A 45,254-nucleotide genomic window follows, 5' to 3' on the forward strand; every position below is an offset into this window, starting at 1 on the left:
GCTCCCAGACCTCCGTGGAGTGCGGGTTGGCGGAGAGGCTGAGGTCCCACTGGTCGGTGTGGTCGAGGACCTTCTGGAAGCTGATGCCGTGCGTGCCCGCCGGGTAGCGGCGCTGGTCGAGGCCCATCTTCTTGAGCGGGGTTCCGTGGTGGGTCTGGAGGTAGACCTGGCCGGGGCGTTTGGTGAAGCCGCCGGGGAAGCTGGAGTTGTTGATCAGGTAGGTGGCGCGGGCCATCGTCTGCCAGTAGCTCCGTGAGCCTTCGATGACGTACTCGACACCGGCGGGCACCCGGTGCTTGTTGCGGCTCGACACGACCCACACCCCCTTGATGTGCGGGGCGATTTCGCGGGCCTTGGCGTGGATGGCGGCCGGGTTGCAGGAGATGCCGCGGTTCCAGTACGCGCCGTACACCGCGAGCTGCGGGTCGAGGGCGCGGCGCAGGTCGGTGCGGTAGGTGACGCGCATGGCGCGGGCGCGGAGCTTCTTCTTCTGGCGCTTGAGCCTGCGGGCGACGCCCTCGCGCCGGGAGGCCCGCTTGCGCTGCTTCTCGTGGGCGGCGAACGAGGCGGCGGCCAGGGCCTCCTCGCCCGCGCCGGCGGGCGGCGCGGCCGCGTAGGTGCGGTACAGGCGGGACGCCGCGCGGAAGAAGTCGCGGCGGTCGCCCGGCGCGATGCGGCCCGGGTCGTCGAGCACGGCGAGCAGATGCGCGGCGGCGTGCGGCAGGAGCCGCTCGCGGCCTGCCGGGTCGGCGCCGGCGAGCAGCTCTTCGTAGCGCCCGACGACCGCGAAGTGCGCCCGCCCCGGGGACTTGGCGAAGCTGCCGCCGCGCCGCTCGCGCCAGCGCACACAGGGCTCGGCCAGTGCGTCGACACGGGCGCCCGGCGCGAGGATCGCACGATGTACGGGGATCACGTCCTCGTACGGCCCGTCGCTGAAGGTCAGGCGGTGGCGCTGCCAGAAGACGCGCCGGAAGACACGGTTCCAGGCGGCCACGGTGACGGCCAGGGGGTCGCCGGCCGGGTCGTCGCCGCCCGCGCGCACGTTCTCCCACCAGTCGACGCGGTCGTGTCCTGTGAGCAGCACGTCCGGGTCGCCGGCGCGGTCGAGGGCGGCCGCGATCGCCTCAAGGGCGCCCGGCAGCAGCAGATCGTCGCCGTCGAGGAAGAGGAGATAGTCCCCGGTGGCGCGGTCCGCGCCGATGTTGCGGGCCGGGCCGGGTCCGGCCTGCGCGGGGGCGCGGACGAGTTGCACGCGCGGGTCGCGCTCCGCACGCTGCGCGGCGATCGCGGCGGAGGCGTCGGGCGACGCGTCGTCCACGACGATCAGCTCCAGGTCACCGAAGCTCTGGTCAAGCACGGAGTCCAGGCATTCCCGCAGGTAGCCCTGGACGCGATGGGCGGGGACGACAACCGAGAAGCGCGACATGGGAACTGACGGTAGCCAGTCGGACACGGCCTGTCGAAGACCCCGTCTCACTCATTGGAGTGAAGGAAGGCAAAGGAATTGACCGGAGAGGGCAAAAGGCATGAATACGCCCGTACTCCCATGATTGCTCCCATGCTTACTCCCATCCCTGGGAGCGTACGAAAGGCCGGTCGCCGTGCAGCCCCGTCTCAGCGTGGTCGTGCCCATCTACAACGTCGAAGAGTTCCTGGAGGAGTGCCTGGAGTCGATCGCCGGGCAGACCATGGCCGACCTGGAGGCCGTGCTCGTCGACGACGGCTCGACGGACGGCAGCCCGCGCATCGCCCGCGAGTTCGCCGCGAAGGATCCGCGGTTCGTCTATGTGCGCCAGCCGAACGCGGGGCTCAGCGCGGCCCGCAACACCGGGGTGCGCCACGCGAACCCGGCCGCCGAGTACCTGGCGTTCGTCGACAGCGACGACATCGTGCCGCACGACGCGTACGCGCGGATGACCGCAAGCCTGGACTCCACCGGCTCCGACTTCGCGAGCGGCAACGTCTGGCGGCTCAACGAGCGCGGCCGGCAGCAGGCCTGGCAGTACAAATGGCTCACCGAGCCGCGCTCGCGCACCCATATCAGCCGTGATCTGGAGCTGCTCGCCGACCGCGTCGCCTGGAACAAGGTCTTCCGCCGCGCCTTCTGGGACCGGCACGGCTTCGCCTTCCCCGAGGGCAAGCTCTACGAGGACACCCCCGTCATGATCCCCGCGCACTTCCTCGCGGGCGCGGTCGACGTCCTGTCCGATCACGTCTACTACTGGCGGGTCCGCGAGGGTTCCATCACCCGGCGGCGCACCGACGTCAAGGGCGTCCGCGACCGCATCGCCGCCTGCGCGCACGTCAGCAGGTTCCTCGCCGAGCACGACCCCGAGATGCGCAGGACGTACGACGTGTCCTGCCTGCGCGACGACTTCGTGTACTTCCTGGAGGGTCTGCCGATGGGCGGCCCCGAGTACCGCGCCGCCTTCATGAAGGACGCCGCCGCGTTCGTGCGCCGCGCCGACCCGGGCGTCATCGCGGGGCTCCCGGTGGCCCTGCGCGTCAAATGGCATCTCGTACGCGAAGGACGCACCGATGACCTGATCGATCTGCTCACCTTCGAGCAGCACAACAGCAGCGCCTTCCAGGTCCGCGGCATGCTGCGGCGCAGCGCCGCGTACCCGAAGAGCTCGGGCGGTCATATCCGGGTGCCGCAGGAGCTGGCCCGGCTCGGGCGGCGGGAGCTGCCGGTCATCTCCCGGGTGAGTGAGGCGGGTTGGGGCGACGACGGCCTCCTGCGGATCAGCGGATACGCGTACGTGCGCAACCTGGAGGCGGCGCGCCCCGGTCACTCCGTGAAGGCCGCGATCCTCAAGTCGGCGCACAGCAAAGGGCAGTTCAGGAAGGTCGCCTGCCGCACGGTCGCCGCACCGCAGGCCACCGAGAACTCCCGGCAGCAGCTGCACTGCTACGACCGCTCCGGGTTCGAGCTGACCATCGACCCCGAGCAGCTGAAGACCGGCGGCAAGTGGATCCCGGGGAACTGGCTGCTCGGCGTGGTCGTCGCCGGCCACGGCTCGGTGCGGCGGGCGGCCGTGCGCCCGCTGGACGGCTCGTCCGCCCAGTCCGTCGTACGCGAACTGGGCGAAGGACTGCGCCTGGTCCTCGGCTTCAGCAAGGGCCGACTTGTCCTTCGCATCCAGGATTACGTGGCACGGGTCGACGCCCATCACCGGGACGGGGAGTCCGTGGTCCTCAGCGGCCATCTCCCCAGCCGGCTGCGCCCGACGGCCCTGCGCCTGACCCACAAGCACTCGGCGGCCGAGTTCGACTACCCCGTCACGCTGACGGACGACCGCTTCGACGTGCGCGTGCGCATCGCCGACCTGGAGGGCGTCGCGCCGACCCCGCACCTGGCCCCCAAAGGCGTCGAGCCGCCGCACGGCGACCGCTGGCAGGCCAACCTGGTCCTTCCGGACGGCAAGCTGAAGTCCCTGGCGGCGGCCCTCGCCCTGCCCCCGGGGCGGTACGCGTCGCGCGCGGGCCGCGATGTGTGCGCCTCCGCCAACGACCAGGGCCAGCTGGTCGTCGAGCTGACCCGGCAGCCGATCGCCGACCGGATCGCCTGGGCCGCGGACGGCACCCTGACGGTCGAGGGCACGGTGTCCGACACCGGCTGGGGCGAGGCCGACCTCGTCCTGCGGCACAGCGGCCGCGACGAGGAACTGACGATCCCGACGGAGCGCGACGCGGGACGCTTCCGGGCGGTCGTGGCGCCGGGGGGCGGGGTGCTGCGGGAGGGGCGGTGGTATGCGTTCCTGCGGGAGCGGGAGGCAGGTCGGGGCGGGGCGGGCGCCGAGGACGGGACGCGCGCCGAGGACGCAGCACTCGCCACGGACAGGCCCCGTGCCGAAGGCCGGACGCCTGGCGAGGGCGGGAGCCACGTCGAATGCGGCACCCACTCCGAGGACGGTGTGCCCGTGCGGCTGCTCGCCTCCGTTTCCGCGGGCTTTCCCCTCCACCGGACCGTCGGCGGGCGGGAGTTCACCGTCGACCGGCGGTTCGGCGACCGGCTGCTCGTCGAAGCGGGCTCGGTGCTCGCGGAGGCCGAGCGCGGCGCCTACCGGCAGCACCGACTGCGCACCGCGCACCATCCGCAGCAGCGCACCCGGCCGCTGCGGGACGCGGTGCTCTACTTCGACGGGGACTCGCCGCGCGCGGTCCACGAGGAGCTGGTACGGCGCGGCGCCGACGTGGAGCACCTGTGGGTCACCCACGACCAGCAGACCCGCGTACCCATCGGCGCGAAGGGCGTGGAGGAGTACAGCGCCGACTGGTACGAGGCGCTCGCCCGCTGCCGCCGCATCGTCACGGCGGGCCATCTGCCCGACTTCTTCGAGAGGCGAGAGGGCCAGACCGTCGTACAGACCTGGAACGGCGCGCCCCTCAAGCGCATCGGCACCGACCTCATCGACACCCTCTACGCCGATCACGGCCACCTCGACGCGCTGCCCAGGCTCTCCCGTCAGTGGGACGTGCTCGTCTCGCCGAATCGCTTCTCCACCCCGCACCTGGGACGCGCGCTCGCCTACGAGGGCGAGGTCCTGGAGGCCGGCTCACCGCGCAACGACCTGCTCTTCGCCGACGACCGCGACAAGACCGCCGAGCGCGTCCGCCGCGACCTCGGCGTCGCGCCCGACAAGCGGATCGTCCTGTACGCGCCGACCTACCGGGACCATCTCGCCTGCTCTCCCGGCCGGTTCCGCTACGAGCCCGCGCTCGACCTGCGCGCGGCGCGGGACGTGCTCGGCGACGACCACGTCCTGCTCGTGCGCAAGCACCCGCTGACGGCGGGCCGCCTGCCGGGAGCCGACGCGCCCTTCGTACGCGACGTCTCCTCGCACCCCCGGACCACCGAACTGCTGCTGATCGCCGACGTGTTGGTGACCGACTACTCCTCGCTGATGTTCGACTTCGCGCACACCGGCCGTCCGATGCTCTTCCACGCCTACGACCTGGAGCACTACCGCGACACGGTCCGCGGCTTCTACCTCGACTTCGAGACCCGCGCACCGGGCCCGCTGCTCGCCTCCACCGGCGAGGTCGTCGAGGCCCTGCGCGACCTGGACGGCATCACCGCACGGCACGCGGAGGCGTACGCGGCGTTCCGCGAGGCCTACTGCGACCTCGACGACGGGCGGGCCGCGGGCCGGGTCGCGGAGAGGCTGATGCGATGACGGCCACGACCACGACGGCCGGGGGCCGCACCCGCCGGCCGTTGCGGGGCGCGACCGCCCTGTACGGCGGCAGGCGGTGGCGGCCGACCCCCTATCTCGTCTTCGGCGGTCTCTTCTGGCTGGTGATGTCGCTCGCCTTCTGGCGGGTGCCGATGTGCTGCGACTTCGGGCAGCACGCGGCGGTCGTGGAGCGCCTCAAGGCCGACCTCCTGCACCCCCGCCATCCGATGGCGGACCTGCCGGGCGCGGGCAGCCCGTACTACTCGCCGTACGCGGTGGCGCAGGGCGTCTTCGCGCGGGTGACGGGGCTCGCGGGCTGGGAGGTCGTCAAGCTGGCGGGGCCGCTGAATCTGCTGGTGCTGATCACGGGCATCGGCCGGTTCGTGAAGGTCCTGACACCTCGTCAATGGGCGCCGGTGCTCGCCCTGTTCGCGATGGTGGTGCTGTGGGGCACGCGGATGGCATGGTGGAGCGGCTATCTGGGCCTGATGTCGATGACGGGCAACCTCGCCTATCCGTCGACGTTCGCGATCGGCCTGGCGTTCTGGGCGTGGGCCTGGGCGGGTTCGCTGACCGCGCGGCCTCGGGGGATCGCGTCCTACGCGGGGCTCGGGGCGCTGTGCGGGGCGATCCTGCTGGTGCACCCGATCTCTTCGGTGGCGGCGGTGATCGGGGTGGCGGCTTTCGCGGTGCCGGGCCTGCGCCGCGCACTGCCGCGCTGGGCGGCAACTGCCGTGACAGCGGCGGCAGTTGCCGCGGCCTGGCCCTACTTCTCCGTCTTCTCCCTCGTCGGAGACGAGTCCGTCGACTGGATCCACCGGCAGCTCTACACGGAGATGCCCCAGCGCTTCTGGCTTGCGCTCCTCGGCCTGCCCGCCCTGTACCTCCGCTGGCGCAGGGACCACAAGGACCCCCTGGTCCTGATGTTCGCCCTGGAGCTCGCGGTCGTCGCGTACGGCTGGCTCAGCGGCCACTACACCTACGGCCGCATTCTGGGCCTCACCCTCGTCCCCCTGCAGTTCGCCCTCGCCGTCGAACTGGCGGCCGCCCGGCCCTGGGGCACCCGACGCGCCGCCCTGGCGGGAGCCGCGACGCTCGGCGCCTGCGTCGGCTTCTTCCAGATCCAGGCGGGAGCCGTCGTCCCCCGCACCCTCGACCCCATCGGCTTCGACCAGCCCCCGCGCTGGCCGAGCTACGCCTGGGCGGCGAACCGGCTGCACAAGGGCGACGTCGTCCTCACCAACGGCTACGGCCCCACCCGCACGATCCCCGCGTTCGGCGCCAACCTCGTCGCCCCGGCCTGGCCGGACCCCGCGCTCGACGAGGCCGAACGCAACCACCGCCTCCAGGAAGTGCGCGACTACCTCGCCCCGGAGTCGACCCGCGCCGACCGCGAGGCGATCGCCCGCCGCTACCACGTGCGCTGGCTGCTGCTCTCGAAGGACCAGCGGGTGCCGTCCGAGGCGGTGGTGGTGGCGTGGGGGCCGCAGACCGGAGAGGTGCTTGCGCGGGTGTCCGGGTAAGGGCGATCCGGTCCGATCAGGGCCAATCCAATCCGGGCCGATCCACCCGCAAAGACCCCCTAATCGGATAATTACCCGAAACCTCTAAGATTTCCCCGTGGATCCTTCTCTGCCCCTTTCGCCGCCCCCGTCCCCGTCCCCGCAGGTCTGCGTAGTCGTGATCGGCTACAACGACGCGGCGCACCTCGCGGACGCGGTGCGCTCGGCGCTCGCCCAGGGCCCGGCCGTCCGCGAGGTGATCGCCGTCGACGACTGCTCGACGGACGGCAGCGGCGAACTGCTCACGGAGCTCGCCGCGCGGGAGCCACGCCTGAAGACCATCCGCCGGGCGGCCAACAGCGGCGGCTGCGGCACCCCCCGCAACGACGGGGTCGAGGCCACGACGTCCGCGTACGTGATGTTCCTCGACAGCGACGACGTGCTGCCGCCCGGCGCGGTCGACGCCCTCCTGACGGCGGCCGCCAGGCACGACGCCGAGGTGGCCACCGGCCTGTGCGTGCGCCGCGAGCTGCCGTCCGGCCGTGAGATCCCCTGGCAGCCCATGCTCTACAAGAAGGCGCAGCTCATCGCCCGCCCGGAGCTGCGCACCCGGCTCGTCCACGACACGCTCTGCGTCAACAAGCTCTACCGCACCGACTTCCTGCGGCGGCACGCCATCCGCTTCCCCGAGGGCCGTTTCACGTACGAGGACTTCGTCTTCACCGCCCGCGTCCTCGCGGCGGGCCCGCGCATCGCGCTGATCCCCGACCCCGTCTACGTATGGAACGTGCGCCGCTCGGCGGCCAAGCTGTCGATCTCCCTCGACCGCACGGGCATCGCCAACTGGCAGGCCCGCATGGAGTCCCACCGCCAGTCCGTCGAGATCCTCCGGGAGGCGCCGAGCGCGACGGGAACGGCGGGCAAGCGGCTCGCGCGGGCGGCCCGCGCGAAGTTCGTCGACCACGGCCTGCGGATGTACGCGCGCGAGCTGACCACGCGCAGCCCCGAGTACCGGCGGGAGTGGTGGACCGCCACGCGCGCGTACCTCGCCACGTTCGACACCGCCGACCTGGACGCGGCGCCCGCGCCGGGCCGGATCATCGCCCGGCTGATCCTGGCGTCCCCCGAGCCGCGCGACCTGCCCCGGCTGCAGGCGGTGGCGGCCCGCCCCGCGCGCCTCTCGCCCCCGTACGCGCAGGCGTCCGACGCCACGCCGATCTGGTCGGACGACCTCCCCCAGGTGACGCTGGAGCACCTCCTCGTACGCCCTATCCGGCTCCTCCCCCTCGCGGTGGACGCCGAGCTGCGGCCGCGCGCGGGCGGGAGCCGTCTCACCCTGCGGCTGCACGAGCTGTACGGCCGGGTCGCGGACGCGGGCCCAGCGACGGTCGACGTGGAGCTGACGGCCCGCGACGGCACGGGCCCCGGACTGCGCCGCACCGCCGCGTTCAGCCCCGCGGGGGACGGCACCTGGCTGACCGAGGTCGTCCTCGACCTCGGCTCGCTCCGCGGCGGCGTATGGGACCTGCGGCTTCGCCTGCTCTTCGGCGACGGGACGACGCGTGACACCACGGCGCGCGCGGTCGCGGGCCCCGGACTGCTGCGGCGCACGGTCCTGCCGGGGCGGCGCGGGATCCTGCTCGCCCAGCCGTACGCCACGCAGGCGGGGAACCTCGCGGTGCGGCTCGCGCCGGGGATACAGGGCGTCGCGGGGGTGGCGAAGCGGCGCCTGGCCCGCACCGTCCGCGACCTGGGCGGCGGGGACCAGAGCGCCGGAGCCCGTTGACGCGGCTCGTACGCCGCCTCTGCGAAACTGCACGTCCACGAGAAGCACTCCACTCGCGACAAGACGGGATACGTCATGACCTGGCTGATCACCGGCGGCGCCGGCTACATCGGGGCACACGTCGTCCGTGCCATGACGGACGCGGGCGAGCGGGCGGTGGTCTACGACGACCTGTCGTCGGGCATCGCCGAGCGCGTCCCCCAGGGTGTGCCGCTGGTGACCGGATCGACGCTGGACGCGGACCTCGTGGCCCGCACCCTCGCCGAGCACGAGGTCACCGGTGTCGTGCACCTGGCGGCGAAGAAGCAGGTCGGCGAGTCGGTGGAGCAGCCGCTGCGCTACTACCACGAGAACGTGGAGGGCCTGCGGGTCCTGCTCTCGGCGGTGACGGAGGCGGGAGTCCGGTCCTTCGTCTTCTCCTCATCGGCTGCCGTGTACGGCATGCCCGACGTGGACCTGGTGACGGAGGAGACCCCCTGTCTCCCGATGAGCCCGTACGGCGAGACGAAGCTGGCGGGCGAGTGGCTGGTCCGCGCGACGGGCCGGGCGCACGGCCTGTCGACGGCGTCGCTGCGCTACTTCAACGTGGCGGGCGCGGCCGCCCCCGAGCTGGCCGACACGGGCGTCTACAACCTGGTCCCGATGGTCTTCGAGAAGCTCACGGACGGCGCGGCCCCCCGCATCTTCGGCGCGGACTACGCCACCCCCGACGGCACCTGCGTACGCGACTACATCCACGTCGCCGACCTGGCCGAGGCCCATGTGGCGACGGCCCGCAAGCTGGCGGCGACGGCACCCGGCACGGACCTCACCCTCAACATCGGCCGGGGCGAGGGCGTTTCGGTCCGCGAGATGGCCGACCTCATCAACGACGTGACGGGGTACGACACGGCGGCCGAGGTCACGGCACGCCGCCCCGGCGACCCGGCCCGCGTGGTGGCGTCGGCGGACGGCGCCGCCAGGGAACTGGGCTGGTCGGCCAAGCGGGACGTCCGCGACATGGTGACGTCGGCGTGGGCCGGGTGGGTGCGGCTGCATCCTGAGGCGGCTCGCGACTGAACGTCCCGGGGGGGTGTAGCAGGCTCACCCTTGGGCCGGGAGCACGCTCTCTCGCCCCGCCGACCTGGCCTTTCCAGCGTTCTCAGTGGCAGCAGCGACCACTGAGAGGGCGTACGCATGTTCAGACGACGGGGTTCCGGTGCGGCGGCCGGGCAGCGGGTGGCCGCGCCCGACGCGCTCACGCTCGACGGGGTCAGCAGGTCCTGATCAGCGCGGGCACGGGTGTCGCCACGCTCGGCTCGGGCGTGGCCCTGTTCCTGATGCGGGAGAAGCACGCCTGGCCGAACCGGCCCGCTCACAACGCCTTGAGCCCCGCCGCCGTTGCCGCCGCGAGCCTGCCCAGGTATCCCTTGGGCAGCTCGGCCCGCACCACCACGGAGCGCCAGTAGAGCGGCCCGGACACCAGGTCGAGGGCAAGATCCTCGTCGGCGCCCTCGCGCATCTCGCCCCGCTCCACCGCGGCCCTGACGATGCCGCTCGCCACCCCGTACTGCCCCTCCCGCAGCGCCTTCTGCAGGGCATCGGCGATCTCCGGATTGCGGGCCGCCTCCGCCTGCAGATCCGGGATCACCTGGGAGGCCACGGGATGCCGCAGGGCACGTGACGTCACCTCGTACAGCAGACGCAGGTCGCCTTCGAGCGAGCCCGTGTCCGGCGCCGGGAGCCCCTGGACCGCTATGGCCGACACCAGGTCGAGCACGAGGTGCAGCTTGGAGCGCCAGCGCCGGTAGACGGCGGTCTTGCCGACGCCCGCGCGGCGCGCGATGCCCTCGATGGACATGCGCGCGTACCCGACCGCCGCGAGCTCCCCGAAGACGGCGGCCCTGATGGCCTCGGTCACATCCTCACGGAGCACCGCGGCGCCCGCGGGCGCCCTGCGGCGCGGCTGTTCATCTCCTGGCCTGCTCGTCGTCATGCGGACAGCATAGAGCGTGACGACGATACGGTTGCGTTCCGACGTAGCGACGGCCTACTCTCGACGTTGCGACGATACGGGTCCGTCCCGACGTAACGAGTAAGGAGCAGCGGCAGTGAGTCAGGTCCTCGACGCACCACCCCGCACGGCGGCCGCGGCCCCCGACCCGGCCGAGCTTGCCGCCCGGCACGGCCTGACCGTCAGCGGCGCCCGCCCCACGCTCCCGGCGTACGTCCGTCAGCTCTGGCAGCGGCGCCACTTCATCACCGCCTTCGCGACCGCCAAGCTGACCGCGCAGTACAGCCAGGCGAAGCTCGGCCAGGTCTGGCAGGTGATGACCCCGCTCCTGAACGCGGCGGTCTACTACTTCATCTTCGGCGTGCTGATGGACACCAAGCACGATGTCGACGACTACGTCCCGTTCCTGGTCACCGGCGTCTTCATCTTCACGTTCACGCAGAGCTCGGTGATGGCCGGCACCAAGGCCATCTCCGGCAGCATCGGCCTGGTGCGCGCCCTGCACTTCCCACGGGCCGCGCTGCCGATCTCGTACTGCCTGCAACAGCTCCAGCAGCTGCTCTTCTCCATGGCCGCCCTTGTGGTGATCCTGCTCTGCTTCGGCGTACCGCCCACCGCGTCCTGGCTCCTGGTGATCCCGGCCCTGATCCTGCAGTTCACCTTCAACACGGGCCTGGCCCTGGTGATGGCCCGCCTCGGCAGCAAGACGCCGGACATCGCCCAGCTGATGCCGTTCGTGCTGCGTACGTGGATGTACGCGTCCGGCGTGATGTGGAGCATCGACGCGGTCCTCAAGGGCAAGGACCTGCCGCACTTCGTGAAGGTCCTCCTGGAGTGCAACCCCGCCGCGGTCTACATCGACCTGATGCGCTTCGCGCTGATCGACACCTTCCAGCGCGAGCAGCTCCCGCAGCACGTCTGGGCCTGGGCCATCGGGTGGGCGCTGCTCGCCGGGGTGGGCGGTTTCATCTACTTCTGGAAGGCAGAGGAGACGTACGGCCGTGGCTGAGACGACGATTGCACCCCTCACTGAGACCGCACCCGCCCACACCCCCGCACCCACCGTCATCGCCGACCAGGTGGACATCGTCTACCGCGTCCACGGCGGCGCCACGACGGGCCGCGGCAGCGCGACCGCCGCGCTCGGCCGCATCCTGAAGCGGGGCGAGTCCCCCGGCGTCCGCAAGGTGCACGCCGTCAAGAAGGTCTCCTTCACCGCGTACAAGGGCGAGGCCATCGGCCTGATCGGCACGAACGGCTCGGGCAAGTCGACGCTCCTCAAAGCGGTCGCCGGGCTGCTCCCCGTCGAGAGCGGCCGCATCTTCACCGACGGCCAGCCCTCCCTGCTCGGCGTCAACGCGGCCCTGATGAACGACCTGACCGGCGAGCGCAACGTCATGCTCGGCGGCCTGGCGATGGGCATGTCCCGCGAGCAGATCCAGGAGCGCTACCAGGACATCGTCGACTTCTCCGGCATCAACGAGAAGGGCGACTTCATCACGCTGCCCATGCGGACGTACTCATCGGGCATGGCGGCCAGGCTCCGCTTCTCCATCGGCTCCGCCAAGGACCACGACGTACTCCTCATCGACGAGGCCCTGGCGACCGGCGACCGCTCCTTCCAGAAGCGCTCGGAGGCCCGCATCCGCGAGCTGCGGGGGCGCGCGGGCACGGTCTTCCTGGTCAGCCACAACAACAAGTCGATCCGCGACACCTGCGAGCGCGTGCTCTGGCTGGAGCACGGCGAGCTGCGGATGGACGGCCCGACGGAGGACGTCCTCAAGGAGTACGAGCGGTTCACCGGCGGCAAGAAGTAACTCGCCGCCCGAGGATCACCGTTCGAGGAACCGGAACAGCTCCTCCCAGCGGCGCACGATCTCGTCCGTCGTATAGCGCCGGATGTTCTCCCGCGCCAGATCGCCCATCCGGTCCCGCAGCTCCTTGTCGGACATCAACGTGTCCAGCCTGCGGGCCAGTTCGGCGGTGTTGCCGAGCCGGGCGAGCAGTCCGTCCACGCCGTCGTCGATGATCTCGTGCACGCCCGGCGCGCAGTCGAACGCGGCGCACGGCACCGCCGTGGCCATCGCCTCCATCAGCGCGAGCGGGAAGCCCTCGCCGCGCGACGACTGCACGAACACCGAGCCGCCGCGCAGCGCCCCCGGAACGTCGCTCGTGCGCCCCATCCACTCCACGGAGCCGTCGAGGCCGAGCGCCGTGCACTGCTTCTTGAGCATCTCCTCGTCCTCGCCGGAGCCGTAGATCCGCAGCGTCCAGTCCGGGTGCAGCGGCGCGACCTCCGCCCAGGTGTCGAGGAGCATGTCGATGCCCTTCTGGTCGTGCAGCCTGCCGATGCTGGTGACGACCTTCTCGGTGCGCTTGGACGGCACTTCGGGCATGAAGGGCAGCGGGTTCGGCATGAATGAGGCGTTGTCCAGGCCCTGCCTGATCCACAGATCGGCGTCCTCGCGGGTCAGCGCGAGCATCCGGTCGACGTCCTTGTAGTGCTTGCGCACCCGCCCGAAGCGCGAGCAAGCCCGCGAGTAGGCGAACGACTCGTGGCTCATGCCGATGACCAACAGGCCGGTGGTGTCGGCCAGTTCGACCCACTCCATCGCCCACACCTGCGTGACGATGACGACGGCGCCGGGCCCGGCCTGCGCGAACAGCGCGGTCAGCCTTGCGGCCTGCTCGTGCATGCCCTCCTGGCGCCGGGCCCGCAGCCGGTGCTCGGCGACGTTGAGCCGCCCCTTGATGCCGCGCGCAGGGCCGACGCGCGGCGGGTGCTCGTCGTACAGGGTCGTGGTCGGGTAGGGCAGATCCGTGCCGATGTCCTGCGGGACGCCCGGCTCGGTGATGCCGATGACGTGCACGCGATGGCCCTGCCCGGCGAAGAGCTTCGCCATCTGGTGCGACCAACTGGTGATCCCGCCCAGCTCGTTGACGCTGTTGGAGACGAAGAAGATGTCCCGCGTACGCTGCGCTGTCTGTATCACTTGCCGCTCCAGTGCGAGAAGAACTGCTCGACGACGCTCTTGGCCGCGTCGCCCTTGTCGTACTCACCGAACTCGGCGACGAACCGTGCCCGCGCCGCCGCGTGTTCCAGAGCCTGCTCGTCCAGCGCCTTCAGCGCCCCGAACAGCTCCTCCTCGGTGTCGACCACCGGGCCGGGAGCCCGTTCCCGCAGATCGAAGTACGTCCCTCGCCCTTCGTGCACGTACTCCTCGTAGTCGTACGTGAAGAAGAGCATCGGCCGGTCGAGGAGCGCGTAGTCGAACATCACGGATGAGTAGTCGGTGATCATCGCGTCGGCGAGCTCATAGAGCGGGGTGACGTCGTGATGCGCGGATACGTCGATGACGCGGCCCCGCACGGACGGCGGGAGCACGACGTGGTTGAGGTAGTGCGAGCGCACGAGCAGCACGTACCGGTCGCCGAACTCCTCCGCGAAACGCTCGACGTCGAAGGGCAGTTCAAAGCGTCCGTGGCGGCCGCCGTGCCGCCGGAAGGTCGGCGCGTACAGGAGCACCCGCTTGTCGTCGGGGATGCCCAACTCGCCGGCCAGTGGGCCGCGTTCGCGTACGCCCGTCGCGTCCTCGCGGCGCTTGGCGCGCACCAGCGCGTCGTTGCGCGGGTAACCCACCCGCAACAGCACCTTCTCCTTCAACCGCAAGGCCTTCGCCAGAGTCCGCACATCGTGCTCGGAGCGGACCAGGAAGCGGTCGAAGCGGTCGAGGACGCGCTGCTGCTCGTCCTGCCGGGGCTTGCTGCGCAGCTTCCAGGCGGGCTCGTCGAAGCCCATGCGCTTGAGCGCGGAGCCGTGCCAGGTCTGGATGTACGTCGTCTCGGGACGCTTGGTGAGCTTGAGCGGGTAGCTCTGGTTGTCGACCCAGAACTCGGCCTGCGCCAGGGCCCGCAGATACGGCAGCGACCAGCGCCGCACCAGCGTGGCGTCCTCGGGGAAGCCCTTGGGGCTGCCGGAGTAGGACCACACGGCATCGAAGTCGAGCCCTCGGCGCCGCATCTCCTCGTAGATGGCGCGGGGGCTGTCGCTGTACTGCTTGCCGAGGTGGCTCTCGAAGACGACCGTGCCCTTCTTGACCGGAAGGCGGCTGAACACCTCGTCGTAGACGCGCAGTTTGCTCTGCCCGGACGTGAGGTCCTTGCGCAGCTTCTTCGCCCTGCGGAAGCCGGACTTGGCGAGCCGCCCCGGCATCCCGTGGGTGCCGCGCGCCACCAGGTCCTGGATCCGGCCGCCGGCCGCGTCCCGCGTGACGAGCCGGAACGCGAGGTGCCCGCGCTGCGAGACCTCGGGCTCGATGTGATCGGCGACCAGGCGGGTCAGCCGCGGCCGCACCGGAAGCAGCCCCTCGGCGAGCCCCGGGGTGCTCGCGGTGAGCCGCGTCCTGGTGCGCACCCCGTCGGCGGTGAGGTGCAGGCGTACGTCCCACACCGCGTCGACGACGCCGAGCGGGCGAAGCCGCCGGGTCAGGTCGGCGCCGGCCTCCCAGGAGATCGCCTCGCCCTCGTGGCGCAGTTCGGAGACGGGGAAGCGGAAGGACTGCAGGCTGCGCCGCCGGGCGCTGAACTCCAGCTCGGCGGTGAGCACGGCGTCGGGGCCGATGATGCCGAGCGGGTTGGTGACACGGCCCGCCAACCGCACGGTCCCCGCCGACTGCCCGGCCCCTTCCGACTGCCCGGCCCCCGCCGACTCCTCGTAACGCGTCAGGACGTTGCGCAGGAACATCTGGTCGAGGCGCTTGCCGTGGTAGCCGAGCGCGGTCACGTCAAGGACCTGGCGGCCGAACGGGTCGTCGAGGTGCTCCGCGCACCAGTACACGCGCCCGTCCCGCTCGGCGAGCGGCGAGGAGATCTTGTCGCGGTTGGTGAGGGTGTCCACGGCGGGCAGCAGGTTGTCCCAGTCGCCCTGCTCCAGGAGGTAGGCGCAGATGGCCTGGGCGGGCTGCACCTCGGCGTACGCGGCGCGGTCGAGCCCGGCGAGGTAGTCACGGGCAAGGCCCGCGAACTCCTGCCGGTAGGAGGCGTCACGGAACGGCAGGTCGCGCAGGTGCAGCACCAGGTCGTGCTTGAGGAACTTGATGTCCTTGGCGAGCCGCAGCTCGTCCAGGCCGCGCTCGGCGAGCAGCGCGTCGATCCGGCGGTGGATCTCCATCCGGTGCCGGAAGTTGGTCATCTCGTGGCGCCGGTTGGTCACCGACTTCTCGGCGGCGCGCTCGTGGACGTGCCAGAAGTAGACCTGGTTCGGGATGAGCGTGATGCGGCCTGCCGCGAGATAGGCCTCGGCGATGAACATCAGGTCCTCGTAGAACATGCCCTTGGGGAAGCGCAGGGCGTTCTCGACGAGGAAGTCGCGGCGGTAGAGCTTGTTCGTGGAGAGCGTGTCCCAGACGAAGAGGTCGGGCAGCTCGGTGACGGACTCCAGGGTGCGGGTGGTGGCGTAGAGCCAGGGGTACCACTGGTCGCGCTTCTTGTTGCGGGTGTCCATGGAGAGGCGTACGCAGAGCCCGGAGACGATGTCGGAGCCGTCGCGCTCGGCGGCCTCCAGGAGGTTGCGGCAGGCGTTGCGCTCCAGGACGTCGTCGCTGTCGAGGAACATCACATGGCTGCCGACGGTGTGCCCGATGCCCACGTTGCGGGGCTCGCCGCCCGCGCCGCTGTTCTCCGGCAGCTGGTAGGCCCGCACCCGTTCGGGGTGCTCGGCCGCGAGGCGCTTGGCGGTCTCGTACGACGCGTCCGTGCTGCAGTCGTCGACGATGACGACCTCGACGGAGCGCAGCGTCTGGTCGAGCACCGAGGCGACGGCGGTCGGCAGCCGCTCGGCGTCGTTGTAGACGATCACCACTACGGACACATCGGGTCGCGCCTCCGGCGTCCCCCGCTCACCTATCGCTCCCATGCGCCCTCCACTCAGATGCCGACTCATCCTAATAATTATCGCTAATGCCCGATTGGCGCCCTTCAGGGGGGTGTGATTGGCGCAGTCCGGATACGCGAAAGGGGCGCCCCGGGCCTCTCGGCTCGGGGCGCCCCCTCGGCGTACGGCGTACTACGAGTGCGTACGCAGCAGCGTCCGCATCGTCCGCATCGCGACCGACAGGTTCGCCAGGTCGAACGCGTCCGAGCTCTGGATCTCGTCAAGCGTCGTCCGCGACCGGCTCAGGATCGCCGCGTTCTTCTCCTCCCAGGCCTTGAACCGCTGCTCGGGAGTGGACTCGCCGTTCCCTGCGGAGAGCACGTCCGCCGTGAGGGCGGCGTGCGCCGCGTACAGGTCCTCACGGATCGACGCGCGCGCCATCGACTGCCAGCGGTCGGCCCGCGGCAGCTCGATGATGCGGTCCATGAGCTGGGTGATCCGCAGCCGGTCGGCGAGGTCGTAGTAGACCTCGGCGACGGCCATCGGGTCCTTGCCCGTGCGGTCGGCGATCGCGACGATGTCGAGCGACGGGAAGGCCGAGGAGAACCCGGCGACCCGCTGGGCGAGTTCGTCGGGGACGCCCGCGCCCGCGAGCTCGTCGCGGATGCCCTCGTACCACTCCAGGTCGGAGCCGCGAAGCAGCTTCGGCAGCTCGGACCAGACCTCGGCGACGCCCTTGCTGAAGAACTCGATGGTCTCGGCGAGCTGCAGCGGCTGCGGCCGGTTGTTGAGCAGCCAGCGCGTGCCGCGCTCGACGAGCCGGCGCGAGTGCAGCCGGACCTGCGTCTGGACATCGGCCGCAACCACGTTGTCGAGCGCCTCGACGGCGTCCCAGACCTTGCTCAGACCGAAGATCTCACGGGCCGCGAGCTGCGCCCTGACGATCTCCTCCAGGGAGGCCCCGGTCTCCTCGCGCAGACGGTGCAGGAACGTCGAACCGCCCGTGTTCACCGTGTCGTTGACGAGCACCGTCGTGATGATCTCGCGACGCAGCGCGTGCCCGTCGACCTGCTCGGGGAACTTCTCGCGCAGCGCCTGCGGGAAGTACGCGTGCAGCAGCCGCTGCAGATACGCGTCGTCCGGCAGCGACGTCTGGATCAGCTCGTCGGCGGCCGTGATCTTCGTGTACGCGAGGAGCACGGCGAGCTCGGGCTGGCTGAGCCCGCGGCCGGAGTTGAGCAGCTCCCGGATCTGCCGGTCGGCCGGCAGGAACTCCAGGCTCCGGTCCAGATGCCCGTCGCGGCCCAGGCGCCGCATGAAGCGTTGGTGGGCGTGGAGCAGGGACGGCGACTGGAAGACCGCGTTCGACAGGGCGGTGTTCTGCGCGTAGTTGTTGCGCAGGACCAGCTCCCCGACCTCGTCGGTCATCGCGGCGAGGAACTTGTTGCGCTGCTTGACGGTCATGTCGCCGTTCGCGACGACCGCGTTCAGCAGGATCTTGATGTTCACCTCGTGGTCGGAGGTGTCCACGCCCGCGCTGTTGTCGATGGCGTCGGTGTTGATGTGCCCACCGGTGCGCGCGAATTCAATACGTCCCAGCTGGGTCAGACCGAGGTTGCCGCCCTCGCCGACGACCTTGACGCGCAGGTCGGCGCCGTCGACACGGATCGCGTCGTTCGCCTTGTCGCCGACGTCCGTGTTCGCCTCGGCCGACGACTTCACGTACGTACCGATGCCGCCGTTCCACAGCAGGTCGACCGGCGCCTGGAGGATCGTCCGCATCAGGTCGGCGGGGGTCATCTTGGCGACACCCGACTCGATGCCGAGCGCCTCGCGGATGTGCGCGTTGAGCTGGATCGCCTTGGCGCTGCGCGGGAAGATCCCGCCGCCCGCCGAGAGCAGCTCCTTGTTGTAGTCCGCCCAGGAGCTGCGCGGCAGCTCGAAGAGGCGGCGGCGCTCCGCGTACGACGTCGCGGCGTCGGGCCGCGGGTCGATGAAGATGTGCCGGTGGTCGAAGGCGGCCACCAGCCGGATGTGCTCACTGAGCAGCATGCCGTTGCCGAACACGTCACCGGACATGTCGCCGACGCCGACGACCGTGAACTCCTCGGTCTGGGTGTCGGTGCCCAGCTCCCGGAAGTGCCGCTTGACGGACTCCCAGGCGCCGCGGGCGGTGATGCCCATGCCCTTGTGGTCGTAGCCGGCCGAGCCGCCGGAGGCGAAGGCGTCACCGAGCCAGAAGTTGTACGACTCGGCGACCTCGTTGGCGATGTCCGAGAACGTCGCGGTGCCCTTGTCGGCGGCGACCACCAGGTACGTGTCGTCCTCGTCGTGCCGGACGACGTCCGCCGGGGGCACGACCTCGCCCGCGACCAGGTTGTCGGTGATGTCGAGCAGCGCCGAGATGAACGTCTTGTAGCAGGCCACGCCCTCGGCCAGCCACGCGTCGCGGTCCACGGCCGGGTCGGGCAGCTGCTTGGCGACGAAACCGCCCTTGGCGCCCACCGGCACGATGACGGTGTTCTTCACCATCTGCGCCTTGACCAGACCGAGGATCTCGGTACGGAAGTCCTCCTTGCGGTCGGACCAGCGCAGACCGCCGCGCGCGACCTTGCCGAAGCGCAGGTGCACGCCCTCGACACGGGGCGAGTACACCCAGATCTCGTACGCGGGACGGGGCGCGGGCAGGTCGGGGATGGCCTGCGGGTCGAACTTCATGGAGACGTAGTTGTGCGGCGTGCCGCCACCCGCCTCCTGGAAGAAGTTGGTCCGCAGGGTCGCCTTGATGACGGTGAGGAAGGACCGCAGGATCCGGTCCTCGTCCAGCGAGGCGACCTGGTCGAGAGCGGCGTCCAGCTCCTCGAGAAGGGCATCCGTCAGCTCGACACCGGCACCCTGGCGGTCCGGGGACATCCGCGCCTCGAAGAGCGAGACGAGCAGCCGGGTGGTGTGGACGTTGTTGCGGAGGGTGTCCTCCATGTAGTCCTGGCTGAACGTGGAGCCCGCCTGGCGCAGGTACTTGGCGTAGGCGCGGAGCACCATCGCCTGGCGCCAGTTGAGCCCGGCCCGCAGGACCAGCGAGTTGAAGCCGTCGACCTCGGCCTTGCCCGTCCAGGCGGCGGCGAAGGCCTCCTGGAAGCGCTCGCGGCCGTCGTCGCCCAAGTAGTCGCCGTTGCCGTTCTGGGACTTGGGCAGGCGCAGACCGAAGTCGTAGATCCACGCGTTCGTACGGTCCGTGCACCGCAGCTCGTAGGGCCGCTCGTCGGTGACCTCGACGCCGAGGCGCTGCAGCACCGGCAGCACGGCGGAGAGGGAGACCTGGGCGCCCGAGCGGTAGATCTTGAAGCGGCGCTCACCGGGGGCGGCGCCCACCGGCTCGTACAGGCTGAGCGCGAAGTCCTCGTGGCCGCTCTTCAGCCGCTCCAGGTGCACCAGGTCGGCGACGGCGGCGCGCGGCGTGTGGTCCGCCTTGTAGCCCTCGGGGAAGGCGCCCGAGTACTGGCGGAGCAGCTCGGCGGCGCGCTCCTCGCCGCACTCGGCGGTCAGCGCCTCGCCGAAGCCGTCGGCCCAGGAGCGGGCGGCCTCGACGAGCCGCGCCTCGATGCGGTCGGTGTCGGCGTCGGTGAGCTGCGGAAGGCCGCCGCCCGGCGCGACCCGGACCACGAAGTGCAGCCGGGAGAGGATCGACTCCGTGTTCCAGGCGGTGAAGTCGACGCTGGTGCCGCCGAGCTCCTCCTTGAGGATGTCGATGATCCGCAGCCGTACGCCCGTGGTGTAGCGGTCGCGGGGCAGGTAGACCAGGGCGGAGTAGTAGCGCCCGTACTCGTCCTTGCGCAGGTAGAGCCGCAGTCGGCGGCGCTCCTGGAGGTAGAGGACGCTGGTGACGATCGAGCGGAGCTCATCAGGCGGGGTCTGGAAGAGCTCGTCGCGCGGGTACGTCTCGAGGATCTGCAGCAGGTCGCGGCCGTCGTGGCTGTTGGGCGAGAAGCCCGCGCCCTTCAGCACCTCGTCGACCTTCTTACGGATGACGGGCACACGCCGCACGGACTCGGTGTAGGCGGCGGACGAGAAGAGCCCGAGGAACCGCCGCTCACCGATGACGTTGCCGTCGGCGTCGAACTTCTTCACGCCGACGTAGTCGAGGTAGCTGGGCCGGTGCACGGTGGCACGGCTGTTGGCCTTGGTCAGCACCAGAAGCTTGTGCTCGCGGGCCTTCGCGCGCGCGTCCGCGGGCAGCCGGCTGAAGGACGGGCTCACCGGGTGGTCGTCCGCGCCCGCGTGCTGCGGGTCGGCGCGCAGGATGCCGAGGCCGGTGCCGGGCACCGCGGCGAGCGCGTCGCCGTTCATGAGGTCGTACTCGCGGTAGCCGAGGAACGTGAAGTGGTTGTCGGCGAGCCAGCGAAGCAGCTCGCGGGCCTCGTCGACCTCCTGGTCGCGCAGGTCATCGGCGGTCGGCTCGGTGGGGAGCTCATCGGCGATGCGCAGCGCGGCGTCGCGCATCTTCTCCCAGTCCTCGACGGTCTCGCGTACGTCGGACAGGATCCGGAGCAGATCGGCGCTGATCTGCTTCAGGTCCGCGCGGTCGGTCTCGCGGTCCATCTCGACGTGGATCCAGGACTCGGTGACGGCATCGTGCGGACGCTCGGTACCGGGATCCGTCGTCAGGACCTCGAGCAGCTTGCCGGTCAGATCCCGTCGCACCACGACCTGGGGGTGGATCACGACATGGATGCCGCGCCCCTGGCGGGAGAGCTCATTGGTGACCGAGTCGACGAGGAAGGGCATGTCGTCCGTGACCACCTCGACGACGGAGTGGCTGCACTGCCAGCCGTTCTCCTCGACGGTCGGGGTGTGCACCCGGACACTGGCCGTGCCCTGCGGGCGGTTCTCGGCCAGCCGGTAATGGGAGAAGGCGGCTCCGAAGACGTCGACCGGGTCACGGTCGGCCAGGTCCTCCGGGGCGGTGTGCAGGTAGTAGCGCTGGAGGAACGCGAGGACCGTGTCCTGGTCGGGTGTGGCCTCGTCGCCCTTCGGCCCGGTGGGTGCCCCGTTCGGTAGGCGCCCTCCAACCGGGCTGTTCTCAGCTACGCGGGCTGCCCGGGTGAGCAGCTCGGCCTTGGCTTCGTCCAGCTTGGTCTGCATTGTCCTCTGACTCCTGTCGCGCGCCGTTGCGTGACGTAGAAGGAAGTGATTCGACGTAACGCCACGACGCGGGGTCTCCGGTCGAAGTCGACGTTATGCCGCGGTGAGAGATGAGCGGGCGGTTATGCGCCATTGTCGGCACGGCCGGCGGGTTCGCCGGCCGGTGGCCGAGGTGATCTGGCTGGCCGCACCGCGAAGAAGCGTCAGCGACGGCCCGGGCACGGATGTCATCCGTGTTTCCCGGGCGCAGGACGGGGGCGCTCGCGCCCCCGCGGGATATCGCGCTGATCACGGGTCAAGGCTATCGCCCCGCCCCCGGGACTCGTCATGAGCCGTATGTGTACAAAAGAGGGGGTGCAACTTTGACAGTCTGCACAGAGACTTCCCGCCATCCGTCGGCTGCCGGCCCTCTTGGCAAACCGGACGGGCGGATGCACGTTGAGCGGGACGGACGGACAGTTGAAGCAGACCCGACGGGCAGACCTCACCTGGGGAGCGAGCACCGATGACGGCCAAGATCCTGATAGTGACCGGTGACGCGGCGGAGTCACTGGAGGTCCTCTACCCCTACCAGCGGCTGCGCGAGGAGGGGTACGACGTGCACATCGCCGCCCCCGCCCGCAAGAAGCTGCAGTTCGTGGTGCACGACTTCGAGCCCGGTTTCGACACGTACACGGAGAAGCCCGGCTACACCTGGCCCGCGGACCTCGCCTTCTCCGAAGTGGATCCCGGTCAGTACGCCGCCCTGGTGATCCCGGGCGGCCGGGCCCCGGAGTATCTGCGCAACGACCCCGAGCTCCGCAAGATCCTCAAGTCCTTCTTCGACGCCGACAAGCCGGTCGCCCAGATCTGCCACGGCCCGCTCCTGACGGCGGCGATCGGCGGCCTGACCGGCCGCAGGGTCACGGCGTATCCGGCCCTGGAGATGGACATGCAGGCGGCGGGCGCGACCTTCCAGGACGCGGAGGCGGTGGTCGACGGCACACTGGTCTCGGCCCGCGCGTGGCCCGATCACTCCCGGTGGATGAGGGAGTTCCTCACGGTACTGAGGGCGAAGGCACCGGTGACGTAGCGGGGCCACGCCAACCGCAGGTTCAGCCGCTCCGGATCCCGCAGCGAGGCGCCCTACGCGGCCAGCTGCTCCGCGACCTCCACCGCCTCGGCCAGGCTGTCGACCACCGGCACCCCGGCCTCCGCCAGACTGCCCCTGCTGTGCGAACCCCCGGTGTAGAGCACGGCCCGCGCTCCCACATGCGCCGCGGCCAGCGCGTCATCGACGGCGTCACCGATCACCACGGTCCGCTCGACGGCAGCCACTGCCCCCAGAGCATCAAGATGCCGCACCATCCGCTCGGCCTTACCGGCGTGCGAGGCGTCCATCCGCCCGTCGATCCGCACGAAGTGCTCCTCGATGCCATGCCGCCGCACGATCGGCACCAGGTGCTCGTGCGGCGCGAGCGACAGCAACGACTGCGTACGTCCCGCGGCCCGCCGCCCCGCGAGCAGCTCGGCGGCCCCGTCCGCGAGCCCGCACCCCTCGGCCCGCGCCCAGTAGTGCTTGTGGAAGACGGCGTCCATCACCTGCCACTCGGCGTCCGTGGGCAGCCGCCCCATCAGCCGCTCGTAGAACTTGGGCACGGGCACGCAGTACAGCTCGCGATACCGCTCGAGCGTGATCGACTCCAGCCCGATCTCCGCGAAGGAGGCGTTCGTCGCCTCGATCACGGCATGAATGTCATGCAGGAGCGTCCCGTTCCAGTCCCACACGATGTGCGCCCCGCGCTGCAGCTTCCCCATACAGAAACGGTACCCATGCCCTCCCACCGGGAGACACCCCCACCGCCGACAGCACCTGCGCACAGGAACCCCCACCCACCCGAACCCGGCAACGGACGCGAGGGGCCGTGCCGGTATGTCCGCACGGAGCACGGCGCCCACGTCTCGCGAGCCGAAGCAGCAAAACGCCCAGACCGAGATGGCGAGTACGGACATACCGGCGCGGCCCCGCCCCAAGACGAACCGCACCGCAGACGGCAACGAAACCGCAGGCCCACCCCAAGCCGCCCAAGCCCCGCGGGGCAAGGCAGGGCTAGATCAGCCCAGGAATCTCCTGCGTCGCGAACCACAGCAGCTCATGATCCTCGACCCCGTCCACCACGAACCGCGCATCGTCGTCCCCCTGATCCGCAGCCCCCAGCACCCCCACAGCCGCGGCCACATCCCCCTCGGCGTCCCCCGCATCGACATGCACGGCGGCCACCTTCCCCAGCCGCAGGCCCCCCTCGACCCGCACCTCGCCGAGCGCCCGCTGATCGAGCCCCCGGTCGGGGTCCATGACGGCCGCCCCGTCCGGCACGTCCGCCGCCAGCACGACCCGCCGCCGCGCCGCCCCCGGATCCCCCGCGACCAGCCGCAGCGAAGCCAGCGCGGCCCGGTTCAGGGCGGCGTACTCCAGCTCCTCGATGTCGTCCGAGACGTACCACTCACGCAGCGCCGGCGTCACGGCGTACGCGGTCAGCGGCCCGGGCCCCAGCTCGCCCGCCTTGTACGCCTCTGCGAGACGGGGCAGGGTCAGGGGAACGTAGACGCGCATGACGATCCGCTTTCGTAGTCGGAAGGACTCCCGCCGGAAGCCGCCCGGAGGACCCTCCAGAAGCTGCCAGGAGGGCCTACAGAATACGTCCGGGAGTCCCCCTTCGGAGTGCGCCCCACACCCTCCCCCCGCGTCACCCGAAGCGCCCGCGGGTCACCCGGCCCCACCCGGCAACCACAGGGCACCCCGCACCCCCGGCCACCCTGATAGGGGATATTCCCCCGGCCCCGCACCCGGCGGCCACGCCCCTTGCGACGGCACCCCACGCCCCCGTACAAGATCTCCGACACAAGTTACCCCCCGGTATCAGAACCGGGACGGCAGCGACGGAGGCGACGCGGCATGCACAAGGTGATGACCAGGCCCCGCTCACGACCGGCGGTCACCCGCCCGCCGGGCCGCAAGGACCCACGCCGCCCCACCGCACAGACCCGCCCGCCCAGGACGGCCCCGCAGCCCCCACCGCACCCCACCGAGCTCTTCACCGAACGCCTGCTCCTGGTGCTCAGCGGCCAGAAGCCGGTGCACTGGGCGGCCCGCCACATCGCGAACACGGCCTTCGACGACCTGGCCAGGCTGGCCGAGCACACGCCCCTGAACGTGGACGGCCGCCGCCCCACCATCCACCGGATCGGCCATTACGAGCCCTGCCCCGGCGTGTACGAGGTCTTCGCCCGCATCGGCGCGGGCCCCGCGCTCCGGGCCCTGGCGTTCCGCCTTCACCTGGGCGCGGACCAGCGGTGGCGCTGCACGGCGGTGGAAGTGGGCGCCCCCAAGGGCCGTACCGCCAGGTGAGGCACCGGCAGAAACACCGGCAAACACAGAGGGACCGGGCACCCTACGGCACCCGGCCCCTCACACCACGGCTACAGCCGGCGCAGCGCCACGCGCTACTTCTTGCGGCGCCGCCCGCCCTTCTGAGCCTTGCGCCGCTCGGCCCGCGTCATGCCGTCCGACTCCGACCGCACGCCCGCGTCCTCGGTCTCGAAGTCACCCTCGTCGACCCCGCCCTCGGCGTTCGGCGCCTGGAAGTGCAGACGGTCGGGCCGCTGCGGGGCGTCGAGCCCCTTGGCGCGGATCTCGGGACGGCCGCCGCCCGCGGGAACGGCGTCCTTCTTGTCCAGCGAGGGCTGCGCCGCGTCCGAGACCGGGACCTCCTCGACCTGCTGCTCGACCTGGACCTCCAGGTTGAACAGATAGCCGACGGACTCCTCCTTGATGCCGTCCATCATGGCGTTGAACATGTCGAAGCCCTCGCGCTGGTACTCGACCAGCGGGTCCTTCTGCGCCATGGCACGCAGGCCGATGCCCTCCTGGAGATAGTCCATCTCGTAGAGGTGTTCACGCCACTTGCGGTCGAGCACCGAAAGGACGACACGCCGCTCGAGCTCACGCATGATCTCGGAGCCGAGCTGCGCCTCACGCGCCTCGTACTGCTGGGTGATGTCTTCCTTGATGGACTCGGAGATGAACTCGGCGGTCAGACCCGCGCGGTCACCCGCGTCCTCCTCAAGCTCCTCGACGGTGACCTTCACCGGGTAGAGCTGCTTGAAGGCGCCCCACAGCCGGTCCAGGTCCCACTCCTCGGCGAAGCCCTCGGCGGTCTCGGCCGCGATGTAGGCGTCGATCGTGTCGTCCATGAAGTGCGTGACCTGCTCCTGCAGGTCCTCGCCCTCCAGGACGCGACGGCGCTCGCCGTAGATGACCTCGCGCTGCCGGTTGAGGACCTCGTCGTACTTCAGGACGTTCTTACGCGTCTCGAAGTTCTGCTGCTCGACCTGCGACTGCGCCGACGCGATGGCCCGCGTGACCATCTTGTTCTCGATCGGAACGTCATCGGGAACGTTCGCCATGGCCATCACGCGCTCGACCATCTGCGCCTTGAACAGCCGCATCAGGTCGTCACCGAGCGACAGGTAGAACCGCGACTCACCCGGGTCGCCCTGACGTCCGGAACGACCGCGCAGCTGATTGTCGATGCGCCGGGACTCGTGCCGTTCCGTACCCAGCACATAGAGCCCACCGAGGTCCTTGACCTCTTCGAACTCCGCCTTCACGGAACGCTCGGCCTTCTCCAGGGCGGCGGGCAGCGCCGCGGCCCACTCCTCGACGTGCTCGACGGGGTCGAGGCCGCGCTGGCGCAGCTCCGCCTCGGCGAGGTCGTCGGGGTTGCCGCCGAGCTTGATGTCGGTGCCTCGTCCGGCCATGTTCGTGGCGACGGTGACGGCGCCCTTGCGGCCGGCCTGGGCGACGATCGTCGCCTCACGGTCGTGCTGCTTGGCGTTAAGCACTTCGTGCTGGACGCCCCGCTTGGACAACTGCTGCGAGAGGTACTCCGACTTCTCCACGGAAGTGGTGCCGACCAGGATCGGCTGCCCCTTCTCGTGCTTCTCCGCGATGTCGTCGACGACGGCGGCGAACTTGGCGACCTCGGTGCGGTAGATCAGGTCCGACTGGTCGGCGCGGACCATGGGCCGGTTCGTCGGGATCGGCACGACGCCCAGCTTGTAGATCTGGTGGAACTCGGCGGCCTCGGTCATGGCCGTACCGGTCATGCCGCAGAGGCCGGGGGTTTCCTTGCCGTCGTGGTCATGGCGCTTGTAGAGCCGGAAGAAGTTCTGAAGGGTGATCGTGGCCAAGGTCTGGTTCTCGTCCTTGATGTCCACCCCTTCCTTCGCCTCGATCGCCTGGTGCATGCCTTCGTTGTAACGGCGGCCGGCGAGGATACGGCCGGTGTGCTCGTCGACGATCATGACTTCGCCGTCGATGACGACGTAGTCCTTGTCCTTCTTGAAGAGTTCCTTGGCCTTGATGGCGTTGTTCAGGTAACCCACGAGCGGCGTGTTGACCGACTCGTAGAGGTTGTCGATGCCCAGCCAGTCCTCGACCTTGGAGACGCCGGACTCGTGGATGGCGACGGTGCGCTTCTTCTCGTCGACCTCGTAGTCGCCGGTCTCCTCGATGCCCTTGAGGGTGTTGCCGGCCTCGCCCTTGGTGAGGCGGGTGACCAACTTGGCGAAGTCGCCGTACCACTTGGTGGCCTGGTCGGCGGGGCCGGAGATGATCAGCGGCGTACGGGCCTCGTCCACGAGGATCGAGTCGACCTCGTCGACGATCGCGAAGTTGTGGCCGCGCTGCACCAGTTCGTCCTTCGACCACGCCATGTTGTCGCGCAGGTAGTCGAATCCGAACTCGTTGTTCGTGCCGTACGTGATGTCGCTGGCGTACTGCTCGCGGCGCTGGGCCGGCGTCATGTTGGCGATGATGCAGCCGACGGTCAGGCCCAGGAACTTGTGGACGCGGCCCATCATCTCGGAGTCGCGCTCGGCCAGGTAGTCGTTGACCGTGATCAGGTGCACGCCCTTGCCCGAAAGGGCGTTGAGGTACGCGGGAAGCGTGCCGACGAGCGTCTTGCCCTCACCGGTCTTCATCTCGGCCACATAGCCGAGGTGCAGCGCGGCGCCGCCCATCATCTGCACGTCGTAGTGCCGCTGGCCGAGGACGCGCTTGGCGGCCTCGCGCACCGTGGCGAAGGCCTCGGGGAGCAGGTCGTCGAGGGTCTCGCCTTCGGCGTACCGCTCCTTGTACTCATCGGTCAGCGCGCGCAGCTCGGCGTCGGAGAGGCTGACAAAGTCCTCTTCGATGGAGTTGACCTGGTCCGCGATGCGGTGCAGCTTGCGCAGGATCTTGCCTTCGCCTGCACGCATGATCTTCGAGAGGACGGACACGAGGGTTGGTCTCCTTGCCGGTCGGGCCTGGCATGGTCGGTTTACTCATGGGGCAACGGCCATCGTAAGCGAGGAGCGGGCCGCGCCGGGAGGTCTGCCAGTACGTCAACGGACGTGGGGCCTGGAAGGTGCCGGTTTCCGACGATGACCGCCGGTGAAAAGCACTGGCCCGAAGTCACGGACGCCAGCAGAATCGCCGGATGGAGCCCGTCACACTCAGCACCGAGCGCCTGAGCCTGCGCATGTTCACGCCGGACGACACCGACGAGACGTATGAGGCCTGCCAGGACCCCGACATCCAGCGCTGGACCACGATTCCCTCGCCGTACGCGCGCGTGGACGCCGAGGGCTTCATCGGAGGCATGGTCCCGGACGGCTGGCGTCACGACACGGAGTACACCTTCGCCGTACGTCGCCGGGAAGGCGGCCCGCTGCTCGCCGCGGCCAGCCTGCACCACCCGCGCTCGGGCGCCTGGGAGGTCGGCTTCTGGACGGCGAAGGAGCACCGGGGCCACGGTTATATGACGGAGACGGTCCGCGCCCTGGCCAGGTGGGCCTTCACCGACCTGGGCTGCACCCGCCTGGAGTGGCGCGCCGAGGTCGGCAACACGGGCTCCCGCACGGTCGCGGAGAAGGCGGGCTTCATCGTGGAGGGCACCCTGCGGGCCGGCCTCCTGAACAAGGGCACGCTCCGCGACTGCTGGGTGGGCGCCCTGCTCCCGGCAGACGTGTCCCTGCCGTCGGCCCATCCCTACCTGCCCGCCCCGACGGAACGGCAGGCTCCGGTCCGCTAGGCCCGCCGCGTTGTCAGTGCCGCCCCCTATCGTTTTGGAGCATGACGAGCCTGCCGCGCCCCGCCACCGATCTCTCCGCCGATGAGGCCCGCCGCATCGTGCTCCGCGCCCAGGGGTTTCTGGGCGCCCCGGACCGCAGGTCCGGCGTGCGGGGCGTGCTGCGGCACCTCGGCGCGGTCCAGCTCGACACGATCTCGGTGCTCGCCCGCTCCCACGAGCTCATTCCGTACGCGCGGCTCGGCGCCGTAGGCCGCGACAGGGTCGAGGCGGCGTACTGGGACGGCGCGTCCGGCACAGGCCCGGCCCGGCCGCACGCGTTCGAGTACTGGTCGCACGCCGCGTGCATCCTGCCCATCGAGGAGTGGCCGCACTTCGCCTTCCGCCGCCGCGCCTACCGCAACCGGCCGCACTGGCACCACGACCTGCCGGACGGCGCGTACGACACGGTCATCAAGCAGCTCACCGCCGAAGGCCCCCTCACGGCCACCGAGTTGGGCGGCGCGAAGAACAAGGGCGAGTGGTGGGACTGGTCGGACGCGAAGGTCGCCGTCGAGCGCGCGCTGATGTACGGCGAGGTGGTCTGCACCGAGCGGCGCAGCTGGAAGCGGGTGTACGACCTCGCGGAGCGCGCGATCCCGGACCCGCTGCTCCATGACGACCTGGACGACACGGAGTGCCTGCGCCGCCTGGTCCGCCTGGCGGGACAGGCGCTGGGCGTCGGCACCCGCGCGGACATCGCGGACTACCACCGCCTCAAGGGCGAGCAGTTCGACGCGGTGGTCGCGGACTCGGGCCTGGTCCCGGTGACGGTGCAGGGCTGGGACAAGCCCGCCTGGGCCGATCCGGCGGCCCTGGAGACCACGCCGCGCGGCCGCCACCGCACGACGCTCCTGTCCCCCTTCGACTCCCTGATCTGGGAGCGGGCGCGCACGGAACGGATCTTCGGCTTCACCCACCGGCTCGAGGCGTACGTCCCCAAGCCGAAGCGCATCCACGGCTACTTCGCGATGCCGGTCCTGGCCGGGGGACAGCTGGTCGGCCGCGTGGACCCGGCCCGCGAGGGCAGCACACTGGTCGCCAAGCAGATCTCGCTCGACAGCCCCAAGGCCGTGCCCGCGGTGGCGCAGGCGCTCCGTGAGGCGGCGTCCTGGGTCAACTGCGACTCCGTACGCGTGGAGCGCGTGAACAGACCGGAGCTGACCGCGGAACTGGTCCGCGCCCTCACCTGATCCCGCGCCCGGCCTCACCTGATCTCGAGAATCTTCTCCCGCATCGCGTAGACGACGGCCTCCATCCTGGAGTGCAGCTGCAGCTTCTCCAGGATGTTGCGCACATGGTTCTTCACGGTGTTCTCGGAGATGAACAACTCCTTCGCGATATCGCGGTTGTTCATCCCCGTGGCCACCAGCTTCAGCACTTCCAGTTCGCGGTCGGTCAGCCGCGGCGCGGGCACCAGCCTGCGCTCATCGGTGCGCTGGATCATCGATTTGAACTCGGTGAGCAGCTTGGAGGCCATGGACGGGCTGATCTGCGACTGCCCGTCGGCCACCGCGCGAATCGCCGTGGCCACCTCGTCGGTGGAAATCTCCTTGAGGAGATAACCGGTCGCCCCCGCCTTGATCGCGTCGTAGAGATCGGCCTCTTCATCACTGATGGTCAGCATGATGATCTTGGCGCTTGGCGCCACCTCCTTGATGGAGGTGCACGCCTCGATGCCCCCGCGCTTGGGCATCCGTACGTCCATGAGCACGATGTCCGGCAGCAGGTCAGCGGCCTTGTCCACCGCCTCGGCGCCGTCCCCCGCCTCCCCGACCACCTGGATGTCCTCCTCGGCGGCGAGGACGATCTCCAGGCCCCGGCGGAAGAGCGCGTGGTCGTCCACCACAAGGACCCTGATGGGCTCCTTGCGCGGTGCGCCCGCGTCCGTGCCGATGCCGATGCCGTCGTCGGCATCCTCATCCCGCATCGGTCCGAAGCTGTCCGCCATCGTTCCTCCCCCTGAAGGCCATGGCCCGTTGTGCGTTGGCTGCGCCAACCCGCGGCAACAGCCTGCCGGTTGGCCGGCTCGCCCATGATTTCATGCCCGGGCCGCAGTGCGGTGCGCGCAGGGGTCGCATGATGGTGCCCCTGGGGGCGCACGCGCGCTCCAGGGGCACCTGCTCAGCTCTCGGCCGGCTGAGGTCAGCCGCCGAGCGCACCGCCCCCGCCGGCCGACTGGGCCTGCGCGACCATCGGATCGGTGTTGAGGCGGATGACGCCGTAGTCGTAGGCGTGCCGCCGGTAGACGACACTCGGTTCCTTCGTCTCCGAGTCGACGAACAAGTAGAAGTCGTGCCCGACCAGCTCCATCTCGTAGAGCGCCTGGTCGAGCGACATGGGGGCCGCGACGTGGGTCTTCTCGCGGACCACGAGGGGGCCTTCGCCCTGGATCTCCAGTGAGCCGATCCTCTTGACCGGCACGCCGTCGGGCTCTTCCTCACGTGCGACGGTGCCGTCTCCGTTGAGGTACGCCGCGTCCGGGACCCGCTCGGCGACTTCGGCGGCGGAGAGCCTGCCGGTGCCTCGCCGGTTGTGGCGCTTCTCGTGCTGCTTGCGCAGCCGGGCGTCCAGCTTGGCCGTGGCCAGGTCGAGCGCCGCGTACGGGTCAGTCGCCGAGGCTTCCGCGCGGATCACAGGTCCGCGCCCGCGGAGAGTGATCTCCACCCGGTCGGAACGGTCGGCCTGACGCGGGTTGGTTTCCTTGGACACCTCGACGTCGAGGCTGATCACCTTGCCGTCGAGCTTCTGGATCTTCTCCAGCTTCAGCTTCTCGGCCACGTGCTTGCGGAACCGCTCGGGCACCTCGGTCTTGCGGCCCTTGACGACGATGTCCACGCAGAACTCCGTTCCCGGATCGCTCCGCTTCAGCGGCGGAGCATCTCCCTTTTGCACCAGGCCCCGGTGACTCCCGGAGCCTCGGACTCGGTGACTTCCACCTCCTCCTCCCCCGCGAACAAGATCTCCACCCCGGCCGGTCCGGGTGATTGCGAAAAACCCGGCGACCGGCATTCCGATATGCGAGGGACGGCGTCCGCCATTCCTCACAACCGAACATATCTCGCCCGGACGGATGTCGTCACCCTCTACTGACGCGTACCTCCATTCAGGGGTATTGGCCCTCTCACTACCTGCAACGATGCAAGTTCTCAGTCAGTTCCGGTTTATTCCGAAGGAATCCGGTGAAGCGGCGACAACGGCCGCGCTGATCGCGTTCTCGCCCGTGATTTCACGGGCTGTTACCGGCACCGCCCGCCCTATCGAATCCGTGTGTACGTCACTCATTGCGCGGGCGGCCTCGGCCAGGGACGCACCCGTGGTCATCAGGTCGTCCACGATCACCACCCGGCCACCCTCGGCGAGCAGCCGGCGACCACCCGCGGTCACCTCCAAGGCTCCCGCCAAATTGGCCTGCCGCTGCCGGGAGTTGAGCCCCGACTGGTCGGCCACGGCACGCCGCTGGCGCAGCACGCAGAGCACCCGGGCCCGCGTGCCCGCCCCGCGCAGCTCGCCCGCGGCGGCCAGCGCGATCCGCCGCACCGGGTCGTGCCCCCGCGCCCGCACGGCTCCCCGCGCCGACGGCACGGGCACCAGCAGTACCTCCCCGTCACCCTCCGCAGCGCCCTGCGTCCCGCCCCGCGTCCCCGCCCGCAGTCCGGCCCGCACCGCCCCCGCGAGACTCGCGCCGAGCGGCCCCGCAAGCGCCAGAGCGCCCCGTTCCTTGTGCGCGAGCAGCACGGCCCGCACCGCGTCCTCGTACGGAGCCGCGGCGTGCACCACCGGCAGCCCCTCCGGCCGAGGATCCGGCCGCACCCGGCACGGCACGACCCCGCACAGGGCCTCGCGGCACCCCGCACACAGCGCCGCACGAGGCCTCCCGCAGCCTCCGCACTCGGCCGGCAGCACCAGATCGGTGAGGTCCTGCCACCACCCCCGCATGTCCTCCACTGTGCCAAGGCGCGAACAGCCCTGCCACCCCTGTGGAAAACCGCCTGTGGACAACTCCACGGCACGGCAGAGGCGTTACCCCCGATCGGGGGACTGGTCGGCCCGGATGGACCGGAGGCCAGCCCGGATGGACGGGGGACTGACCGGCCCGGACAGACCGGAGGCCAGCCCGGACAGACCGGAGCGTCAGCCCGGATAGACCGGAGCCGTGCCTTCCTTGACCACCGTCTGCCACTGCGCGCCCGTCGGCAGCCGCACGATCCCGTCGTCCGAGTGCGCCACCAGCGGCTGCCGCTCGTCCTCCGACGCCGCGATCTCCTTCACGCCGGTAAGGCCGGGCAGCGTCGCGCCCGGCAGCGCCGAGCCGTCGGACTGGACGTACCGGATCTGCTGCACACCACCGGACTCGCGCCCGACCACCACGAGGCGGCTGCCGCCCGCCCAGGACATGGCGGTGACCTCCTCCATCTGCGGTGCCGCCCGGCGCAGTTCGACCACCGAGATGTCCGGCTGCTCGCCCTTGGCGCCGGTCCGCTCGACGCGGCCGATCCGCAGGGACGTCTTGCCGTCCTTCTTCACCAGGAGCGCGATGCGCACGCCGTCCGCCGACACCCGCACCGCCTCGATCCGTCCGTCGAGGCCCGCGATCTTCACCTGCATCGGCTCGCCCGCGCCCTGGTCGAGCCAGAGCAGCCGCGACCCCTTGCCGTCACGGTCGGCCACCCAGAGGTCGCCCCTGCCGTCCCAACTGGGCGTGGAGAAACCGTCCTCCTCCGACTTCGCCTTGCTGCGCGCCTCCGGCTTGCCCAGCGGACTGCCCGGCGTCAGCGACCCCATGTAGAGCGAGCGCCCGTCGAGCGACACCCCGGCCGCGCGCTCCTCGTCGCGCGACACGGCGGCCGTACGCAGCGACTTCGCGCCATCGCCCAACGGCCCTGGCACCTGCACCGGTTCGGCCTTGCTGCCGGCGACGCCCGCGGTCATCCGCACCAGGCGCTTCTTGTCGTCGACGAGGTACTGGTAATCGGGGTGGTCGGCGGTGCGGTGCGGCGCCACGGTCTCGGCCCGGTCCTCGCTCAGGACACACAGCTGCGACCCGTTGGAGCGCTGCAGCTCCACCTCCTTGACGCTCGACGACTTCAAGTCCTGGAGCGTGAAGAGCAGTTGCGCCGCCATCTTGGTGCACAACCCCTGGTCGTAGTTGTCGGCCTCCTTGTTCAGCGGCACCGTCAACTTGTTCTGGTCGTCGGGCGCCAGCGTCTTGGTGCCCTCCTTGAGCCGCGTACCGCCCGGGAAGATCGTGGTGACCACCGGCTTGAGCCAGTTCGTCGGCCCTTCGAGCAGGGCCTTGACGGTCTCCGTCAACGGGTCTATTCGCTGCCGTATGTAGACGGGGTCGGCGACGAGCGCCTCCTGGCCGCCGCCCGCACCGGTCTTGGACGAATTCGACGCGTAGTAGTACTTGTTGACGGACCAGTAGATGCGCTGGAAGTCGGACTGCCCGAGCACGACCCCCTGCGGCACCCGGTCGATCCGCCACTCCTTGCCGTTGGGCCCGTCCTGCCGCGTGAGATGGACCGTCTCGCTGTACGCGTCATTGTTGAGCTGGTACGCGTGCTGCTTGTCCACCGTGGCGACCTTGCGCCCGGTCAGCGGGAACGAACGGCCGTTCTGGTCGCGGTCGCCGGGGTTCCCCGAGCCGGTGCTCGGACCGTCCGCGAGCACCGTGGTCCGCAGATCCGGCTGCCAGCTCCTGGACGCTTCCTTGGTCAGATACTTGCGGGCCATGTCGAACTGAGGATCATCGCTGGTGAGCGCCTCGAGGAAGCCCGAGACGATCTCCAGAGGGCCCGCGTTCTCGCCCGGCGGCATCGCGTAGACGCGGACCTGCGACTGCGAGTCGGGCCGCTGGGACGCGTCGACCGCCTTCAGGTTCCCGCTGTCGGGCATCGACGCACAGCCCGCGAGCAGCGCCCCGCAGCACCCGAACAGCACACCTGCCCCCAGCGGACGCCGGTGACCGCGTCGATCGTGGTCAGCGCCCACGAGAGGCCTCCCCTTCCCTGACAGGATCCACTTCCGCGGCCGCCGCTTCCCTCGCCTCGCCCTTCGGCAGACGCGGCTCTCCGGAGCCCTCGTCCGCCCCGGAGGCACCGCCCGGCGTCGCCTCGTCGTCCAAGGGCCTCCGCGGCACCACCCTCGCACCGCTGCCGGGCAGCGCCGCCGGATCCACCGACATGGCCGCCTGCGCGAGCCTCGGCGCGATCGGCGCCCGCGCCGGGACGGGCGGCGCCACCCGCTCCGCCGCCGACGGCTGGGCCGGCACCGTGGCCAGCTTGTTCAGACCGCCGAGCGGAAGCCCGGCATCGTTCAGGCCGCGGTGGCGGCGCGAATCCTCCGGCTCCAGGGGTATCGGCGATCCCCGGAGGGCCTCGTCGGCCGTACGCGGCAGGGTGAGCCGGAACTGCGAACCACCACCGGGCTCACCCCACGCCTGCAGCCAGCCGCCGTGCAGCCGGGCGTCCTCCAGGGCGATGGAGAGCCCGAGTCCCGTACCACCGGTGGTACGCGCGCGTGCCGGGTCGGCCCGCCAGAAGCGGCTGAAGACCCGGGTCGCCTCGCCGGGCTTGAGCCCCACTCCGTAGTCCCGCACGGCGACGGCGACCGCGCCGCCCGCCGCCGCGAGCCGCACCACGACGTCCTGGCCCTCACCGTGCTCCACGGCGTTGACGACGAGATTCCGCAGCACCCGCTCGACCCGCCGGGCGTCGGCCTCGGCGATCACCGGCTGGTGGTCCCCGACGATCCGTACGTGCGTGCCCTTGCGCTCGGCCAGTGGCTCCGCGCCGCCCACGACCCTGCGGACGACCTCCCGCAGATCTATCGGCTCGGCCTCGAGCGCCGCGGCGCCGGCGTCGAACCGGCTGATCTCGAGCAGATCCGCGAGCAGCGTCTCGAACCGGTCCAGCTGATCGGCGAGCAGCTCGGCCGACCGCGCCGTGACCGGATCGAAGTCCACGCGCGCGTCGTGGATGACATCGGCCGCCATCCGTACGGTCGTCAACGGCGTACGCAGCTCGTGCGAGACATCGGAAACGAACCGCCGCTGCATCCGCGACAGCTCCTCCAGCTGCTGGATCTTCAGCTGCAGGTTCTGCGCCATCTTGTTGAAGGCCTCACCGAGCCGGGCGATGTCGTCCTCTCCGGTGACCTTCATACGTTCCTGAAGGCGCCCGGCGGACAGCCGCTCGGCGACGCCGGCCGCCATCCGTACCGGCGTGACGACCTGGCGCACCACAAGCCAGGCGATGGCACCGAGAAGCACCACCACAAACAGTCCTGCCGTGGCGAGCGTCGTCCGCACCACACCGAGCGACTCCTCCTCCTGCGTCAGCGGGAAGAGGTAGTACAGCTGGTAGGCATCGCCGTTGAGGTCATTGAGCTGCTTGCCGATCACCAGACCCGGCTGGGCTTCACGACCGTCGTTGAAGACGATCCGCGTATTCGCCTGATAGGCCCTGGTGCCCTCGTCGACGCTCTCGCGCAGCTCCTCGGGCACGCTCTGGATCGGATCCACGCCCCCGGAAGCACGCGGTCCGCGCACACTGCCGCCGTCGCCCGTGGACGTAGGGCTCAGCGTCACCACGTTGAAGGCGCTCTGACCGCCGCTGGAGAGCTGCTCCACCAGGTCGGACATCCACACGGCCGTGGGCTGTGTGGATGTCCCGTCCGGCGTGCCGCTGTCCTGCCCGGCACTCGGCCTGGCGGAGTTCGCCTGCTCCTGAGCGGCCCGGAAGCCGCCGTCGGCCTGGCTCTGCGAGGCCTTCTCCTTGGCCTTGAGCAGACCGTTGTTCACGGAGCTCATGACGGCGAAGCCGAGCATCAGTACGACACCGAGCGACATGAGCAGCGTCGTGACGACGACCTTCAGCTGGATGTTGCGCCGCCACAGCCGCAGCGCGGGCAGCAGCGGACGCCGCACCCAGCGCGAGAAGAGCCTCAGGACGGGGCTGCCCTGCACCCCGCCCTGCAACAGCAGACCGCCGTCGAGAAGCCGCCCGAACGTGGAGCCGCGCCGCGCCGGTCCTCCAGTCCGCCCCGAGCGGCCACCCGGAGCCCCGGGCGGTACGGGGGAACTGTCCCGGGTCATGTCAGCTCGGTCCGGCCTTGTAACCGACACCACGGACGGTCACCACGATCTCCGGCCGCTCCGGGTCCCGCTCGACCTTCGAGCGCAGCCGCTGCACGTGCACGTTCACCAGACGGGTGTCCGCCGCGTGCCGATAGCCCCAGACCTGCTCGAGCAGCACCTCACGCGTGAACACCTGCCACGGCTTGCGCGCCAGCGCGACCAGCAGGTCGAACTCGAGCGGCGTCAGCGCGATCGACTGCCCGTCCCGCTTCACGGAGTGCCCCGCCACGTCGATGACCAGGTCACCGATGGCCAGCTGCTCCGGCGCGGGCTCCTCCGACCTCCGCAGCCGCGCCCTGATCCGGGCCACGAGCTCCTTCGGCTTGAAGGGCTTCACGATGTAGTCATCGGCGCCGGACTCAAGCCCGACCACGACGTCCACGGTGTCGCTCTTGGCCGTGAGCATGACGATCGGCACCCCGGACTCCGCCCTGATCAGGCGGCACACCTCGATGCCATCACGGCCCGGCAACATCAAATCCAGCAGTACAAGATCCGGCTTTGCCTCCCTGAAAGCGGCCAGCGCCTTGTCGCCATCAGCTACGAACGACGGCTCAAAACCTTCACCACGCAGCACAATCCCGAGCATCTCGGCCAGTGCGGTGTCGTCGTCGACGACAAGGACTCGTCCCTTCATGCCTGACATCATCCCATTCTCGTAACGGTGACCGGGGCGCTGGTGAGGCAGGTCACTGACCTGTGACGATAGTCGTATATGGCCACTACTGTCTGCGGTCGTCCACGGCTGTGGATATCAGCCACTGAAATCGCCCACAGATGTCAGCGGGATCCGGCGCACAGCTCGGCAAGGCCAACTGCTGTCACGGGCGACACGACGCCCTCTTCGGTGACGATCGCCGTCACCAATTCCGGCGGCGTCACATCGAAGGCGGGGTTGTACGCCTGGGTCCCCAGAGGTGCCACCGCGATCCCGCCTCCCGCTTCCGTGCCGGCCACCGGCACATAGGGTGCCGTGACCTCCGTCACTTCATGACCCGCCCGCTGCTCGACCTCGATGGATGCTCCGTCCGGGGTGTCCGGGTCCACGGTCGTGACCGGTGCCACCACGATGAACGGAACGTGGTGGTAGCGGGCCAGCACAGCGAGCGGATAGCTCCCCACCTTGTTGGCCACCGAACCGTCGGCGGCAATGCGGTCGGCGCCGATCAGCACGGCGTCCACCTCTCCTGCCGCGAACAGCGACCCCGCCGCGTTGTCCGTGAGCAAGGTGTACGCCATTCCGCTGCGTGCCGCCTCATATGCCGTGAGCCTCGAACCCTGCAGCAACGGACGCGTCTCGTCCACCCACAGCCTGCGCAGCCGCCCTTTGCGGTGCGCCGCGAGCGCCACAGCGAACGCCGTGCCCTCACCTCCGGAGACCAGCGCCCCGGTGTTGCAGTGGGTCAGGATCCGATGCTGGCCGCCCGGCAGCAGCTCGTCGAGCAGCGCCAGACCGTGCACCGCCATCCGCGCGCTGGCCTCGGCGTCCTCCCGGTGCAGTGCCTTCGCCTCCGCGAGCGCCGCCGCGGCCGCCCCCTCCTGGCCGGCCCCGCCCGACAGCGCCGAGCGATACGCCGCGTGAGCCCTGCGCACGCCGTACCCGAGGTTGACCGCGGTGGGCCTGGCCCCCGCCAGCGCGTCCGCCGCCTCGTCCACGTCGAAGCCGCGTACGGCGGCGAGCGCGACGCCGTACGCCCCGGCGATCCCGAGCAGCGGCGCCCCGCGCACGGCGAGCGTGCGGATCGCCTGCACCAGTGCGGGCGCGTCGGTGCACACCAGCTCCGTCTCCTCGCCCGGCAGCCTGGTCTGGTCGAGGAGGACCAGTACGGGGCCTTCCGGTGGCTCGTCCCAGCGGATCGCGGGAGACGCGGGCGCCACAGGGGTCGCGGACGTCGCTGGGGTCGCTGGGGTCGCTGGGGTCGCTGGGGTCGCGGGGGTCTGAGTCGGCCGTATGTCCTCGCCGGATTGCGCGTACTGATCAGCCATCCGCCCAGTCTGCCCCGTACCGGACGGACAATTGAAGGTGTGCAGCCCCTACGGCACCCGGTCACCACCGGGGCACGCCGTGGCACGATGGCTGGCAACCTGCCGCCGCGACCGCGGACGGGCACCGTGAAGGAGCGACGATGAACGACACTCCGGGCTGGGCTTCGCCCGGATCTGCCCCCTCCGACGACGGACAGGACTCCGGCAAGGAACCCACCGAGCCCGCGGACCAGCCGGACGGTCCGGGTTCCAAGTGGTCCAAGGAGCAGCCGCCACCCGCCCAGTGGTCCGCACCGAGCCCTCCGCCCGCCGGCCAGACCCCGCCACCGCCACCACCGCCGCCCGGCGGAGGCTGGGGCGGCGGACGCCCCGGCGGCCCGGGTTCCGGCGGCCCCGGCGGCTACCCCGGCTGGGGCGCATGGCAGGGCCCGCCGCCCGCCGCCAAGCCCGGTGTCATCCCGCTGCGGCCGCTCGGCGTCGGCGAGATCCTGGACGGCGCGGTCTCCACGATGCGCACGCACTGGCGCACGGTCCTCGGCATCTCCCTCGCCGTGGCCGTGTTCACGGAAGTCCTCGTCATCCTGCTGCAGGGGCTCGTCCTCAACGACACCGCCGACACGGACGCCCTCAACGACCCGAGCGCGACGGTCGGCGAACTGACCCGAGCCCTCGGCGACACCCTGCTCAGCTCCGGCGTGGTCCTGCTGATCACCCTGCTCGGCACGATCGTCGCCACGGCTCTGCTCACGATGGTCACCAGCCGCGCGGTGCTCGGCAAGTCGGTGACCACGGCGGAGGCCTGGCGGGACGCCAAGCCGCAGCTGCCGAGGCTGATCGGCCTGACGCTGTTGCTTCCGCTCATCGGCGGCGCCGTAGTCGCCATCGGCATCATGCCGGGCGTATTGATCGCGCTGGCCGGCGGATCCGACGCGGGTGTCAGCCTCGCCGTCCTCGGCGGATTCGGCGCTTTGATCGTCGCCATCTGGCTGCTGATCCGCTTCTCGCTCGCCTCGCCCGCCCTGATGCTCGAGAAGCAGGGCGTGAAGAAGTCGATGACCCGCTCCGTGAAGCTGGTCCGCGGCTCCTGGTGGCGGGTCTTCGGCATCCAGCTGCTCGCCGCGATCATCGCCAACGTCGTCGCGTCGATCATCGTGATCCCGTTCACCCTCATCGCGGGCGCGGTGAGCGGCGACGGCGTCACCGGCTTCCTCGACAGCGGCACGGGCGAGCTCGGCTGGACCTTCCTGATCGTCAGCGGCATCGGCTCGGTGATCGGCTCCATGCTCACCTTCCCGATCACCGCAGGCGTGACGGTGCTGCTCTACATCGACCAGCGGATCCGCCGCGAAGCCCTCGACCTGGAACTCGCCCGCGCCGCGGGCCTCCAGGGCGGATCCGACGCCCCCGGCACACCCGGGAGCTGATGCGGTGACGGGGGACGTACTGCGGGGACTCGGGGCGGGGGCAGCACTCCTGCCCCGCACCGGCGAGGACCCACCGGTGACAATTCCGCGCGGGCCCGCACGGGAGGCGGCCGAGCGCGAACTGTCCAAGCCGATGTACCACGAGAACGACCCCAGCCTCCTGCAGCGGGCCCTGAACCGCTTCTGGGAGTGGGTCGACGACCTGTTCACCGCCGCCTCGGGCGCGACCCCGGGCGGCGGCTTCGGCCTCCTGGTCATCGTCATCGCCGTGCTCGCCGTCGCCGCGGCCCTCTGGTGGCGCCTCGGCACCCCCCGCCGAGCCCCCGCCTCCTCCCCCGCCCTCTTCGACGACCGCCCCCGCAGCGCTGCGGAACACCGCGCCGCCGCCGAGGCACACGCCGCCCAGGGCCACTGGAACCAGGCCGTCCAGGAGCGCATGCGGGCCATCGTCCGCTCCCTGGAGGAACGCGCCCTCCTGGACCCCCGCCCCGGCCGCACCGCCGACGAGGCGGCAGCCGAGGCCTCCCTCACCCTCCCCGCGCACACGGCCCGACTGCGCACCGCCGCCCAGGAGTTCGACGACGTGACATACGGCGGCCGCACCGCCACCGAAGCCGCGTACGCCCTCATGTCCGACCTGGACGAAACCCTGACCCACACCAAGCCGACCCTCACCCACAGCCCCCTCCCCCAGGGAGCCCCCAAGTGACCGGCCCCCCACACCCTCCCGAGCCGAACACCCCTAACAACCACCCCGGCTCCGACGCACCTCCCGGTACCCCCGAAGCGCCCGCTCCAGGCGCCTCGAACCCGGACGAGACACCCCCGCCGCCCGACCCCGCGCACCCCTCCGAGCCGAACACCCCCACCAACCACCCCGCCTCCGACGCGCCTCCCCGCAACCCCGAAGCGCCCGCCCCGGTTACCTCGAACCCGGACGAGACACCCCCGCCGCCCGACCCTCCGCACCCCTCCGAGCCGAACATCCCCGCCAACCACTCCGGCTCCGACGCGCCTCCCCGTACCCCCGAAGCGCCCGCCCCAGGCACCTCGAACTCGAGCACCCCCACGAACCACCCCGCCTCCGACACACCTCCCCGCATCCCCGAAGCGCCCGCCCCGAGCCCCTCGCACCCGGGCGCCCCGAACCCCGCCGAGGCACCCTCGCCAAGCGGCTCCCCCATGGCCACCGCGCCCCCGGACCCCCTTCAGCAGTCCACCCCCGCAGCCACCTCCACGCCCCCGGCGCCTGCCTCCACCTCCATCTCGGCCACCCCCCGCCGGATCTGGACCCGAACCCGCGGCATCCTGCTCGCCCTGGTCGTCCTCCTGGCTGCCGCCATCGCGATCGCCGCGGTCCGCTCCGGAACCCAGCACGGCCGGCTCGACCCACGTTCCGCCGACCCCTACGGCAGCCGTGCCGTCGGCGAACTCCTCGCCGACCGGGGCGTGTCCACCCGTGTCGTCACCACCTCCGAAGAGGCCCGGTCCGCGGCTGGCCCGGACACCACGCTCCTGGTGACCTCCCCCGACCTGCTCGCCGACCGCCAGCAGTCGCGCCTCCACGCGGCCACCAAGGACTCCGGAGGCCGCACCGTCCTCCTCACCCCCGGAACCCCGTCGATCGACACCCTCGCCCCCGGGGTCACCGCCGACCCCGCCCCCAGCCTCGACTCGACGCTCTCCCCCCGCTGCTCCCTGCCCGCCGCGCAGCGCGCCGGCTCCGCGGACATGGGCGGCCTCCGCTACGACACCCTCGCCCCCGACGCCGAGTCCTGCTACCTCAGCGACGGCCTGCCCAGCCTCCTCCAGCTCCCGGCCGCCGACGGAGAGGGCGACACCGTCGTACTCGGCGCCCCCGATATCCTCTACAACGACCGCCTCGACGAGCACGGCAACGCCTCGCTCGCCCTGCAACTCCTCGGTTCCCGCCCCCACTTGGTCTGGTACCTCCCCTCGCTCTCCGACGACGCCGCGACCGACACCGAAGACCGCGAATTCTTCGACCTGATCCCCTCCGGCTGGCTCTGGGGCACCCTGCAACTCACCATCGCCGCCGCACTCGCCGCCCTCTGGCGCGCCCGCCGCCTCGGCCCACTGGTCCCCGAACGCCTCCCCGTCGCCATCCGCGCCTCCGAAACCGTCGAAGGCCGCGCCCGCCTCTACCGCAAGGCGAACGCCCGCGACCGCGCGGCAGCAGCACTCCGCTCGGCGACCCGCACCCGCCTCGCCCCCCTCGTCGGCGTATCCCCCGTCCAGGCGCACGCGCCCGAGACCCTGCTCCCCGCCCTGACCGCCCGGCTCCACACCCCCGGCCACGACCTGCTCCCCCTCCTCTTCGGCCAACCCCCTGCCAACGACGCCGCCCTGATCGCCCTCGCCGACCAACTCGACGCCCTCGAAAGAGAGGTACGTTCTTCATGATGGACCCGACCACTGACAACGCCGGGAGCTCCGGCAGCGCCCGCTCCTCCCTGGAGTCCCTGCGCACCGAGATCTCCAAGGCCGTGGTCGGCCAGGACCCCGCGGTGACGGGCCTCGTAGTGGCCCTCCTCTGCCGCGGCCACGTCCTACTAGAAGGAGTCCCTGGAGTAGCCAAAACGTTGCTCGTCCGCGCCCTCGCCGCATCCCTCGAACTCGACACCAAACGCGTCCAGTTCACCCCCGACCTGATGCCAAGCGACATCACGGGCTCCCTCATCTACGACGCCCGCACCACCGAGTTCTCGTTCCAGCCGGGCCCGGTCTTCACCAACCTCCTGCTCGCCGACGAGATCAACCGCACCCCGCCCAAGACCCAGTCCTCCCTCCTCGAAGCGATGGAGGAACGCCAGGTCACGGTCGACGGCACACCCCGCCCCCTCCCCGAGCCCTTCCTCGTGGCGGCCACCCAGAACCCGGTCGAGTACGAAGGCACGTACCCGCTCCCCGAAGCCCAGTTGGACCGCTTCCTCCTCAAGCTCACGGTCCCGCTCCCCTCCCGCCAGGACGAGATCAACGTCCTCACGCGCCACGCCGAGGGCTTCAACCCCCGCGACCTGCGCGCTGCCGGCGTACGCCCCGTCGCCGGCCCCGCGGACCTGGAAGCCGCCCGCACAGCGGTCGCCAAGACCAGCGTCTCCCCCGAGATCACCGCCTACGTGGTGGACATCTGCCGCGCCACCCGCGAGTCCCCGTCCCTCACGCTCGGCGTCTCCCCCCGCGGCGCGACGGCGCTCCTCTCCACTGCCCGCGCCTGGGCCTGGCTGACCAGCCGCGACTACGTCATCCCCGACGACGTGAAGGCCCTCGCCCTCCCCACCCTCCGCCACCGCGTCCAACTCCGCCCCGAGGCCGAGATGGAGGGCGTGACGGCGGACTCCGTCATCAACGCGATCCTCGCCCACGTCCCGGTCCCCCGCTGATGGCCCTCACCGGCCGCACCGCCCTCCTGGCGGCCATCGGCAGCCTCCCCGTGGGCCTCTGGGACCCGAGCTGGACCGGCATCCTCGCCGTCAACACCCCCCTGGCCCTGGCCTGCGCCTGCGACTTCGCCCTGGCCGCCCCCGTACGCCGCCTCGGCCTGACCCGCTCGGGCGACACTTCCGTACGTCTCGGCGAGACCGCCGACATCGGCCTGACCATCACCAACCCTTCCGGCCGCCCCCTGCGCGCCGAGCTCCGCGACGCCTGGCCGCCCAGCAGCTGGCAGCCCGGCACCGAGGTCGAGGCGTCCCGCCACCGGCTGACGATCCCTCCGGGCGAGCGCCGCCGCCTCACCACACGCCTGCGCCCCACCCGCCGAGGCGACCACCAGTCCGACCGCGTCACCATCCGCTCGTACGGCCCCCTGGGCCTCCTCACCCGCCAGGGCAGCCACAAAGTCCCCTGGACGCTCCGGGTCCTGCCCCCTTTCACCAGCCGGAAGCACCTCCCCTCCAAGCTGGCCCGCCTCCGCGAACTCGACGGCCGCACCAGCATGCTGACCCGCGGTCAGGGCACCGAGTTCGACAGCCTTCGCGATTACGTCCCCGGTGACGACACCCGCTCCATCGACTGGCGCGCCACCGCCCGCCAGTCCACCGTCGCCATCCGCACCTGGCGCCCGGAACGGGACCGCCACATCCTGCTGGTCCTCGACACCGGCCGCACGTCAGCGGGCCGAGTCGGCGACGCCCCTCGCCTGGACGCCTCCATGGACGCCGCGCTGCTCCTCGCCGCCCTGGCCTCCCGAGCCGGCGACCGTGTGGACCTCCTCGCATACGACCGCCGGGTACGCACCCTGGTCCAGGGCAAGGCCGCGGGCGAAGTCCTCCCCTCGGTCGTCAACGCCCTGGCCACACTGGAACCGGAACTCGTCGAAACAGACGCCCGTGGCCTGACCTCAACGGCCCTCCGCACCGCCAACCGCGGCTCCTTGATCGTGCTGCTGACCAGCCTCGACGCGGCCCCCATCGAAGAGGGCCTGCTCCCGGTGCTCTCCCGCCTCACCCAGCGCCACAAGGTCCTACTGGCATCGGTCGCCGACCCGCACATCGAGCAGATGGCCAAGGCTCGGGGAACAACCGAAGCCGTCTACGACGCCGCAGCAGCCGCCCAGGCCAACGCGGAACGCCACCGCACAGCAGAACAACTCATCCGGCACGGCGTCACAGTCGTAGACGCAACGCCCACAGAGCTGCCCCCCGCTCTGGCGGACGCATACCTGTCCCTGAAAGCGGCCGGCCGCCTCTGACGAAAATGGAAACCCCTGAAATGAAAAGGGGAAGCACCCCTTAAACGCAGAAAACCCCCGCACCGTATCCCGGTGCGGGGGTCTCCCATTCAAAAATAGTTCGGCGGCGTCCTACTCTCCCACAGGGTCCCCCCTGCAGTACCATCGGCGCTGTGAGGCTTAGCTTCCGGGTTCGGAATGTAACCGGGCGTTTCCCTCACGCTATGACCACCGAAACACTATGAAACTGTCAACCGCACCGTACGTGACCTTGTACGGGGTTGTTCGTGGTTTCAGAACCAACACAGTGGACGCGAGCAACTGAGGACAAGCCCTCGGCCTATTAGTACCAGTCACCTCCACCCGTTACCGGGCTTCCAGATCT

General features: G+C 70.7%; 30 protein-coding genes and 1 rRNA gene (1 of these 31 cut by a window edge). 15 read left to right on the top strand and 16 right to left on the bottom strand.

Annotation, left to right across the window (positions count from 1 at the left end; all coding sequences use genetic code 11):
• Nucleotides 1-1,426 carry the 5' portion of a CDP-glycerol:glycerophosphate glycerophosphotransferase gene (locus AB0G47_RS10280; RefSeq protein WP_360766428.1) on the bottom strand. The gene continues 671 nt to the left of window position 1, outside the view, so the window shows 1,426 of its 2,097 coding nt (coding positions 1-1,426); the start codon lies at nucleotides 1,424-1,426; its stop codon lies off the left edge, out of view.
• 175 nt (nucleotides 1,427-1,601) lie between these two features.
• On the opposite strand from AB0G47_RS10280, the gene AB0G47_RS10285 reads away from it, so the two are divergent.
• The 4 genes from AB0G47_RS10285 (at nucleotide 1,602) to galE (ending at nucleotide 9,527) form a co-directional block, all read left to right on the top strand.
• Nucleotides 1,602-5,180 carry a CDP-glycerol glycerophosphotransferase family protein gene (locus tag AB0G47_RS10285; RefSeq protein ID WP_360766430.1) on the top strand — a complete coding sequence of 1,193 codons (3,579 nt, stop codon included), beginning with the start codon at nucleotides 1,602-1,604 and terminating at the stop codon, nucleotides 5,178-5,180.
• Nucleotides 5,177-6,703: a hypothetical protein gene (locus AB0G47_RS10290; RefSeq protein ID WP_360766433.1), complete on the top strand. Its 1,527-nt coding sequence runs from the start codon at nucleotides 5,177-5,179 to the stop codon at nucleotides 6,701-6,703. Before AB0G47_RS10285 ends, AB0G47_RS10290 begins: the two co-directional genes overlap by 4 nt.
• Before the next feature lie 97 nt (nucleotides 6,704-6,800).
• Entirely contained in the window at nucleotides 6,801-8,468 is a 1,668-nt protein-coding gene (locus tag AB0G47_RS10295) for a glycosyltransferase family 2 protein (RefSeq protein WP_360766436.1), read from the top strand.
• A gap of 75 nt (nucleotides 8,469-8,543) precedes the next feature.
• A complete protein-coding gene (galE, locus tag AB0G47_RS10300) occupies nucleotides 8,544-9,527 on the top strand; it encodes a UDP-glucose 4-epimerase GalE (RefSeq protein ID WP_360766439.1) in 984 nt (327 codons plus the stop codon).
• 295 nt (nucleotides 9,528-9,822) lie between these two features.
• Here the strand turns inward: galE and AB0G47_RS10305 are convergent, their stop codons facing one another.
• Nucleotides 9,823-10,443, bottom strand: a complete 621-nt coding sequence (locus AB0G47_RS10305) for a TetR/AcrR family transcriptional regulator (protein WP_360766442.1) — start codon at nucleotides 10,441-10,443, stop codon at nucleotides 9,823-9,825.
• 115 nt (nucleotides 10,444-10,558) lie between these two features.
• Here AB0G47_RS10305 and AB0G47_RS10310 point away from each other — a divergent pair, with 115 nt between their 5' ends.
• Nucleotides 10,559-11,470: an ABC transporter permease gene (locus AB0G47_RS10310; RefSeq protein ID WP_360766445.1), complete on the top strand. Its 912-nt coding sequence runs from the start codon at nucleotides 10,559-10,561 to the stop codon at nucleotides 11,468-11,470.
• Nucleotides 11,463-12,278 (top strand): ABC transporter ATP-binding protein, encoded by an 816-nt coding sequence (locus AB0G47_RS10315; protein WP_360766448.1) that lies wholly within the window; start codon nucleotides 11,463-11,465, stop codon nucleotides 12,276-12,278. The genes AB0G47_RS10310 and AB0G47_RS10315 overlap by 8 nt, the downstream gene beginning before the upstream one ends.
• Nucleotides 12,279-12,293: 15 nt before the next feature.
• Here the strand turns inward: AB0G47_RS10315 and AB0G47_RS10320 are convergent, their stop codons facing one another.
• The 3 genes from AB0G47_RS10320 to AB0G47_RS10330 all read right to left on the bottom strand — a co-directional run bounded on the left by AB0G47_RS10320 (nucleotide 12,294) and on the right by AB0G47_RS10330 (nucleotide 21,475).
• Complete coding sequence (locus AB0G47_RS10320; protein ID WP_360766450.1) at nucleotides 12,294-13,454, bottom strand: glycosyltransferase; 1,161 nt, start codon at nucleotides 13,452-13,454, stop codon at nucleotides 12,294-12,296.
• Nucleotides 13,451-16,375, bottom strand: coding sequence for a bifunctional glycosyltransferase family 2 protein/CDP-glycerol:glycerophosphate glycerophosphotransferase (locus AB0G47_RS10325; protein ID WP_360766453.1), 2,925 nt, complete (start codon nucleotides 16,373-16,375; stop codon nucleotides 13,451-13,453). The genes AB0G47_RS10320 and AB0G47_RS10325 overlap by 4 nt, the downstream gene beginning before the upstream one ends.
• A gap of 150 nt (nucleotides 16,376-16,525) precedes the next feature.
• Complete coding sequence (locus tag AB0G47_RS10330) at nucleotides 16,526-21,475, bottom strand: NAD-glutamate dehydrogenase (RefSeq protein WP_360766455.1); 4,950 nt, start codon at nucleotides 21,473-21,475, stop codon at nucleotides 16,526-16,528.
• A 505-nt stretch (nucleotides 21,476-21,980) separates the two neighbouring features.
• Between AB0G47_RS10330 and AB0G47_RS10335 the strand changes: the two genes are divergently transcribed.
• Nucleotides 21,981-22,547, top strand: a complete 567-nt coding sequence (locus tag AB0G47_RS10335; protein ID WP_360766458.1) for a DJ-1/PfpI family protein — start codon at nucleotides 21,981-21,983, stop codon at nucleotides 22,545-22,547.
• Nucleotides 22,548-22,600: 53 nt separating this feature from the next.
• On the opposite strand, the gene AB0G47_RS10340 is transcribed toward AB0G47_RS10335, so the two are convergent.
• A complete protein-coding gene (locus tag AB0G47_RS10340) occupies nucleotides 22,601-23,272 on the bottom strand; it encodes an HAD family hydrolase (protein ID WP_360766461.1) in 672 nt (223 codons plus the stop codon).
• 292 nt (nucleotides 23,273-23,564) lie between these two features.
• Nucleotides 23,565-24,068 carry a hypothetical protein gene (locus AB0G47_RS10345; RefSeq protein WP_266866316.1) on the bottom strand — a complete coding sequence of 168 codons (504 nt, stop codon included), beginning with the start codon at nucleotides 24,066-24,068 and terminating at the stop codon, nucleotides 23,565-23,567.
• Nucleotides 24,069-24,410: 342 nt separating this feature from the next.
• Between AB0G47_RS10345 and AB0G47_RS10350 the strand changes: the two genes are divergently transcribed.
• Nucleotides 24,411-24,863 carry an Rv3235 family protein gene (locus AB0G47_RS10350; protein WP_360766464.1) on the top strand — a complete coding sequence of 151 codons (453 nt, stop codon included), beginning with the start codon at nucleotides 24,411-24,413 and terminating at the stop codon, nucleotides 24,861-24,863.
• Between the two features lie 95 nt (nucleotides 24,864-24,958).
• On the opposite strand, the gene secA is transcribed toward AB0G47_RS10350, so the two are convergent.
• The gene (gene secA, locus AB0G47_RS10355; RefSeq protein WP_360766467.1) at nucleotides 24,959-27,796 is read right to left on the bottom strand and encodes a preprotein translocase subunit SecA; all 2,838 of its coding nucleotides are present in this window, start codon (nucleotides 27,794-27,796) and stop codon (nucleotides 24,959-24,961) included.
• Nucleotides 27,797-27,996: 200 nt separating this feature from the next.
• On the opposite strand from secA, the gene AB0G47_RS10360 reads away from it, so the two are divergent.
• A complete protein-coding gene (locus tag AB0G47_RS10360; RefSeq protein WP_360766470.1) occupies nucleotides 27,997-28,590 on the top strand; it encodes a GNAT family N-acetyltransferase in 594 nt (197 codons plus the stop codon).
• A 41-nt stretch (nucleotides 28,591-28,631) separates the two neighbouring features.
• Complete coding sequence (locus AB0G47_RS10365) at nucleotides 28,632-29,819, top strand: crosslink repair DNA glycosylase YcaQ family protein (RefSeq protein ID WP_360766475.1); 1,188 nt, start codon at nucleotides 28,632-28,634, stop codon at nucleotides 29,817-29,819.
• Between the two features lie 14 nt (nucleotides 29,820-29,833).
• Here the strand turns inward: AB0G47_RS10365 and AB0G47_RS10370 are convergent, their stop codons facing one another.
• The 7 genes from AB0G47_RS10370 to mtnA form a co-directional block, all read right to left on the bottom strand.
• Entirely contained in the window at nucleotides 29,834-30,577 is a 744-nt protein-coding gene (locus AB0G47_RS10370; RefSeq protein ID WP_360766478.1) for a response regulator transcription factor, read from the bottom strand.
• Between the two features lie 194 nt (nucleotides 30,578-30,771).
• On the bottom strand, nucleotides 30,772-31,497 hold the full coding sequence (gene raiA / locus AB0G47_RS10375) for a ribosome-associated translation inhibitor RaiA (protein ID WP_360766610.1): 726 nt from the start codon (nucleotides 31,495-31,497) through the stop codon (nucleotides 30,772-30,774).
• Nucleotides 31,498-31,779: 282 nt separating this feature from the next.
• Nucleotides 31,780-32,565: a phosphoribosyltransferase family protein gene (locus AB0G47_RS10380; RefSeq protein WP_360766481.1), complete on the bottom strand. Its 786-nt coding sequence runs from the start codon at nucleotides 32,563-32,565 to the stop codon at nucleotides 31,780-31,782.
• A gap of 195 nt (nucleotides 32,566-32,760) precedes the next feature.
• Nucleotides 32,761-34,524, bottom strand: coding sequence for an LpqB family beta-propeller domain-containing protein (locus AB0G47_RS10385; protein ID WP_360766613.1), 1,764 nt, complete (start codon nucleotides 34,522-34,524; stop codon nucleotides 32,761-32,763).
• A gap of 85 nt (nucleotides 34,525-34,609) precedes the next feature.
• Entirely contained in the window at nucleotides 34,610-36,724 is a 2,115-nt protein-coding gene (gene mtrB / locus AB0G47_RS10390) for an MtrAB system histidine kinase MtrB (RefSeq protein ID WP_360766483.1), read from the bottom strand.
• A 1-nt stretch (nucleotide 36,725) separates the two neighbouring features.
• Nucleotides 36,726-37,415 carry a two-component system response regulator MtrA gene (gene mtrA / locus AB0G47_RS10395; protein WP_189176211.1) on the bottom strand — a complete coding sequence of 230 codons (690 nt, stop codon included), beginning with the start codon at nucleotides 37,413-37,415 and terminating at the stop codon, nucleotides 36,726-36,728.
• A gap of 131 nt (nucleotides 37,416-37,546) precedes the next feature.
• The gene (gene mtnA, locus AB0G47_RS10400) at nucleotides 37,547-38,752 is read right to left on the bottom strand and encodes an S-methyl-5-thioribose-1-phosphate isomerase (protein ID WP_360766486.1); all 1,206 of its coding nucleotides are present in this window, start codon (nucleotides 38,750-38,752) and stop codon (nucleotides 37,547-37,549) included.
• Between the two features lie 140 nt (nucleotides 38,753-38,892).
• On the opposite strand from mtnA, the gene AB0G47_RS10405 reads away from it, so the two are divergent.
• The 5 genes from AB0G47_RS10405 to AB0G47_RS10425 all read left to right on the top strand — a co-directional run bounded on the left by AB0G47_RS10405 (nucleotide 38,893) and on the right by AB0G47_RS10425 (nucleotide 44,890).
• Complete coding sequence (locus AB0G47_RS10405) at nucleotides 38,893-40,176, top strand: glycerophosphoryl diester phosphodiesterase membrane domain-containing protein (RefSeq protein WP_360766489.1); 1,284 nt, start codon at nucleotides 38,893-38,895, stop codon at nucleotides 40,174-40,176.
• Between the two features lie 19 nt (nucleotides 40,177-40,195).
• Nucleotides 40,196-40,885: a DUF4129 domain-containing protein gene (locus tag AB0G47_RS10410; protein ID WP_360766616.1), complete on the top strand. Its 690-nt coding sequence runs from the start codon at nucleotides 40,196-40,198 to the stop codon at nucleotides 40,883-40,885.
• 473 nt (nucleotides 40,886-41,358) lie between these two features.
• Nucleotides 41,359-42,600 carry a DUF4350 domain-containing protein gene (locus AB0G47_RS10415; RefSeq protein WP_360766619.1) on the top strand — a complete coding sequence of 414 codons (1,242 nt, stop codon included), beginning with the start codon at nucleotides 41,359-41,361 and terminating at the stop codon, nucleotides 42,598-42,600.
• Nucleotides 42,600-43,580, top strand: a complete 981-nt coding sequence (locus AB0G47_RS10420; protein WP_360766492.1) for a MoxR family ATPase — start codon at nucleotides 42,600-42,602, stop codon at nucleotides 43,578-43,580. The genes AB0G47_RS10415 and AB0G47_RS10420 overlap by 1 nt, the downstream gene beginning before the upstream one ends.
• Complete coding sequence (locus tag AB0G47_RS10425; RefSeq protein WP_360766495.1) at nucleotides 43,580-44,890, top strand: DUF58 domain-containing protein; 1,311 nt, start codon at nucleotides 43,580-43,582, stop codon at nucleotides 44,888-44,890. The genes AB0G47_RS10420 and AB0G47_RS10425 overlap by 1 nt, the downstream gene beginning before the upstream one ends.
• Nucleotides 44,891-44,988: 98 nt before the next feature.
• On the opposite strand, the gene rrf is transcribed toward AB0G47_RS10425, so the two are convergent.
• Nucleotides 44,989-45,105: ribosomal RNA gene (gene rrf, locus AB0G47_RS10430) — 5S ribosomal RNA — on the bottom strand.
• Nucleotides 45,106-45,254: the final 149 nt, after the last annotated feature.

Source organism: Streptomyces sp. NPDC021622, from assembly GCF_040640795.1.
Taxonomy (GTDB): Bacteria; Actinomycetota; Actinomycetes; order Streptomycetales; family Streptomycetaceae; genus Streptomyces.

What these genes read in the sequence shown, in the direction of transcription:
- AB0G47_RS10290 (WP_360766433.1), top strand. Translation starts at nt 5,177, where the DNA reads ATGACGGCCACGACCACGACGGCCGGGGGCCGCACCCGCCGGCCGTTG.
- galE (WP_360766439.1), top strand. Translation starts at nt 8,544, where the DNA reads ATGACCTGGCTGATCACCGGCGGCGCCGGCTACATCGGGGCACACGTC.
- AB0G47_RS10305 (WP_360766442.1), bottom strand. Translation starts at nt 10,443, where the DNA reads ATGACGACGAGCAGGCCAGGAGATGAACAGCCGCGCCGCAGGGCGCCC.
- AB0G47_RS10325 (WP_360766453.1), bottom strand. Translation starts at nt 16,375, where the DNA reads ATGGGAGCGATAGGTGAGCGGGGGACGCCGGAGGCGCGACCCGATGTG.
- AB0G47_RS10330 (WP_360766455.1), bottom strand. Translation starts at nt 21,475, where the DNA reads ATGCAGACCAAGCTGGACGAAGCCAAGGCCGAGCTGCTCACCCGGGCA.
- AB0G47_RS10335 (WP_360766458.1), top strand. Translation starts at nt 21,981, where the DNA reads ATGACGGCCAAGATCCTGATAGTGACCGGTGACGCGGCGGAGTCACTG.
- AB0G47_RS10340 (WP_360766461.1), bottom strand. Translation starts at nt 23,272, where the DNA reads ATGGGGAAGCTGCAGCGCGGGGCGCACATCGTGTGGGACTGGAACGGG.
- AB0G47_RS10345 (WP_266866316.1), bottom strand. Translation starts at nt 24,068, where the DNA reads ATGCGCGTCTACGTTCCCCTGACCCTGCCCCGTCTCGCAGAGGCGTAC.
- AB0G47_RS10350 (WP_360766464.1), top strand. Translation starts at nt 24,411, where the DNA reads ATGCACAAGGTGATGACCAGGCCCCGCTCACGACCGGCGGTCACCCGC.
- AB0G47_RS10360 (WP_360766470.1), top strand. Translation starts at nt 27,997, where the DNA reads ATGGAGCCCGTCACACTCAGCACCGAGCGCCTGAGCCTGCGCATGTTC.
- AB0G47_RS10365 (WP_360766475.1), top strand. Translation starts at nt 28,632, where the DNA reads ATGACGAGCCTGCCGCGCCCCGCCACCGATCTCTCCGCCGATGAGGCC.
- AB0G47_RS10370 (WP_360766478.1), bottom strand. Translation starts at nt 30,577, where the DNA reads ATGGCGGACAGCTTCGGACCGATGCGGGATGAGGATGCCGACGACGGC.
- AB0G47_RS10380 (WP_360766481.1), bottom strand. Translation starts at nt 32,565, where the DNA reads ATGCGGGGGTGGTGGCAGGACCTCACCGATCTGGTGCTGCCGGCCGAG.
- AB0G47_RS10385 (WP_360766613.1), bottom strand. Translation starts at nt 34,524, where the DNA reads ATGCCCGACAGCGGGAACCTGAAGGCGGTCGACGCGTCCCAGCGGCCC.
- mtrB (WP_360766483.1), bottom strand. Translation starts at nt 36,724, where the DNA reads ATGACCCGGGACAGTTCCCCCGTACCGCCCGGGGCTCCGGGTGGCCGC.
- mtrA (WP_189176211.1), bottom strand. Translation starts at nt 37,415, where the DNA reads ATGATGTCAGGCATGAAGGGACGAGTCCTTGTCGTCGACGACGACACC.
- mtnA (WP_360766486.1), bottom strand. Translation starts at nt 38,752, where the DNA reads ATGGCTGATCAGTACGCGCAATCCGGCGAGGACATACGGCCGACTCAG.
- AB0G47_RS10405 (WP_360766489.1), top strand. Translation starts at nt 38,893, where the DNA reads ATGAACGACACTCCGGGCTGGGCTTCGCCCGGATCTGCCCCCTCCGAC.
- AB0G47_RS10415 (WP_360766619.1), top strand. Translation starts at nt 41,359, where the DNA reads ATGGCCACCGCGCCCCCGGACCCCCTTCAGCAGTCCACCCCCGCAGCC.
- AB0G47_RS10420 (WP_360766492.1), top strand. Translation starts at nt 42,600, where the DNA reads ATGGACCCGACCACTGACAACGCCGGGAGCTCCGGCAGCGCCCGCTCC.
- AB0G47_RS10425 (WP_360766495.1), top strand. Translation starts at nt 43,580, where the DNA reads ATGGCCCTCACCGGCCGCACCGCCCTCCTGGCGGCCATCGGCAGCCTC.